Raw genomic sequence first — 55,309 nt, forward strand, 5'->3', positions numbered from 1 at the left:
CCTGTGGGAGCGAGCTTGCTCGCGATAGCGGTGGGTCAGCAAAGGAAAATGTGACTGATACACCGCTATCGCGAGCAAGCTCGCTCCCACAGGGGCAGTGATGTAAAAAGTGAGGGAAGCACCATGCCAGTCGCCGTGATTCAGATGGTCAGCCAAAGCGACGTGCTCGCCAACCTGGCTCGTGCCCGCGTGCTGCTGGAGCAGGCTGCGGCGGGTGGCGCAAGGCTGGCGGTGCTGCCTGAAAATTTCGCCGCCATGGGGCGGCGGGACGTGGCGCAGATTGGTCGCGACGAAGCCTTTGGTCAGGGGCCGATCCTGCCCTGGTTGAAACAGGTCGCCCGCGACCTCAGGTTATGGATTGTCGCCGGTACATTGCCGTTGCCGCCCGTGGACCAGCCCGAGGCCAAGGCCCATGCCTGTTCGTTGCTGGTGGACGACCAAGGCCAGATCGTGGCGCGCTATGACAAGTTGCACCTGTTCGACGTGGACGTGGCGGACAATCGCGGGCGTTATCGCGAATCCGATGACTATGCTTATGGCGGCAACGTGGTCGTTGCCGATACTCCCGTGGGCCGGGTGGGCCTGACGGTGTGTTATGACCTGCGTTTCCCTGAGCTCTATAGCGAGTTGCGGGCCGCCGGAGCCGAGTTGATCACCGCGCCTTCGGCGTTTACCGCGGTGACCGGCGCGGCCCATTGGGACGTGCTGATCCGCGCCCGGGCCATCGAAACCCAGTGTTATGTGCTGGCGGCGGCCCAGGGCGGCGTGCATCCAGGGCCAAGGGAGACTTTTGGTCACGCGGCGATTGTCGACCCGTGGGGCCGCGTGCTGGCACAACAGGATCAAGGCGAGGCCGTGCTGCTGGCCAAGCGCGACAGCAGCGAACAGGCGTCCATCCGGGCGCGCATGCCGGTGGCGAACCACCGGCGCTTTTTCTCGCAGGGCGCCCGACAGCGACCTGTCCAAGACGACGAATTCAAGGCGTAAAACATATGAGCGGGTTGTTGTCCTCAGTCAGTGAACACCTTTTGGCCCCCGGCGGCGTGACCCTGGAAAGTCTGCAAGGCGTGCTGGGCGACCTGGCCGGTCCGGGCATCGATGCCGCCGACCTGTATTTCCAGGGCCAGATCTCCGAGTCATGGTCGCTGGAAGACGGCATCGTCAAGGAAGGCAGTTTCAACCTCGACCAAGGCGTGGGCGTGCGGGCCCAGTCCGGGGAAAAGACCGGTTTCGCCTACAGCAATGCCATCACCCTCGAAGCACTCGGCGCCGCGGCCCGTGCCGCTCGTTCGATCTCCCGGGCCGGGCAGAACGGCACAGTCCAGGCGTTCAGCAGCCAGGACGTGGCCCAGCTATATGCACCGGACAATCCGTTGGAAGTCATGAGCCGTGCCGAGAAAGTCGAACTGCTCAAGCGTATCGACGTGGCGACCCGCGCCCTTGACCCGCGTATCCAGCAGGTTTCGGTGAGCATGGCTGGGGTCTGGGAGCGGATCCTGGTGGCGTCGACCGACGGTGGCCTGGCGGCGGACGTGCGACCGCTGGTGCGCTTCAACGTCAGCGTGATCGTCGAGCAGAACGGCCGGCGCGAGCGCGGCGGTCATGGCGGCGGCGGGCGTACCGACTACCGTTATTTCCTCAGCGAAGACCGCGCCATGGGCTACGCCCGCGAGGCGCTGCGCCAGGCGCTGGTCAACCTGGAAGCGATCCCGGCCCCGGCCGGCACCTTGCCCGTGGTGCTCGGCTCCGGCTGGTCCGGCGTGTTGTTGCACGAAGCCGTCGGCCACGGCCTGGAAGGTGACTTCAATCGCAAGGGCAGCTCGGCCTACAGCGGACGCATGGGCGAAATGGTTGCCTCGAAACTCTGCACCATTGTCGATGACGGAACCCTGGCCGGCCGTCGTGGCTCCCTGAGCGTCGATGACGAGGGCACCCCGACCGAGTGCACCACATTGATCGAGAATGGCGTGCTCAAAGGCTACATGCAAGACAAGCTCAATGCCCGCCTCATGGGCGTAGCCCGCACCGGTAATGGTCGTCGCGAATCCTACGCACACCTGCCGATGCCGCGCATGACCAATACCTACATGCTGGGCGGCCAGAGCGATCCGGCGGAAATCATCGCGTCGGTGAAGAAGGGCATCTATTGCGCCAACCTCGGCGGCGGCCAGGTGGACATCACCAGTGGCAAGTTCGTGTTTTCCACCAGCGAGGCCTACCTGATCGAAGATGGCAAGATCACTGCGCCAGTCAAGGGTGCGACCTTGATCGGCAACGGGCCGGAGGCGATGAGCAAGGTGTCGATGGTCGGTAACGACCTGGCGCTGGACAGCGGCGTGGGCACATGCGGAAAGGACGGGCAGTCGGTGCCGGTGGGCGTCGGCCAGCCGACCCTGAAGATCGATGCGATTACCGTGGGTGGCACGGGGGCATGAAAATATTCAGGGGCTTGCGTGAGTCATTGTGGCGAGGGAGCTTGCTCCCGCTGGGCTACGCAGTAGCCCCGATGCGGTTGCAACGCAACCGAGCGGGAACAAGCTCCCTCGCCACGGTAATCGCCACCCCTGGCAAGGGAATAAAGCTGTTGGCGATCAGCGCAGGCCGCGTTGAGTCTCGTCCAGCTCACGGATGTACTTGAAGATTTTACGGCTCGAGGCCGGTGGCTTGTTCTGCGCCAGTTCGTGCTGGGCCTGACGAATCAGGGAGCGCAATTGCTGGCGATCGGCCTCCGGGTAGTCGATGACGAATTTTTCCAAGGTGCCGTCGTCGCCTGCGATCAAGCGATCGCGCCAGCGTTCCAGGTTGTGGAAGCGTTCGTTGTACTGCCGGGTGGAGGCATCGAGCTGGTCGAGCAGAACGAGGATGGCGTCAGTGTCCTGATCGCGCATCAGTTTGCCGATGAATTGCAGGTGCCGTTTACGCGCGATATTCGCGGTGTGCTTGGGCGCATCGGCCAAAGCCCGGCGCAAGGCGTCGGTCAGGGGCAGCTTGGCCAGCAAGTCAGGCTTGAGTGTTGTCAGTCGCTCGCCGAGGTCAACCAGAGCATGCAGCTCGCGTTTGACCTGGGATTTGCTTTTTTCACCCTCGTAGAGGGAGTCGTCGTAAGAATCAACCATGGTGGCAGTCCGCAAAGAAACGCCGCCATGATAACCAGTCGGGGGCCGGTTGTCCGGCCCGGTCGCTCGAAGGCCAAGGGTTTGTACGAAAAAACGTCCAGGCGCTTTGCGTACAAAACCGTTACCGAAAGCAGAATTTGAGTGGAGAACACCATGAGTGCAGTTCAAAGCGTCGGCCCCCAGGCATTGCCGGCACTGCAGGAACAAGTCGAGCAGATTCTCGCCGAGGCCAAGCGACAGGGCGCCAGCGCCTGTGAAGTGGCGGTATCGCTGGAGCAGGGGCTGTCGACTTCGGTGCGCCAGCGCGAAGTGGAAACCGTCGAATTCAACCGTGACCAGGGTTTCGGCATTACCTTGTACGTAGGCCAGCGCAAGGGCTCGGCCAGCACCTCGGCCAGCGGTCCTGACGCTATTCGCGAAACAGTCGCCGCGGCATTGGCGATTGCCAAGCACACGTCCGAAGACGAGGCCTCGGGTTTGGCCGATGCTGCGCTGATGTGCAAGGATCTGAAGGACTTCGATCTGTTCCATGCCTGGGATATCACGCCTGAGCAAGCCATCGAACAAGCGCTGCGCTGCGAAGCCGCAGCATTCGACGCCGACAGCCGGATCAAGAATGCCGACGGCACGACGCTCAACACCCACCAGGGCTGCCGGGTCTATGGCAACAGCCATGGGTTTATCGGCGGTTACGCATCGACCCGCCACAGCCTCAGCTGCGTGATGATCGCCGAGGCCGACGGCCAGATGCAGCGCGATTACTGGTATGACGTGAATCGCCAGGGCACGTTGCTGGCGGACCCGGTCAGCATCGGCCAGAAAGCCGCGCAACGGGCAGCCAGTCGCCTGGGCGCTCGGCCGGTACCGACCTGCGAGGTGCCAGTGCTGTTTTCCGCCGAATTGGCCGGAGGCCTGTTCGGCAGCTTCCTGTCGGCGGTGTCCGGCGGCAATCTATATCGCAAGTCGTCGTTCCTCGAAGGCGCGTTGGGCCAGAAACTTTTCCCTGAATGGATGACCATCGACGAGCGCCCACACCTGATGCAAGCCATGGGCAGTTCGGCGTTCGACGGCGATGGGCTGGCGACCTACGCCAAGCCGTTCGTGGAAAACGGTGAACTGGTTTCATACATCCTTGGTACGTATTCGGGCCGTAAACTTGGCATGCCGAGCACCGCTAATGCGGGTGGCGTGCACAACCTGTTCGTCACTCACGGTGAAGAAGACCAGGCGGCATTGTTGCGGCGCATGGGGCGTGGCCTGCTGGTCACCGAATTGATGGGCCATGGCCTGAACATGGTCACCGGGGATTACTCCCGTGGCGCGGCGGGTTTCTGGGTCGAGAATGGCGAGATCCAATTCCCGGTCCAGGAAGTCACTATCGCGGGGAACATGCGTGACATGTTCAAGCAGATCGTGGCGGTGGGGAACGACCTGGAGCTGCGCAGCAACATCCGCACCGGTTCGGTGTTGATCGAGCGTATGACGGTGGCGGGTAGCTGATATTCAGGGCCGAAAAAAAAGGCGCGTCATCCATTTGGGTGACGCGCCTTTTTTGTTCTCAGAATTTCCTGTGTGGCGAGGGGATTTGATCCCCTCGCCACAGTTATTCCCCTTCGTCGAAATAATTGTTGATCAGCGCGACCAAGGCATCCATCGCTTCCTGTGCCTGTTCGCCCTCGGTGCTCAAGTGAATCCTGGTGCCCTTGCCCGCAGCGAGCATCATCATCGCCATGATGCTTTTTCCGTCGACTGCTGTTTCAGGCGTGCGCCCGACGCGGATCGTGGTGTCAGGGAATTTACCCGCCACACCCACAAATTTCGCCGATGCCCGGGCATGCAAACCCAGCTTGTTGATGATTTCAATTTCCCGAGCAGGCATCGCGATGTGAATCCTTTAGCTGAGGTCGCGGTGGCGAACCTGGACGTTCTTCAGGGATTGTTGCAGGAGCTGACCCAGACGCTCGGTCAGGTAGACGGAACGGTGATGACCACCGGTGCAGCCAATGGCGATCGTGACATAGGCCCGGTTGCTCGCTGCGAAGCGGGGCAGCCATTTGAGGAGGTAGCTGGAGATGTCCTGGAACATTTCCTCTACGTCCGGTTGGGCAGCGAGATAATCGACCACTGGCTGGTCCAGTCCGGACTGCTCGCGCAGCTCCGGTTTCCAATACGGGTTGGGCAGGCAGCGAACATCGAACACCAAGTCGGCATCGACCGGCATGCCGCGCTTGAAACCGAACGATTCGACGAGAAACGCCGTTCCCGGTTCAGGCTGGTTCAGCAGGCGCAACTTGATGGTGTCGCGCAGCTGGTACAAGTTCAGGTGCGTGGTGTTGACCTTGAGGTCGGCCAGGTCGGCGATGGGGCCGAGCAGTTGGCTCTCGTCATGGATCGCTTCAGCCAGGGAGCGGCTGGCGTTGCTCAGCGGGTGGCGTCGACGGGTTTCTGAAAAGCGCTTGAGCAGTGTTTCTTCGTCGGCATCCAGGTACAGCACATCGCATTGGATATGCCGGTTGCGAACTTCTTCGAGCAATTCCGGAAATCGCGACAGATGGCTGGGCAGGTTACGGGCATCGATGGACACGGCGACCAGCGGTTGCGCGAGTTCGGTGTGGATCAGGGCGCGCTCGGCCAATTCCGGAAGCAGGCCAGCCGGCAGGTTGTCGATGCAATAGTAGCCGCTGTCCTCAAGCACATTGAGGGCCGTGCTTTTACCTGAGCCGGAGCGGCCACTGACGATGATCATGCGCATGTTTAATGGCCGTTCTGCTCGTCCAGGACTACCTGATACAAGGCTTCGTTGCTCGGGGCGCTGCGCAGTTTTTCGCGTACTTCCTTGCGATCCAGCATGCTGGCGATCTGGCGCAGCAGCTCCAGGTGCGCATCGGTTGCGGCTTCCGGGACCAGCAAGACGAACAGCAGGTCGACCGGGGCGCCATCGATGGCGTCGAAATCTATGGGGGCTTCAAGGTGCAGCAGCGCGCTGATAGGCGAGGCGCAGCCCTTGAGGCGGCAATGGGGGATGGCAATGCCGTTGCCAAAACCGGTGGAACCGAGTTTTTCACGGGCAACCAGTGCCTCGAAGACATCCTGCATTTCCAGATCCGGCACTTCGCGGTGGATCAGGTTGGCGATTTGTTCGAGGGCTTTCTTTTTACTGCCGCCCGGCGCGTTCACTTGGGAACGGCCGGGGGTCAGGATGGTTTCTAGTCGGATCATGGATTGGGGGGGTTAACGACCGGTTGCGCCCTGGAGGAGGCTCTGGGTCTTTTCCTTATGCTTTTTGAGTTGGCGATCCAGCTTGTCGGTCAGCAGGTCAATCGCGGCATACATGTCTGTGTGCTCTGCGTTGGCAACCACTTCTCCGCCGGGAATATGCAGCGTGGCTTCGATTTTCTGCAGCAGTTTTTCGACGCACATCGTGACTTGCACGTTGGTGATCTTGTCGAAATGCCTTTCCAATCGGTCGAGTTTTTCGCCGATGTAGGTGCGCAGGGGTTCGGTCACTTCCAGTTGGTGTCCACTGATGTTGACTTGCATACAGCTTCTCCTTCGTTGCCAGTGCATAAAGCGGCAGGCTGGGTTGCCTGCCACTGGAACGCTGTGGCGTGGCCTGTTACATCAACCGCTTGCGTTCGCTCGAAGGTGCGATCCCGAGGGATTCGCGGTATTTGGCGACGGTACGGCGGGCCACCTGAATGCCTTGTGCCTCCAGTAAACCAGCGATCTTGCTGTCACTCAACGGCTTTTTCTGATTTTCCGCGGCGACCAGTTTCTTGATGATCGCGCGGATGGCCGTGGACGAGCATTCGCCGCCTTCCGAGGTGCTGACATGGCTGGAGAAAAAATATTTCAATTCATAGATTCCCCGCGGGGTATGCATGAATTTCTGGGTGGTCACCCGTGAAATCGTCGACTCGTGCATGCCCACTGCCTCGGCAATGTCATGCAGGACCAACGGTTTCATCGCTTCATCACCGTATTCCAGGAAGCCGCGCTGATGCTCGACGATCTGGGTCGCCACTTTCATCAGGGTTTCGTTGCGGCTCTGCAGGCTCTTGATGAACCAGCGCGCTTCCTGCAACTGGTTGCGCATGAACGTGTTGTCGGCGCTGGTGTCGGCGCGTTTTACGAAACCGGCGTATTGGGCGTTGACCCGAAGTTTCGGCACCGATTCCTGGTTGAGCTCCACCAGCCAGCGATCATTGTGCTTGCGCACGATCACGTCGGGGACAACGTATTCAGGCTCGGTGGATTCGATCTGCGAGCCGGGCCGTGGATTGAGGCTTTGCACCAGCTCGATGACTTGGCGCAGCTCGTCTTCCTTGAGTTTCATGCGCCGCATCAGTTGGCTGTAGTCGCGGCCGCCCAGCAAGTCGATGTAGTCGGTGACCAGTCGCTTGGCTTCGGCCAGCCACGGTGTCTTGGCGGGCAACTGGCGCAGTTGCAGCAAGAGGCATTCGCCCAGGCTGCGGGCGCCGATGCCGGCGGGTTCGAACTGCTGGATGCGGTGCAGGACCGCCTCGACCTCATCCAGCTCGATGTCGAGCTCGGGGTCGAAAGCTTCGAGAATTTCTTCGAGTGTCTCGTCCAGGTAGCCCTGGTTGTTGATGCAATCGATCAGGGTCACGGCGATCAGGCGATCGGTGTCGGACATCGGCGCCAGGTTCAGTTGCCACAGCAAGTGGCTTTGCAGGCTTTCGCCGGCGGAGGTGCGGGTGGTGAAGTCCCACTCGTCGTCATCGCCGCTTGGCAGGCTGCTGGCGCTGGTCTGGTAGACGTCTTCCCATGCCGTATCCACGGGCAGGTCGTTGGGAATGCGTTCGTTCCACTCGCCGTCCTCGATGTTATCCACCGTCGGGGCGGCTTCCTGATAGGACGGTTCCGGGATTTCGGCAGGGGTTTTCTGTTCGACGTTGTCGGCCAGCGGATCGGAGTTGTCGAAGTCGTCGCCTTCTTCCTGGCGTTCGAGCATCGGATTGGACTCCAGGGCCTCCTGGATTTCCTGTTGCAGGTCCAGGGTCGACAATTGGAGCAGGCGGATGGCCTGTTGCAGCTGCGGCGTCATCGTCAGCTGCTGGCCCATTCTCAAGACTAGCGATGGTTTCATGGCAGGGGCTTAACACCTTATTCGCCGGCGCACATGCGCCATCCACTACAAGGGCGCCGGAGCGCCAAACTTAAGCAAATTATATGCCTGAAACTGAGGTGTTTGCCTAGAGCGTCGCCACAATAAAATTGGCGACGCCCGGCGATGCACCAGACATCTGCGCTTACAGGCGAAACTCGTGACCCAGATACACTTCCTTGACCAGTTCATTGGCCAGGATAGTCGCGGAGTCGCCTTCGGCAATCAACTGGCCGTCATTGACAATGTAGGCGGTCTCGCAGATATCCAGCGTCTCGCGCACGTTGTGGTCGGTGATCAGCACGCCGATCCCCTTGGCCTTGAGGTGATGGATGATCTGCTTGATGTCACCGACCGAAATCGGGTCCACGCCGGCGAACGGTTCGTCGAGGAGGATGAATTTCGGCGCGGTGGCCAGGGCACGGGCGATTTCCACGCGGCGACGTTCGCCACCGGACAGGCTCATGCCCAGGTTGTCGCGAATGTGGCTGATGTGGAATTCCTGCAGCAGGCTTTCCAGTTCCTGTCGACGGCCGGCCTTGTCGAGTTCCTTGCGGGTCTCGAGGATGGCCATGATGTTGTCGGCAACCGACAGTTTGCGGAAGATCGAGGCTTCTTGCGGTAGATAGCCGATCCCGGCCTTCGCCCGGCCGTGCATCGGCTGGTGGCTGACGTCCAGGTCGTCGATCAGGACGCGGCCCTGATCGGCCTGGACCAGGCCGACGATCATATAGAAGCAGGTCGTCTTGCCCGCGCCGTTGGGGCCGAGCAGGCCAACGATCTGGCCGCTCTCGATGGACAGGCTGACATCGCGCACAACCTGGCGGCTCTTGTAGCTCTTGGCCAGGTGTTGGGCTTTCAGAGTTGCCATTACTGGGCCTTTTGCTCGTCGGTTTTCTTTTTCGGCTGGATCACCATGTCGATACGCGGACGCGCCTCGGTGACCTTGCTGCCAGTGGCACGACCCGCGCTGGCCAGTTTCTTGACCGTGTCATAGACGATTTTCTCGCCTTGGGTCACGTTGTTGTCCTTGTCGACAACCTTGGCGCGGTCGATCAGGACAACGCGGTCCTGGGCGGCGTGATACTGGATGGTAACCCCATAACCCTGTACAGGCTTGGTGTCGCCCGCGGTTTGCAGTTGTTCGAAGTAGGCCAGGTTGCCCACCGAAGTCACCACGTCGATATCGCCGGACTGGGTGCGGGTGATGGTCACGGTGTTGCCGGTCACTTTCATCGAACCCTGGGTGATGATCACGTCACCTTTATAGGTGGCGACACCGTTCTTGTCGTCCAGTTGTGCATCGTCGGCCTGGATACGGATAGGCTGGTCGCGGTCGTTGGGGAGGGCCCAGGCGCTCGCGCTTCCCAGTGCTGCGCCCAGACTGAGCAAAATAGGGAGGGTTTTAGCGAGCTTCATACTGTCCTCTTACTTTCGATAGCAGGTGTATCCTGCTTTCCTTCAAATACGCCTTCATTCCTACGCCGGTCGACACGCCGCCAGCGCCGTCGATTCTAACGGGTTGCTCGGTCTGCGCATATTCTCGTTGCGGAAAGACCGTCATGCGACTGCTGGTGATGATGGTCGTACGGTTTTTCTCATCGGTCCGGGCGATGCGTACCGAGTCGATCAGTTCGACTTCGGTACCGCCGGGATTGACCTCGGCGCGCTCGCTCTGCACGTGCCACGGGAATTCAGTGCCGCGGAACATGTTCAGGTCCGGTTTGGTGACCAGTGTTATATCACTGGCCTTTACATGGTCGACTTTGTCAGACGTCATTTCGTACTGCACTTTGCCGTCTGGCAGATATTGCAGGGTATGCGTATTGGTCGCATACCAATCGATATCGTTTTCCTCGACCTTGGTCACGGAAGGGTCAAGGAAGCGTTCCGGGCTGATGTTCCAGTAGCCCACCGCCGCAAAAATCGCGGCGATGCAGCCGAACACCAGTAGGGTGCGAATCTTCTTGCTTAACATAAATGGCTCACAAGTACGCGGCGTTGGCCGCTTCGAGGTGGCCCTGGGCGTTCAGGATCAATTCACAGAATTCGCGGGCGGCGCCTTCGCCGCCCTTCGCGGTGGTGACGCCGTGGGCGTGCTCGCGTACGAAAGCGGCTGCGTTGGCCACCGCCATGCCCAGGCCGACCCGGCGAATCACCGGCAGGTCCGGCAAATCGTCGCCGAGGTAGGCAACCTGCTCATAGCTTAGATTGAGTTGGCCCAGCAGTTCGTCCAGCACCACCAACTTGTCTTCCCGACCCTGGTAAAGGTGCGGGATGCCGAGATTCTTCGCTCGCCGCTCGACCACCGGGGTCTTGCGACCACTGATAATGGCGGTCTGGACGCCCGCGGCCATCAGCATCTTGATGCCCTGGCCGTCGAGGGTGTTGAAGGTCTTGAACTCGCTGCCGTCTTCGAGGAAATACAGGCGGCCATCGGTGAGTACACCGTCGACGTCGAAAACGGCGAGCTTGATGTTCTTGCCCCGTTGCAGCAGGTCGGTCGTCATCACATTACTCCAGCGCGAAGGAGGTCGGACAAGTTGAAAGCGCCGATCGCGCGATCCTCTTCATCCACTACCACCAGTGCATTGATCCTATGGTCTTCCATGATTTTCAGGGCTTCTGCGGCCAGCATGTCGGGGCGCGCAGTCTTGCCGTGAAGGGTCATGACTTCATCGATGGTTGCGTTACGTATATCAATAGCGCGGTCGAGCGTACGGCGCAGGTCACCGTCGGTAAAGATCCCGGCGAGCTTGCCGTCGGCTTCGAGGATAACGGTCATGCCCAGGCCCTTGCGGGTCATTTCCATGAGCGCATCCTTGAGCAGCGTGCCGCGTTGAACCTGCGGCAGCTCGTTTGCGCTGTGCATCACGTTCTCGACTTTGAGCAACAGGCGACGGCCCAGGGCGCCACCAGGATGGGAGAAGGCGAAATCCTCGGCGGTGAACCCGCGGGCCTCCAGCAGGGCCACGGCCAGGGCGTCGCCCATGACCAGGGCTGCAGTGGTGGACGAGGTCGGCGCCAGGTTCAAGGGGCAGGCTTCGTGCTCGACATGAACATTGAGGTTCACCTCGGCTGCCTTGGCCAGTGGTGAATCTGGATTGCCGGTGACGCTGATCATCTGGATGCCCAGTCGCTTGATCAATGGCAGCAATGTGAGGATTTCATTGGTCGAGCCGGAGTTGGACAGTGCCAGGATGACATCGTCCCGGGTGATCATGCCCATGTCGCCGTGGCTGGCTTCGGCGGGGTGAACAAAAAAAGCCGTGGTGCCGGTGCTGGCCAGCGTGGCGGCAATCTTGTTGCCAATGTGGCCGGACTTGCCCATGCCGACCACGACCACACGGCCCTTGCTGGCCAGAATCATCTCGCAGGCGCGTACGAAATCAGCGTCGATACGGGGCAACAAGCCTTGTACGGCTTCAAGTTCGAGGCGGACAGTACGTTGTGCCGATTGAATCAGGTCGCTGGATTGGTTCATGTCAGATCGTATAGCCCAATGAAAAGGCGGCGATTATAGCGGTAATGAGCGATTCCCTCACGTTAGTTCGTCATGCGTTTGCTCGAACGGCGCGAGGCCGGACATAAAATGTGGCGTTTTACCTTAAGCCGGGCTTAACGGGCCGGGGGTTGGCCTTGGGCGCCTGATGGTTGCAGTGATATAGTTCGCCGCCGGTTCGTGTGCCCGGCGGTACCGGCGTTTTTGTCGGCAGGCCGGAGCACTCGAATATGAGGCTGCATCGCAAGGAGTTTAGATGAGTGCCGACAACGCTTACGCGGTCGAGCTGAAGGGACTGTCCTTCAAGCGAGGGACGCGCAGCATTTTCAATGACATCGATATTCGCATCCCGCGCGGTAAGGTGACCGGCATCATGGGACCTTCCGGGTGCGGAAAGACAACGCTGCTGCGACTGATGGGCGCGCAACTGCGTCCCAGTGCCGGCGAAGTCTGGGTCAATGGCCAGAACCTTCCGAAATTGTCGCGCAGCGATCTGTTCGATGCGCGCAAGGACATGGGGGTGCTGTTCCAGAGCGGTGCCCTGTTTACCGACCTCGATGTGTTCGAGAACGTGGCGTTTCCCCTGCGTGTCCATACCGAGCTGCCGGAGGAAATGATCCGCGACATCGTTCTGCTCAAATTGCAGGCAGTCGGGCTGCGCGGCGCCCTGGAACTGATGCCGGACGAGCTGTCGGGCGGCATGAAGCGTCGGGTGGCCTTGGCGCGGGCGATTGCCCTCGACCCGAAAATCCTCATGTATGACGAGCCCTTCGTTGGGCAGGACCCCATTGCCATGGGCGTGCTCGTACGCCTGATTCGCTTGCTGAACGATGCGCTGGGCATCACCAGCATTGTGGTTTCCCATGATTTGGCCGAAACCGCCAGTATCGCCGACTACATCTATGTCGTCGGTGATGGCCAGGTGCTGGGACAGGGCACACCGCAGGAATTGAAGGATTCGGACAACCCGCGCATTCGCCAATTCATGAAGGGGGACCCGGACGGTCCGGTGGCGTTCCATTTTCCGGCCACGGATTACCGTACCGACTTGCTGGGGAAGCGCTGATGCGCAAGAAATCGTTAATCGAAAGAATTCGCCTGTTCGGTCGCTCCGGCATCGACGTGGTGGCGGTGCTTGGGCGTTCCTCGCTGTTCCTGATGCACGCCTTGCTCGGCCGCAATTCGACCGGCGGAGGTTTCGGCCTGCTGGTCAAGCAACTGCATTCGGTCGGGGTGATGTCCCTCGTCATCATTGTCGTCTCGGGGATTTTCATCGGCATGGTATTGGCGCTCCAGGGCTTCAGTATCCTGTCCAGCTATGGATCGGAGCAGGCGGTCGGGCAGATGGTTGCGCTGACACTGTTGCGCGAGCTTGGCCCGGTGGTGACCGCACTGCTGTTCGCCGGGCGTGCCGGATCGGCGCTGACCGCCGAAATCGGCAACATGAAATCCACCGAGCAGTTGTCCAGCCTGGAAATGATCGGTGTCGATCCACTCAAGTACATCATCGCCCCGCGCCTGTGGGCCGGCTTCATTTCCCTGCCGGTGCTGGCGATGATCTTCAGCGTCGTGGGGATCTGGGGAGGCTCGTGGGTCGCCGTCGATTGGCTGGGGGTCTATGAAGGCTCCTACTGGTCCAACATGCAGAACAGCGTCGACTTCCTCGACGATGTGCTCAACGGTGTGATCAAGAGTGCCGTATTCGCTTTCGTGGTCACCTGGATCGCCGTGTTTCAAGGTTATGACTGTGAGCCCACGTCAGAGGGGATCAGCCGTGCCACAACCAAGACCGTGGTCTACGCCTCGTTGGCCGTACTGGGCCTTGACTTTATTCTGACCGCCTTGATGTTTGGAGATTTCTGATGCAAAACCGCACCCTGGAAATCGGTGTCGGCCTTTTCTTGCTGGCTGGCATCCTGGCTTTGCTGCTGCTGGCCTTGCGGGTCAGTGGACTGGCGCCAACCGCGAGCACCGATACTTATAAACTTTATGCTTATTTTGACAATATCGCCGGTTTGACGGTCAGAGCCAAGGTGACCATGGCCGGTGTGACGATCGGCAAGGTCACGGCAATCGATCTGGACCGTGACAGTTTTACTGGGCGGGTGACGCTGCAGTTGGAAAAGCGCGTGGATAACCTGCCGACTGACTCCACTGCATCTATCCTCACCGCTGGGCTGTTGGGTGAGAAATACATCGGGATCAGCGTGGGCGGGGAAGACACCCTGCTCAAGGACGGCGGGACCATCCACGATACGCAGTCGTCGCTGGTGCTCGAGGACCTGATCGGTAAATTCCTGCTCAATACCGTTAGCAAAGACGCCAAATGAGGAGCTTTTGAATGATCTCTATCCTGCGACGCAGCCTGCTGGTCCTGCTGGCGGCCCTGCCGCTGATGGGCAATGCCGTGGCGGCGCCTTCGGCGCACGACATCATCCAGGACACCACTACTCGATTGCTGGCGGACCTTGCCGCCAATAAAGAGAAATACAAGCAGGACCCAAGCGCGTTCTACGACGCGCTGAATGGCATTGTCGGCCCCGTGGTAGACGCCGATGGCATCTCCAAGAGCATCATGACCGTCAAGTACTCGCGCAAGGCAACCCCGGCGCAGATGACCCGCTTCCAGGAAAACTTCAAGCGCAGCCTGATGCAGTTCTATGGCAACGCATTGCTGGAATACAACAACCAGGGCATCACCGTTTCGCCGGCCAAGGATGAAAGCGGCACCCGCACCAGCGTTGACATGCAGGTCAAGGGCAACAATGGCGCCGTTTATCCTGTGTCCTACACACTCGAGAAAATCAATGGCGAGTGGAAAGTACGCAACGTGATCATCAACGGCATCAACATCGGCAAGCTGTTCCGTGACCAGTTCGCCGACGCCATGCAGCGCAATGGCAATGACCTGGACAAGACCATCGACGGCTGGGCCGGTGAAGTCGCCAAGGCCAAGGAAGTGACCGAAGAAGCCAAAGAGAAGCAGGAACAATGAGCGAGTCGGTGAGCGCGTCCGACATTCGCCTGGGCGAGGCCGGCGAGCTGCTGCTCAGCGGCGTGCTGGACTACCGCACCGGCCCGGGTCTGCGCAAGCAGGGCCAGGCGTTGATCAAGTCGGCAAAAGCAGCCGAGCTGGTGATTGATTGCTCGGCCGTGCAGAAGTCCAGCAGCGTCGGGTTGTCGCTTTTGCTGTGCTTCATGCGCGATGCCCAGGCCGCCGGCAAGACATGGAGCATCCGAGGGATGCCCGAAGACATGCGCGAGATAGCCCAGGTCAGCGAATTGACCGAGCTGTTGGCGCACCCCTGATCCACATCGTTGAAAAGCCCCCCGTCAGAGTCCTGCTTCGCGGGGTTCGCAGGCGAGGGGCTTTTTTGTATGATGTGCGACCCGTGCGCACAGGGCGCCGATTGAGGTTGAGCATGCAGGCTGTAGAAGTGAAGAGCTTCCTTGAAGGAAAGCTGCCTGGTACGCAGGTGGAAGTTGAGGGCGAAGGCTGCAATTTCCAGCTGAATGTGATCAGCGATGAACTGGCGGCGTTGAGCCCGGTGAAGCGTCAGCAGAGCATCTATGCCCATTTGAACCCATGGATCGCCGATGGCAGCATCCACGCGGTCACTATGAAATTTTTCAGCCGCGCGGCCTGGGCCGAGCGCACCTGAGCCCAAGGGCGTCGAGATTCTTATGGATAAATTGATTATTACCGGCGGCGTTCGCCTTGATGGCGAAATCCGTATCTCCGGGGCAAAGAACTCCGCGCTGCCGATCCTGGCCGCGACCCTGCTGTGCGATGGCCCGGTGACCGTGGCCAACCTGCCGCACCTGCACGACATCACCACGATGATCGAGCTGTTCGGTCGCATGGGCATCGAGCCTGTGATCGACGAGAAGCTCGCCGTCGAAATCGACCCACGCACCATCAAGACCCTGATCGCACCGTACGAGTTGGTGAAGACCATGCGTGCCTCGATCCTGGTATTGGGGCCGATGGTCGCCCGTTTCGGTGAGGCCGAAGTGGCGCTGCCTGGCGGTTGCGCCATCGGTTCGCGTCCGGTGGACCTGCATATCCGTGGCCTGGAAGCCATGGGCGCGGTGATCGACGTCGAAGGTGGCTACATCAAGGCCAAGGCGCCGGAAGGCGGCTTGCGCGGTGCGCACTTCTTCTTCGATACCGTCAGCGTGACCGGTACCGAGAACATCATGATGGCCGCTGCACTGGCCAAGGGCCGCAGCGTGCTGCAAAACGCCGCTCGCGAACCCGAAGTCGTCGACCTGGCGAACTTCCTGATTGCCATGGGCGCCAAGATCAGCGGTGCCGGCACCGACACTATCACCATCGATGGCGTCGAGCGCCTGCACTCGGCCACTTACAAAGTGATGCCGGACCGTATTGAAACCGGTACCTACCTGGTTGCCGCCGCCGTCACCGGTGGCCGCGTCAAGGTCAAGGACACCGATCCGACGATCCTTGAAGCGGTCCTGGAAAAACTCAAGGAAGCCGGCGCCGAAGTCACCTGTGGCGAAGACTGGATCGAAGTGAATATGCACGGCAAGCGGCCAAAAGCCGTCAACGTGCGTACGGCTCCGTATCCGGCGTTCCCAACCGACATGCAGGCGCAGTTCATCTCCCTCAACGCCATTGCCGAAGGCACGGGCGCGGTGATCGAGACGATCTTCGAAAACCGCTTCATGCACGTCTATGAGCTGCACCGCATGGGCGCCAAGATCCAAGTCGAAGGCAACACCGCCATCGTCACCGGCACTGAGAAACTCAAGGGCGCGCCAGTCATGGCCACCGACCTGCGTGCCTCGGCCAGCCTGGTGATCTCGGCCTTGATCGCCGAAGGCGACACCCTGATCGACCGCATCTACCACATCGACCGTGGCTACGAGTGCATCGAAGAGAAGCTGCAGATGCTCGGTGCCAAGATCCGCCGCGTACCGGGCTAGTCCAGGCTGCATGGGCGCAAGGACGCGCCTTTGATTTCGTTTCAGATCGAGGGTGGTTTCACCCTCGATGTGTGTCCGGCGCCGCTTGCGACCGGGCATGAGTACCTTGATAAGGACTGACGTTTCCCATGTTGACCATCGCACTGTCCAAGGGCCGCATCCTTGACGACACCCTGCCGCTTCTGGCTGAAGCAGGCATCGTGCCGACCGAGAATCCGGACAAGAGCCGCAAGCTGATCATCCCCACGACCCAGGCCGACGTACGCTTGTTGATCGTGCGCGCCACCGATGTGCCGACTTACGTGGAACACGGTGCCGCCGACCTGGGCGTTGCCGGCAAGGACGTCTTGATGGAATACGGCGGCCAGGGCTTGTACGAGCCGCTGGACCTGCGCATCGCCCGCTGCAAGCTGATGACCGCTGGCAAGGTTGGCGCAGCCGAACCCAAGGGGCGCCTGCGGGTAGCGACCAAGTTCGTCAACGTCGCCAAGCGCTACTACGCCGAACAAGGCCGCCAGGTCGATATCATCAAGCTCTACGGCTCGATGGAGCTGGCGCCGCTGATCGGCCTGGCGGACAAGATCATCGACGTGGTCGACACCGGCAACACCTTGCGAGCCAACGGCCTGGAGCCCCAGGATTTCATCGCCGACATCACCTCCAGGCTGATCGTCAACAAGGCTTCGATGAAAATGCAGCACGCCCGTATCCAGGCTCTGATCGATACCCTGCGCAAGGCAGTGGAATCGCGACACCGCGGCTGATTCACCTGCGCGACCTTGAGTCGCGCCCGTCTATCCGCGTCATAGCCAATTTTCTCAGGTGCCCACGCGAATGGACTGGTAGCTTAGGGCGCCTGAGCATTTGCCATTAATGAGGCCCTCGCTATGACCGCTCCCACCTCGATTCGCCGACTCAACGCTGCCGACCCGGATTTCGCACATCATCTGGATCATCTGCTGAGCTGGGAGAGCGTGTCCGACGATTCGGTCAATCAGCGCGTGCTGGACATCATCAAGGCCGTGCGCGAGCGTGGCGATGCGGCCCTGGTGGAATTCACCCAGAAGTTCGACGGCCTGCAAGTTGCCTCGATGGCCGACCTGATCCTGCCGCGCGAGCGCCTGGAACTGGCCTTGACCCGAATCACCGTGCCCCAGCGTGAAGCGTTGGAAAAAGCCGCGTCCCGGGTGCGCAGTTATCACGAACGGCAAAAGCAGGATTCGTGGAGCTACACCGAGGCCGACGGCACTGTACTTGGCCAGAAGGTCACGCCGCTGGACCGCGCCGGCCTGTATGTGCCGGGCGGCAAGGCGTCCTATCCGTCCTCGGTGCTGATGAACGCGATTCCGGCCAAGGTCGCCGGCGTGACCGAAGTGGTCATGGTCGTCCCGACCCCACGTGGCGAAATCAACGAACTGGTGCTGGCTGCCGCGTGTATCGCCGGTGTGGACCGAGTGTTCACCATCGGCGGCGCCCAGGCCGTGGCCGCCTTGGCCTACGGCACTGAAAGCGTGCCGCGGGTGGACAAGGTGGTCGGCCCGGGCAACATTTATGTCGCCACCGCCAAGCGCCACGTGTTTGGCCAGGTCGGTATCGACATGATCGCCGGCCCTTCGGAAATCCTCGTGGTGTGTGACGGCCAGACCGATCCGGACTGGATCGCCATGGACCTGTTTTCCCAGGCCGAGCACGACGAGGACGCCCAGGCGATCCTGGTCAGCCCGGACGCCGAGTTCCTCGACAAGGTCGCCGCCAGCATCGACAAGCTGCTGCCGACCATGGACCGCGCCGAAATCATCAACACCTCGATCAATGGCCGTGGTGCGCTGATCAAGGTCGATGACATGGAGCAGGCCATCGAAGTCGCCAACCGCATCGCGCCGGAACACCTGGAGTTGTCGGTTGCCGATCCCCAAGCCTGGCTGCCGAAGATTCGCCATGCCGGTGCGATCTTCATGGGCCGCCACACCTCCGAGGCGCTGGGCGACTATTGCGCCGGTCCGAACCACGTACTGCCCACTTCCGGCACCGCGCGCTTCTCGTCGCCGCTGGGGGTGTATGACTTCCAGAAGCGCTCATCGATCATTTTCTGCTCGGAGCAGGGCGCGTCCGAACTGGGCAAGACTGCCTCGGTGCTGGCCCGTGGCGAATCGCTGAGCGCCCACGCCCGCAGCGCCGAGTACCGCATCAAAGACGAACAGGAAGGGAACTGAAATGAGTAAATTCTGGAGCCCGTTCGTCAAGGACCTGGTGCCGTATGTGCCCGGCGAACAGCCGAAGCTGACCCGCCTGGTCAAGCTCAACACCAACGAGAATCCCTACGGCCCGTCGCCCAAGGCCCTCGCGGCGATGCAGACCGAACTCAATGACAATCTGCGCCTGTATCCGGACCCCAACAGCGACCTGCTGAAAGGCGCCGTCGCCCGGTATTACGGTGTGCAAACCAACCAGGTATTCCTGGGCAATGGTTCGGACGAAGTGTTGGCGCACATCTTTCACGGCCTGCTGCAGCACGACCAGCCGGTGCTGTTCCCGGACATCAGCTACAGTTTTTACCCGGTCTATTGCGGGCTGTACGGTATCCAGTTCGACGCGGTTGCGCTGGACGAGCAATTCCGCATTGCCCCGGCGGACTATGCCAAGCCGAATGGCGGGATCATTTTCCCCAACCCGAACGCGCCGACCGGTTGCCTGCTGGCGCTGGAAGCGGTCGAGCAGATCCTCAAGGCGAGCCCGGATTCAGTGGTCGTGGTGGACGAGGCTTATATCGATTTTGGTGGCGAGACAGCCATCAGCCTGGTGGACCGCTATCCAAACCTGCTGGTCACGCAAACCCTGTCCAAGTCTCGCTCGCTGGCGGGCTTGCGCGTGGGCTTGGCGGTGGGCCATCCGGACCTGATCGAAGCGCTGGAGCGGATCAAGAACAGCTTCAACTCCTACCCGTTGGATCGGCTGGCGAATGTCGGCGGCGCGGCGGCATTCGACGATCGTGAGTATTTCGACCGCACCTGCCGGTTGGTCATCGAGCACCGCGAATGGGTGGTGGCCCAGTTGCAAGCCAAGGGCTTTGAAGTGCTGCCGTCGGCGGCCAACTTCATCTTTGCTCGCCATCCCAAGCACGACGCGGCGGGACTGGCGGCGAAGCTGCGTGAGCAAGGCGTGATTGTGCGGCACTTCAAGCAGGAGCGCATCGCGCAGTTCCTGCGGATCAGCATTGGCACGCCGGAGCAGAACCAGGCGCTGATCGACGCCCTAGGCGAGCTCTAAAGCCCTGCATGGATCCTGTGGGAGCGGGCTTGCTCGCGAAGGCTGTGTGTCAGTTAACGCCAGGATGACTGACCCAACGCCATCGCGAGCAAGCTCGCTCCCACATTGATTTCAGGGCGTCCTAACGATCAGCGACACTGAAGTCCTTTGTGGGAGCGAGCTTGCTCGCGATAGTGGCCAGATCAGCTCCCACAATTTCAGCGCTTACTCGTGATGCGGCTCGCCAAGGAATGTCAGCGAGGTAAACACCCCGCGCGTCGCGACATCCTTGTTGTCCTTGAGCGGGATTTCCATCTGCGCGGCGATCACGTTCAGCCCCTCATTGCGCACGAGTACCTTGGCTCGGCCTTCGGCATCGGTTTCGGTGCTCACAGTGCCCGGCGCGCTACGGTAGTCCCCCACCAATTTCACCCCCGCCGCCGGTTTGCCATCAAGCAGCACCCGCACCGGTAACGACTGCCCGGGGCCGACGATCAGCGGGTCGATTTCCGGCACGATGACGAATTTGATCTGATCCAGCTTCGGCAGCTTCGCCCCCGGTTCATAGATCGCCAGGCTGTACTTGAAGGTCTGGGTCGACTCGATCGCCCCGGGCACCTTGCTGCGGCCTTCGTTGATCCATTTTTTGTCAGCGGTCTGCGACCACATGCCATTGTCCAATGCGACGGCCAGCACGGCCGGCGGCTTGAGAGGCTGCAGGCGAGCGTGGTCTGGCAAGCGTTCCACCGTGACCGGAATCATCTTGCCTGCCAGGTCGTAGGCCCAGGCGCCACTGATTTTCTGCGCTTTGAAGGCGTTGTCCTCGGCGCCATGACCGTAGATCACTTCGACGTTGCCGCGTCGTTGCTCTGTCCACAGGCCGTGGGCCGAAGCCTGGGTGGCCAGGAACAGGCCGAGCAGGGCGAAGGTCTTGGGGTATTTCATGCTGACTTCCTTTATAGATCGAGGGTGAGGCTGACAGTGAAGTTGCGCGGATCGCCGGGAGTGACCCAATAATTGCTGTAGGAGCGTTCGTAGTATTTTTCGTCGAAGACGTTGTTCAGGTTCAGGCCCACGGTGACGGTGTCGCTGGCCTTGTAGTGGGCCAGCAGGTCCACGGTGTGGTAGGCGGGCAGTTCGAAGTCCTTGCCGGCCTCACCCGAGCGATCGCCGACGTAAGTGAACGCCGCGCCGAGATCCGAGCCGCGCAGCTGCCCATCCTGGAATTCGTAGACGCCGAGCAGGCTACCGCTGCGCTTGGCGACGCCGAGGATCCGGCTGCCCGAGGGGATGACCTCGTCGCCCTTGGTGACTTCGGCATCGATGTAGGCGAAGGCGCCGATCACTCGCACCGCGTCAGTGAGCTGGCCGGTCATCTGCAGGTCGATGCCCTGGCTACGGGCCTTGCCCACGGCGCGACTGAAGTCGGTCCCGGCGACTTGCGTCAGGACGTTTTCCTTCTCGATGTGGAATGCCGCCAGCGTGGTGCTCAGGCGGTTGCCGAACAGTTCGCTCTTGATTCCGGCTTCGTAGCCAACGCCTTCCTCCGGATTGAAAGTCTTGCCATCGGCATCCAGGCCATTGTTGGGTTTGAACGAAGTGGAAATGTTGGTAAACAGCCCGACCTCTGGCGTCAGTTGATACAACAGGCCGGCCCGCTGCGTCAGGGCGTCATGGCGTTGGCGGCTGGTCACGTCGTTGACGTGGTTGTCGATGCTTTGCTCGAAATGTTCGTAGCGCACGCCGAGCAGGCCGCGCAGCTTGTCGGTGAAGATGATCTGGTCCTGGAGGTTTACGGCCCTGCTTTCGACATGCTCGAAGAAGTCCGTGCCGGAGCGCGTGCCGTTCGGTTTTGGCTGGCCGTAGATCGGGTCGTAGATGTCGATCGGATAAGCGCCGCCAGCGATGGTCGTCACGCGCTCGTTCTTGCGGTAATCCTCGTATTCCGTGCCGATCAACAATTCGTGCTGCCAGGGACCGAGGTCGAAGAGGCCGCGCAATTCAAGTTGGGTGATGCTGTCGTGCCAATTGTTGTCGCGCTCACGGTAGCGGCGGTTCACCGTGTGGCCGTCAGCGTTCAGCGGGCGCGCTTCCGAAGCGAATCCCCAGAGTTCACCCTGCTTGTAATGGCTGGCCAGGCGCAATTGCCAGGCGTCGTTGAGCTGATGTTCAAGAGCGGCCTGGAGCATGTTGTTGTGGTTGTCGATGTCGCCGTCGTTGGGTTCGCCCAAAAAAGTCGAGCGGGACACGCCGCTCCAGCGATTGTTCGGGGCTACAACGCCTCGGTCGAATGTCGAACTGTGGCGAACGATTTCGCTTTCCACCAGCAAGCGTGTGTCCGGGTTCAGTTGCCAACTGAGGGAAGGCGCGACGAAGACGCGCTTGCTGTAGACATGGTCGCGAAAGCTGTTGTTGTCCTCCACTGCCAGGTTGACCCGTGACAACACGTTACCTTCGGCGTCCAGCGGCGTATTGACGTCCAGGGCGGTTCGGTAGCGATCCCAGCTGCCGGCGCTGGTTTGCAATGTGGTAAAGGCTTCCGGTTGGGGTTTCTTGGTGACGATGTTTACCGTACCGCCCGGATCACCGCGGCCATAGAGGCTGGCCGCCGGGCCTTTTAGTACTTCGATGCGCTCGATGTTGGCCGCTTCCGGGGTGCTCGGATAACCGCGGTTGGCGCTGAAACCGTCCTTGTAGAATTCCGATGTCGTGAAGCCGCGCACGCTGTATTCGTAGAGGGTCAGGCCGCCGAAGTTGTTCTGCTTCGATACGCCGCCGGCGTATTCCAGCGCTCGTTCGACATGGGTGGTGCCGAGGTCCTTGAGCACGCTGGCGGGAATGACGCTGATCGATTGCGGGACGTCGCGCAAAGCTGTGTCGGTCTTGGTGGCGCTGGCGGAACGGGTCGCCCGGTAGCCCGAGACGGGGCCGGTGGGGGATTCGTAGTCGGACGTCACGTTGATGGCGTCCAGTTCCAGCGGTTGGATTTCTTCGGCGTAGGCGGGGTCGCCGAGCAACCCCAGCGCGAGACTGGCAGCGGAAATCCGTTTCAGGGATGACATGTTATGTTGTTCCAATTGCTAGAATTGAAACAATATAACACTACTAATGAGAATTTATGCTATTCCTATTTTTCAGGAAAAAATTGAGTCGAACGCCGTTTTTGTGGCGAGGGAGCTTGCTCCCGCTGGGTGGTCCGACGCTTCGGGCGTAGCAGCCCCAACAGGATCGGATGCGGTCGGTCTGATATTTTGAGGTGACAGGTTTTAGGGCCGCTGCGCGACCCAGCGGGAGCAAGCTCCCTCGCCACGGTGGGATGGAGTTTTACTGTTCTTCCTTAAGCACCACCGGTGCTGGCGGCGGTCGCAAACCAATCTCAGCCGTGAGCTTGAGTTCCTTGCCGTTGCGCATGACCTGGATCGTTACCTTGTCGGTGGGTTTGATCCGGGCCACCTGGTTCATCGAGCGACGGCCATCCCCCGCAGGTTCTCCGTCGATGCTCAGGATCACGTCGCCCAGTTGCAGACCGGCCTTCTGTGCCGGGCCGTCGCGGAAGATTCCGGCTACCACGATGCCGGGCCGCCCGGACAAGCCGAATGACTCCGCCAGTTCCTGGGTCAGCGGTTGTACTTCAATGCCCAGCCAGCCACGAATCACCTGGCCGTGTTCAATGATGGATTTCATCACCTCCATTGCCAGCTTCACCGGAATGGCAAAGCCAATGCCTTGGCTGCCGCCGGACTTGGAGAAGATCGCCGTGTTGATCCCGGTGAGGTTGCCATTGGCATCCACCAGCGCGCCGCCGGAATTGCCGGGGTTGATCGCGGCGTCGGTCTGGATGAAGTCTTCGTAGTTGTTCAGGCCCAGCTGGTTGCGACCGGTGGCACTGATGATGCCCATGGTCACGGTCTGGCCGACGCCAAACGGGTTGCCGATCGCCAGGGCCACGTCGCCGATGCGAATGCTGTCGGAGCGGCCGATGGTAATGGCCGGCAGGTTCTTCAAATCGATCTTCAGCACCGCGAGGTCGGTTTCCGGATCGCTGCCAATCACCCGGGCCAGGGTTTCACGGCCATCCTTGAGCGCCACGACAATCTGGTCGGCACCGCTGGTGACGTGGTTGTTGGTCAGGATATAGCCTTCCGGACTCATGATCACACCCGAACCCAGGCTCGACTCCATGCGCTTCTGCTTGGGCGAGTTGTCACCGAAGAAACGCCGGAACTGCGGGTCTTCGAACAGCGGATGGTTGGGTTTGTTGATGACCTTGGTGGTGTACAGGTTCACCACGGCCGGTGCGGCGGTGGTCACGGCGTCGGCGTAGGACACCGGCCCCTGCTGCACGGCTTTGGTTTGCGGCGCTTGCTGCAGGTTGACGTCAAGGCTTGGCAACCCGACCCATTCGGGGTAGCGCTGGATAATCAGCAGAGCGACAAGCACGCCGGCCAACAGCGGCCAGCCGGAAAAACGCAGCGCCTTGAGCATTAAGCACGTCCTACAAAGGTTGCAGGCGGTATGAGACCGCCCATAATGTCGCGCATTATACGAGGCCGCGCGCGCCTCTGAACGGGATATTTAGGAGTTCTTTTCATGGCTGTCGCCCTGAGCACCCTGGTCGAAGAAGCGGACCGTTACTTGGCAAGCAGCCGGATTGCCGATTATTGCCCCAACGGCCTGCAAGTCGAAGGCGCCCCGCAAGTCATGCGTATCGTCAGCGGTGTGACGGCCAGCCAGGCCTTGCTCGATGCAGCCGTCGAAGCCGACGCCGACCTGATACTGGTGCATCACGGTTATTTCTGGAAAGGTGAAAACCCCTGTATCACCGGGATGAAGCAGCGCCGGCTCAAGACGTTGCTCAAGCACGACATCAGCCTGTTGGCCTATCACTTGCCGTTGGACTTGCACGCCGAGGTCGGCAACAACGTGCAGTTGGCCCGTCAGCTGGACATCACTGTCGAAGGGCCGCTGGATCCGGATAATCCCAAGGTTGTCGGCCTGGTCGGTTCCCTGTCCGAACCGATGACGCCTCGGGACTTTGCCCGCCGGGTCCAGGAAGCCATGGGCCGCGAGCCGTTGCTGATCGAAGGCGAGCAGATGATCCGCCGGGTCGGCTGGTGCACGGGTGGCGGCCAGGGTTACATCGACCAGGCGGTGCTGGCGGGGGTTGATCTGTATCTCAGTGGCGAGGCATCGGAGCAGACGTTCCACAGCGCGCGGGAAAACGGTATCAGCTTCATCGCCGCCGGGCACCATGCGACCGAGCGCTACGGCGTCCAAGCGCTGGGAGATTACCTGGCGCGGCGTTTTGCCCTGGAGCACATCTTCATCGATTGCCCGAATCCGATCTGACTGCTTATAACCCCTGTGGGGAGTTATATCCCCTGTGGGAGCGAGCTTGCTCGCGATAGCGGCGGACCAGTCGACATTAATGTGGCTGACACACCGTCATCGCGAGCAAGCTCGCTCCCACAGAAAAGCGTGTGCAACGCCCGAACCGCCGGGCATATCCATATGCTGTTTCGATCTAGTTGGCGCCCTGATTAGAAGAGGTCGCTGTGCTAGGATTCCCCGCTCGAACACGGCCCGCTGGCCGTTCATAAGAAAGCTTTCGTGAGTAGCCATGGTCGACAAACTGACGCATCTGAAACAGCTGGAGGCGGAAAGCATCCACATCATCCGCGAGGTGGCCGCCGAGTTCGATAACCCGGTGATGCTGTACTCCATCGGTAAAGACTCCGCCGTGATGCTGCACCTGGCACGCAAGGCGTTCTTCCCCGGCAAGCTGCCGTTTCCGGTGATGCACGTCGATACCCGCTGGAAATTCCAGGAGATGTACAAGTTCCGCGACCGCATGGTCGAAGAGCTTGGCCTGGACTTGATCACCCATATCAACCCGGACGGCGTGGCGCAGAACATCAACCCGTTCACCCACGGCAGTGCCAAGCACACCGACATCATGAAGACCGAGGGCCTGAAACAGGCGCTCGACAAGCATGGTTTCGACGCAGCCTTCGGTGGCGCCCGTCGCGATGAAGAAAAGTCCCGCGCCAAGGAGCGCGTCTACTCGTTCCGTGACAGCAAGCACCGCTGGGACCCGAAGAACCAGCGCCCAGAGTTGTGGAACGTCTACAACGGCAAGGTCAACAAAGGCGAGTCGATCCGCGTATTCCCGCTGTCGAACTGGACCGAACTGGACATCTGGCAGTACATCTACCTCGAAGGCATCCCGATCGTGCCGCTGTACTTCGCCGCCGAGCGTGAAGTGATCGAGAAGAACGGCACGCTGATCATGATCGACGACGAGCGCATCCTCGAGCACCTGTCCGACGAAGACAAGGCCCGTATCGTCAAGAAGAAAGTGCGTTTCCGTACCCTTGGCTGCTACCCGTTGACGGGTGCGGTGGAGTCCGAGGCCGAGAGCCTGACGGACATCATCCAGGAAATGCTCCTGACGCGAACTTCCGAGCGCCAGGGCCGGGTCATCGACCACGATGGCGCAGGCTCGATGGAAGATAAAAAACGTCAAGGTTATTTCTAAGGGGCTGTCATGTCGCATCAATCTGATTTGATCAGCGAGGACATCCTCGCCTACCTGGGCCAGCACGAGCGTAAAGAGCTGCTGCGCTTTCTGACCTGCGGTAACGTCGACGACGGCAAGAGCACCCTGATCGGGCGCCTGCTGCACGACTCCAAGATGATCTACGAAGATCACCTGGAAGCCATTACCCGCGATTCGAAGAAAGTCGGCACCACCGGGGACGATATCGACCTGGCGCTGCTGGTCGATGGCCTGCAGGCCGAGCGCGAGCAAGGCATCACCATCGATGTCGCGTACCGCTATTTCTCCACCGCCAAGCGCAAATTCATCATCGCCGACACCCCCGGCCATGAGCAGTACACCCGCAACATGGCCACCGGTGCCTCTACCTGTGACCTGGCGATCATCCTGGTGGACGCGCGCTACGGCGTGCAGACTCAGACCCGTCGCCACAGCTTCATCGCCTCGTTGCTGGGCATCAAGCACATCGTCGTGGCCATCAACAAGATGGACCTCAAGGACTTCGACCAGGGCGTGTTCGAGTCGATCAAGGCCGACTACCTGAAGTTCGCCGAAGGCTTGAAGATGAAGCCCACCAGCATGCACTTCGTGCCGATGTCGGCCCTCAAGGGCGACAACGTGGTGAACAAGTCCGAGCGTTCGCCGTGGTACACCGGCCAGTCGCTGATGGAAATCCTCGAGACGGTGGAAGTGGCGGGCGACCGCAACTTCACCGACCTGCGTTTCCCTGTGCAGTACGTCAACCGTCCGAACCTGAACTTCCGCGGTTTCGCCGGCACCCTTGCCAGCGGCATCGTGCACAAGGGCGACGAAGTGGTGGTGTTGCCGTCGGGCAAGAGCAGCCGCGTGAAATCCATCGTCACCTTCGAGGGTGAGCTGGAACATGCCGGTCCAGGCCAAGCCGTGACGCTGACCATGGAAGACGAGATCGACATTTCCCGTGGCGACCTGTTGGTGCATGCCGACAACGTGCCGCCGGTCACCGACAGCTTTGAAGCGATGCTGGTGTGGATGGCCGAAGAGCCGATGCTGCCGGGCAAGAAATACGACATCAAGCGCGCCACCAGCTACGTACCCGGTTCGATCGCCAGCATCGTCAACAAGGTCGATGTGAACACCTTGGAAGAAGGTCCGGCCAGCGCGTTGCAACTCAACGAAATCGGCAAGGTGAAGATCGCCCTGGATGCGCCGATCGCCCTGGACGGTTACGAGAGCAATCGCACCACCGGCGCGTTCATCGTCATCGACCGCCTGACCAACGGTACCGTCGGCGCGGGCATGATCGTGGCCCAGCCGCTGGCCCATGGCAGCAGCACCCACCACGGCAAGCTGGCCCATGTGTCGGTGGAAGAACGTACCCAACGCTTCGGCCAGCAGCCGGCCACGGTGTTGTTCAGCGGCCTGTCGGGCGCGGGCAAGAGCACGCTGGCCTACGCGGTGGAACGCAAGCTGTTCGACATGGGCCGTGCAGTGTTCGTGCTCGACGGTCAGAACCTGCGTCACGACCTGAACAAAGGCCTGCCGCAGGATCGCAGCGGGCGTACCGAAAATTGGCGCCGTGCGGCCCACGTCGCCCGCCAGTTCAACGAAGCCGGCCTGCTGACCCTGGCCGCGTTCGTTGCACCAAGCGCCGAAGGGCGTGAACAGGCCAAGGACCTGATCGGCCGCGAGCGGCTGTTGACGGTCTACGTCCAGGCCTCGCCAGCGGTATGCGCCCAGCGTGATCCGCAAGGGCTGTACGCGGCTGCCGGGGATAACATCCCGGGCGAGTCCTTCCCGTACGATGTGCCGCTGGATGCTGACCTGGTGATCGACACGCAATCGCTGACGTTGGAAGAAAGCGTCAAGCAGGTGCTGGATTTGCTGCGCAAGCGTGGGGCGATCTAAGGGAAACAGCTGCAAGCTTCTAGCTTCAAGCGGCAAGTAAAAGCCCGCAGGTGAGTGATCATCGGCGGGCTTTTTGTTATCTGGAAGGACGCCATCGCGAGCAAGCTCGCTCCCACAGGGTATGTATGAACACCACGATCTATTGTGGGAGCGAGCTTGCTCGCGATGAGGCCAGTGCAGCCCCCTCAGGACTTGGCGGGGTACTCCCGATGCATCTGCTCCAGCAACGCATCCTTGTCCTGCCACAACTGGTTGATCCAGCCCTGGAACTCCAGGCGATAGTCCCCGTCCTGGTCGTAGCTTTTGCCGATGAACTGCGGCGGTATCTTCAACTCTTGGAAATGCACCACTACCTCGCCAACGTTGCCGCAGAGCAAATCCCAGTACCCCGGGCGACCGCCCGGATAATGGATGGTCACGTTGATGATCGACTCCAGTTGCTCACCCATCGCATCAAGCACGAACGCGATGCCGCCAGCCTTGGGCTTGAGCAGGTAGCGAAACGGTGACTGTTGCTGGGCATGCTTGTCTTCGGTAAAGCGCGTGCCCTCGACGAAATTGAAGATGCCCACCGGGTTGTTGCGGAACTTCGCACAGGTCTTGCGGGTGGTTTCCAGGTCCTTGCCTTTCTTCTCCGGATGCTTTTCCAGGTAAGCCTTGGAGTAGCGCTTCATGAACGGGAAGCCCAGCGCCCACCAGGCCAGGCCGATCACCGGCACCCAGATCAACTCTTGCTTGAGGAAAAATTTCAACGGGCGGATGCGTCGGTTCAGCACGTACTGCAACACCATGATGTCGACCCAGCTCTGGTGATTGCTGGTGACCAGATACGAATGCTGGTAATCGAGGCCGTCCAAGCCGCTTAGATGCCAGCGGGTAGGGCGCACCAGGTTCATCCACGCCTTGTTGTTGCTGATCCAGGCTTCGTGGATATGGCTCATCAGCCAGTCGGTGAAGCGCTGGGCGGCGGGGAAGGGCAGCAGCAGTTTGAAAATCGCCACGATGAACAGCGGTGTGCAGCAGGCGATGGTATTGAGCGCCAACAGCAGCGAGGCAATGACGCCGCGCAAGGGGACAGGCAGGAAATCCAGCATTGATCAAATATCCATGGGTCGGTTGGCGGCCTGGATCGCGGTCAGGGCGATGGTGTACACGATGTCGTCGACCTGGGCGCCACGCGGCAAGTCGTTCACCGGCTTGCGCAGGCCTTGCAGCATTGGCCCGAGGCTGACGCAATCGGCGCTGCGTTGCACGGCCTTGTGGGTGGTGTTGCCGGTGTTCAGGTCCGGGAAGATGAACACCGTAGCCCGGCCTGCCACCTGACTATTGGGGGCCAATTGCCGCGCCACGGTTTCGTTGGCGGCGGCGTCGTATTGCAACGGGCCGTCGATCAGCAGACCGTGTTGGGCCTCGTGGGCCAGCAGGGTGGCTTCGCGGACTTTTTCCACTTCTTCGCCACTGGCCGACTCGCCGCTGGAATAGCTGAGCATCGCCACCCGTGGCGTAATGCCGAACGCCGCCGCCGAGTCGGCGCTTTGCAGGGCAATTTCCGCCAGCTCCGCCGCGCTCGGGTGTGGGTTCATCACACAGTCGCCGTAGACCAGGACTTCTTCGGGAAACAGCATGAAAAACACCGACGACACCAGCGAACAGCCCGGCGCGGTCTTGATCAGTTGCAGGGCCGGGCGGATGGTGTTGGCGGTGGAATGAATGACGCCCGAAACCAGCCCGTCCACTTCATCCAGCGCCAGCATCATGGTGCCGATGACCACGGTGTCTTCCAATTGTTGCTCGGCCATCGGTGCGTTCAGGCTTTTGCTCTTGCGCAGCCGCACCATCGGCTCGACGTAACGTTCGCGAATCGCGTCCGGGTCGAGAATCTCCAACCCCGGCGGCAGTTCGATGCCTTGGGCGCGGGCCACTGCTTCGACGTCGGCCGGTTTCGCCAGCAATACGCAGCGGGCGATGCCTCGGGCCTGGCAAATGGCAGCGGCCTGGACGGTCAGCGGTTCGCTGCCTTCGGGCAACACGATCCGTTTGTTGGCGGACTGGGCACGCTGGATCAATTGATAGCGGAACACCGCGGGCGACAGGCGCATCTCCCGTGGCGTGCCGCAGCGCTGGTGCAGCCATTTGGCGTCCAGGTGACTGGCGACGAAATCGGTGATGATCTCCGCGCGTTCGCGGTCATCGATCGGGATTTCCTTGTTCAGGCCGTGGAGCAGGTTGGCGGTGTCATAGGAGCCGGTGCTCACCGACAGTACCGGCAAGCCCGCCTGCAAGGCGCCACGGCACAGCTCCATGATGCGCGGATCGGGCAGGGTGTCGCTGGTCAACAACAGGCCGGCCAGCGGCACGCCATTGATCGCCGCCAGGCTCACGGCCAGGATGATGTCGTCGCGATCCCCGGGGGTTACCACCAGCACGCCGGGCTTGAGCAGTTCTACCGTGTTGCGCATGGTGCGGGCACAAATGATGACGTTGCTCATGCGTCGGGTTTCGTAGTCGCCGGCGTTAAGCACCTGCGCGCCCATCAGGTCCGCGACGTCGCGGGTGCGCGGGGCGTTGAGTTCGGGGCGGAAGGGGATGCAGCCGAGCAGGCGGAAGTCGCCGCTGCGCAGCAACGGCGAGTGCTCCTTGAGCCGGGCGGTGAACGCCTCCATGCTCTCGTCGGTGCGAACCTTGTTCAGGATCACGCCGAGGACTTTCGGGTCCTTTGGCCCGCCAAATAGCTGCGCCTGCAACTCGACGCGCCCGGACAGCTCCGTTAGCACTTCGTTTTCCGGCGCCGACACCAGGATGACTTCGGCGTCCAGGCTCTTGGCCAGGTGCAGGTTGACCCGTGCGGCATAACTGGCGCTGCGGGTCGGGACCATGCCTTCGACGACCAGCACGTCCTTGCCGATGGCGGCCTGCTGGTACAGGGTGATGATTTCTTCCAGCAACTCGTCGAGCTGGCCATCGCCGAGCATGCGCTCCACGTGGGCCAGGCCCAGCGGCTGTGGCGGTTTGAGGCCATGGGTGCGGGCCACCAGTTCGGTGGAACGTTCCGGGCCGGTATCGCCAGGGTGAGGCTGGGCGATGGGTTTGAAGAAGCCGACTTTCAGCCCGGCCCGTTCAAGGGTACGCACCAGCCCGAGGCTGATGGAGGTCAGACCCACACCAAAATCGGTGGGCGCGATAAAAAAAGTTTGCATGCGGATTCTCTAAGGGTGCATGACGAGTGTCCTGTATTTGTGCAACAGGACACCAGGGCGCGACCTATGGCTGGTCGTCTACCCACAATTCAGTCGCCAAGGTTATCGCTAACCGGGCCCTGAGCGCACCAGCCGCAATCAAAGGGCTGGCCTAATTTTTCAATACGTTGCGCAGGGTCCAGCACCCAGGCCCGGGACTGCCACGGTGGCTGGTGGCGCAGATGCTGGGTGTGGCCGCAGGACAGCTCGGCTACCCAGTGCCCCTCTTCATCCTGATGGAAGCCCGTGACCGTCGGTCTGTTCGCGCTAGCCCGTTTGTCCGGGTTCCGTTCGCTTTCGGGCAAATCCTTGTTTAGACTTGTCCGTTCTTCATTCTTATGCAAAAGGTCTCGCCCCATGCTGATCGCCGCCAATAAGGCTGTCTCCATCGACTATACCCTGACCAACGACGCTGGTGAGGTCATCGACAGCTCTGCCGGCGGCGCTCCGCTGGTCTACCTGCATGGTGCAGGCAACATCATCCAGGGCCTGGAAAAAGCCCTGGAAGGCAAAACCACCGGTGACGAGCTGACTGTGGCTGTCGAGCCGGAAGACGCCTATGGCGAGTACTCCGCCGAACTGGTCAGCACCTTGAGCCGCAGCATGTTCGAAGGTGTGGATGAGCTGGAAGTGGGCATGCAGTTCCACGCTTCCGCCCCCGATGGCCAGATGCAGATCGTGACCATCCGCGACCTGGACGGCGACGACGTGACCGTTGACGGCAACCACCCGCTGGCCGGCCAGCGCTTGAACTTCCAGGTCAAGATCGTCGACATCCGTGATGCCAGCCAGGAAGAAATCGCCCATGGTCACGTCCATGGCGAAGGCGGCCATCACCACTGATTTCTGCGCTACGCTCAGGTAACCAGTGAACTGGAAAGGCGCCGTACGGCGCCTTTTTAGTCACTTGCTGTTAGCATCAACCACGGCTGTTTCGAAAAGATCTGCGAATTGGAGTTCGTCATGAGTGCTTTCCACGACCTGAAATTGAAAACCCTGGATGGTCAGGAGCTTGCTCTGGCGCCGTTCAAGGGACAAGTCGTGCTGGTGGTCAACGTCGCCTCCAAATGTGGCCTGACGCCTCAGTACGCGGCACTGGAAAATCTCTATCAGCAATACAAGGCCCGGGGCTTCAGTGTGCTGGGCCTGCCCTGCAATCAGTTCGCCGGACAGGAGCCGGGAACCGAGCAGGAAATCCAGGAATTCTGCAGCCTCAACTATGGCGTGACGTTTCCGTTGGCCAGCAAGCTGGAAGTGAACGGTCCTGACCGTCATCAGCTGTACCGCCTCCTGGCGGGCGAAGGGGCCGAGTTCCCAGGAGACATCACCTGGAATTTCGAAAAATTCCTGCTCGGCAAGGACGGCCGGGTGCTGGCACGGTTCTCGCCGCGTACTACGCCGGATGATCCTGCCGTGATCCAGGCGATCGAGAAAGCGCTGGGCTAAGCCATACGCTGAGCCCTTGTGGCGAGGGGATTTATCCCCGCTGGGCTGCGTAGCAGCCCTAAAACGGGATATCTCGGTGTGCCAGGCTGATCGAGCCGCTTGCTCTTGGGGCTGCTTCGCAACCCAGCGGGGATAAATCCCCTCGCCACAAGTTTTGCTTTCGGGCTGTACATTCGGTTCAGTCCACCCAATCGCGATTCACTCCGCTCCCTTCTAACCCTTAATCACTCCAATCAATAGTGCTATCCAGCGCTGGGCACGCTCCATATTATCCTCGTCATATCTGAACTGCGACGCGTTTCTTGGAGAGCCTGATGCCTGTACAAGCCCTGTTCAAACCCTTTCACCTCGGCGCCCTCGAGCTGCCGACCCGGGTGGTGATGGCGCCGATGACCCGTTCCTTTTCACCGGGTGGCGTACCGAACGCCAAGGTGATCGAGTATTACCGTCGTCGCGCAGCGGCCGGGGTCGGGCTGATCATCACTGAAGGCACGACGGTCGGCCACAAGGCTTCCAACGGCTATCCGAACGTGCCGCACTTCTACGGCGGTGCCGCGTTGGCGGGCTGGAAAGAGGTGGTCGATGCCGTGCACGCCGAAGGTGGCAAGATCGTCCCGCAGTTGTGGCATGTGGGCAGCGTGCGTCGCATCGGGACTGAACCGGACGCCAGCGTGCCGGGTTATGGTCCGAGTGAAAAACTCAAGGACGGCCAGGTGGTGGTCCACGGCATGACCCAGGCGGACATCGACGAAGTCATCGCCGCCTTCGCCCAAGCGGCCAAGGACGCCCAGGACATCGGCATGGACGGCGTGGAAATCCATGGCGCCCACGGTTATCTGGTTGACCAGTTCTTCTGGGAAGGCAGCAACCAGCGCACGGATGGCTACGGCGGCAGCCTCGCCCATCGCTCACGTTTCGCGATCGAATTGATCCGTGCGGTGCGTGCGGCCGTGGGCGAGGGTTTCCCGATCATCTTCCGCTTCTCCCAATGGAAACAGCAGGACTACACCGCGCGCCTGGTGCAGACGCCAGAAGCGCTGGGTGAATTCCTCAAGCCATTGGCCAACGCTGGCGTGGATATCTTCCACTGTTCCACACGTCGCTTCTGGGAACCGGAATTCGAAGGTTCCGAACTGAACCTGGCCGGCTGGACCCGCAAACTCACCGGCAAGCCGACGATCACCGTGGGCAGCGTCGGCCTGGACGGCGAGTTCCTGCAGTTCATGGTCAATACCGACAAGGTTGCGCAACCGGCCAGCCTGGAGAAACTGTTGGAGCGCCTGAACAAGGAGGAATTCGACCTGGTCGCAGTGGGGCGTGCGTTGCTGGTGGATCCGGACTGGGCGCAAAAAGTACGCGAAGGGCGGGAGCAGGAGATCTTGCCGTTCAGTCGCGAAGCGTTGATGACCTTGGTTTAAGCGGCGCCTGATCCGCCGCTATCGCGAGCAAGCTCGCTCCCACATTTGATCTTCAGCGCACTCATTGTGGGAGCGAGCTTGCTCGCGATGGCGACCTCAGCATCACCGAATAATCAAAGCACTGTCGGCGCAGCAGGCATTCCATGTTCGCCCAAGCAAACGCCGCGCAACTGCGCCTCGAACTGCTCGACCACCGACGCCCAGCCCTGGCGGCTGGCGTGCTGCCGTGCATTGAGCCGCACGCATCGCAAGGCCTCGCGCTCTTCCAGCAGCCAACGAGCGGCGTCGCAGAACGCTTCTTCATCCCCCGGCATTGCCAATACGCCGTTATAGCCATGGCGGATGTGTTGCGCCGCCGCCGCCTGATCGTATGCCACCACGCCCAGCCCGGAGGCCAAGGCTTCCAGCACGACGTTGCCGAAGGTTTCGGTCAGGCTCGGAAAAATGAACATATCCCCCGATGCGTAATGGGCCGCCAACGCTTCGCCTCGTTGCGCGCCACAGAAAATGGCTTCGGGCAATTGCTGTTCGAGGGCGAGCCGCTGCGGGCCGTCGCCCACGACGACCAATTGAATCCGTCGCGTCGGAAAAGCGTTGCGCAGGGTGTCGAAACTGCGCTTGAGCAGCCCCAGGTTTTTCTCCGGCGCCAAGCGTCCCACGTGGATGACCGCAATGTCGTCATCGCCCAGCCCCCAGGTTTCGCGCAGGGTGGCCGAGCGTTTGGCTGGATGAAACAACTGGCTGTCGACCCCGCGCGACAACATCGCCACGCGCTCGAAATGCCGGCGCTCCAGCTCCAGGCGCTGACTGTGGCTCGGCACGAGGGTCAGGCGGGAGCGGTTATGAAACCAGCGCAAATAATGGGTCAGCACCCGGCTCAACAATCCGAGCCCGTACTGTTGGGTGTATTGCTGGAAGTTGGTGTGGAAGCCGCTGACCACTGAAATGCCCAGGCGCCTCGCCGCCCGCAGGGCCGACAAACCCAGTGGTCCTTCGGTCGCGATGTACAACACGTCGGGGCGATGGCGTTTCCAGCGGCGCAGCAGCTTGTGCATCGAGGCTTGCCCCCACTGCAGGCCCGGGTACCCCGGCAGCGGCCAACCTCGACAGAGCAATAACTGGTCGTCGCTGACCTGGCCTTGATCACCGGCCTGACGGGGGCGGATCAGCTCCACCCGGTGCCCGCGGGCACGCAAGCCCTCGTAGAGACGGCCGAGGGTGTTGGCCACGCCGTTGATTTCCGGCGCAAAGGTTTCGGTAACGAGGGTAACGTGCAGGTGTGTGGTCATGACCCCAGTGTCGACCGGGGCCGTTTCGTCATTGTGACGCCCGTATGATGGATTTGTGACCGGCTCAGCCCTGTCGCGCCAACGCCGTCTCGGCACCCTGTTCGCGCACCCAGAACAGCGTCGCCCCGGCCACCGCTGCCGGCATCATCAGGACGTTGACCACCGGGATCAGCAACACCAGGTACACGCTGCCGCCAAAGCCCAGGCTCTGCCAGCGCTTTTCCCGCAGCCAGGCGAGCATTTCGTTCCAGCCCAGCTTGTGGTTGTCCGCCGGGTAGTCGATGTATTGGATCGCCATCATCCAGATGCCGAACAGCAACCACAGCGGCGCGGCCACGATATTGATCACCGGGATGAACGACAGTGCGAACAGGCCCAGGGCCCGTGGCAGGAAATAGCCGAGCTTGCGCGCTTCCCGGGCCAGTGTCCGGGGGATCATGGCGATCAGTTCGCCCCAACTGAACGCCGGGAAATCATCCGCGCCGCGTACCACCACTTCGACTTTCTCGGCGAGAAAGCCGTTGAACGGTGCAGCGATGATGTTGGCGAGCATGGTGAAGGTGAAAAACACCATCAGCACTACAAGGACGACGAACAACGGCCATAGGACATAGCTCAGGAAACTCAGCCAATCCGGCAGCGACGGCATCAACGTATCGACCCACAGGCTGAACTGATGGCCAGCCAGGTAGATCAACCCGACGAACAGCACCAGGTTGATCGCCAGGGGCAGCAGCACAAATAGCCGCAGGCCGGGGCTCAAGATCAGTTTGAGGCCCTCTCGCAAGTATTGCGGGCCGGACAGGACGGGGGCGGGCATAGGTGGCTCCGAGGATAGGTGGACGCGCCGACCTTACCGGCTTTGCTCGATGCGGGAAAGCCACGACACGGCGTGTAACAAAGGTTTAAGGTTCGTTGCTATCGCGCACGCCGCAGCGAATAGAGCTCACCTATGAGCTGGATTGTTAAACCGTATTTCCTTAATCTTCGCTCCCTCGATACGCTGCACCCATTCTTTTTTCAGGACTGTCGAACCGAAGCCTTCCCCAAGTGCGTCAACGGTCCTTTTTTATTCGCGCCGCTCACCCGGCGTTCCGGCCCGCAAGGTCCGGTCAACAGGAGCAGGTCATGTCTGAAGTCCGTCATTCGCGTGTGATTATTCTCGGTTCCGGCCCTGCCGGTTACAGCGCTGCGGTTTATGCAGCCCGTGCCAACCTCAAGCCGCTGCTGATCACCGGCATGCAGGCCGGCGGTCAATTGACCACCACTACCGAAGTCGACAACTGGCCGGGCGACGTCCACGGCCTGACCGGTCCGGCCTTGATGGAACGCATGAAGGAACACGCCGAGCGCTTCGAGACCGAGATCGTCTTCGACCACATCAATGCCGTGGATTTCGCCGCCAAGCCATACACCCTGACCGGCGACAGCGCGACCTACACCTGTGATGCCCTGATCATCGCCACTGGCGCCAGTGCTCGCTACCTGGGCTTGCCATCGGAAGAGACGTTCATGGGCAAAGGCGTGTCCGCCTGCGCCACTTGCGACGGTTTCTTCTACCGCAACAAGCCAGTAGCTGTGGTCGGTGGCGGCAATACCGCGGTCGAAGAGGCGCTGTACCTGGCCAACATCGCCAGTACCGTTACCCTGATCCACCGTCGCGAAACCTTCCGCGCCGAGAAGATCCTCATCGACAAGCTCAATGCACGTGTCGCTGAAGGCAAGATCATCCTCAAGCTCAACGCCACCCTGGACGAAGTATTGGGCGACAACATGGGCGTGACCGGTGCTCGCCTGAAGAACAACGACGGCAGCTTTGACGAGATCAAGGTTGACGGCGTGTTCATCGCCATCGGCCACACGCCGAACACGTCGTTGTTCGAGGGCCAGTTGGAACTCAAGGACGGCTACCTGGTGGTCAAGGGCGGCCGTGACGGCAACGCCACCGCCACCAGCGTCGAAGGTATCTTCGCGGCCGGCGACGTGGCCGACCACGTCTATCGCCAGGCGATCACCTCGGCCGGTGCCGGTTGCATGGCAGCCTTGGACACCGAGCGTTACCTCGATGGTTTGCAGAACGCTTCGTTCTGATTCACCAGGCAATAAAAAAAACCGGCTTCGGCCGGTTTTTTTGTGCGCGGACATCTGCCGGTGAACCCTGTGGGAGCGGGCTTGCTCGCGAAGGTGGTGTTCCAGTCGACATCGATGCTACTGACACACCGCCTTCGCGAGCAAGCCCGCTCCCACAAGTCCTCTGTTTGGTCCGAAGATCGGTTGTCAGGCCAGTTCGGCCAGGCACGCTTCCAGGATATCCAACCCCTCTTCCAGCACCGCCGGCTCGGTCGTCAACGGCGCCAGCAGGCGGATGATGTGCCGCGATTTCCCGCTGGGCATCAGCAGCAAACCGGATTCCCGCGCCGAGGCCAGTAATTGCGTCAGTTGCGCCGGGGCCGGAGTGCCATCGGCGTGGGCCAGTTCGATCCCGCGCATGGCGCCGACACCGGTCAGGCGGCCCAGGTAAGGGCTCAGTCCGCGACGGCGCCAGGATTCGTAGCGGCTGACGATCGCCTCTTCCTGTTGTGCGCCCCACGCGTGGAGGTTGGTGTCGGTCATTTCATCCAGCGTTGCCAGGGCGGCGGCGCAGGCGAGGGGGTTGCCGGAATAGGTGCCGCCAAGACCACCCTTGGGCAGGTTGTCCATCAGCGACTTGCGTCCCACCACCGCCCCCAGCGGGACACCACCAGCAATGCTTTTGCCCAGCAGGATCAGGTCGGGCTCGATGCCCAGTCGCGAAAATGCAAAGCGCTGGCCGGTGCGGCCGAAACCGGACTGGATCTCATCGATGATCAGCACGATGCCCTTGTCGTGGCAGAACTGTCGCAGCGCCTGGGCGAAACCCACGTCCATCGCCAGGAAACCGGCTTCGCCCTGCACCGGCTCGACGATAAAGCAGGCCACGTCGTTCACATCGATCTCGACGCTGAACAACCTGTCCATGGCTTTCAAGGCCTCGGCGCACGTCACGCCGTTGTCCTGGCTAGGGTAGGGCAGGTGGTAGACCGGCCCGGGCAGTACGCCGACTTTCTGCTTGTAGGGAGCGACCTTGCCGTTGAGATTGAGCGTGGCCAGGGTTCGACCATGAAAGCCGCCATCAAAGGCGATGACGGCTGTGCGACCCGTGGCGCCGCGCACAATCTTGAGCGCATTTTCCGCCGCTTCGGCGCCGCTGTTGGTGAGCATGCCGCTCACTGGGTAATCCACCGGGATAAACGCTGCCAGGCGCTCCATCAAGTCAAGATAAGGCGTATGGGGGGCTGCGTTGAACGCGTAATGAGTCAATCGGGTGGCTTGCTCGCGGATGGCCTCGACGATGCGCGGATGACAGTGGCCGAGGTTCAACACACCGATGCCCCCGACAAAGTCGATGTAGCGCTTGCCGTCGGTGTCCCAGACCTCGGCATTTTTTCCATGGCTGAGGCTGATAGGGTGAACGAAGGAAATCGATTGGCTGATGGTTTCGCGGCTCATGGGGGGGCGGCTCGGACGAAGAAAAAATGTCCGTTATCTAAGCCGCGAGCAGCAGCGCCCGGCAAACGAAATAAAGTTGCCGGGTCAATCATAAAAGTCGGGATGTGGAACAGGTGCGGATCTTGCGAGGATTGTTTGCGTGACGACGAAGCTTTTGTGGCGAGGGAGCTTGCTCCCGCTCCAGTGCGAAGCGCTGGCATTGGGCTGCGGCGCAGCTACTTTTGTGAGTGCTGTGCACTCAAGCGGGAGCAAGCTCCCTCGCCACAAAAGCAGGTGGGTCAGCGGCGTTGCAGTGGCTGGGCTTCGAACTTCACGCCGGCCAAGCCGTGGGCCATCAACGCGCGGATATTGCCGTGGTCGCTCCCCTCGGGCGTGTTCAGCACCGAGCGATAATGTTCGCCGAATGCCAAGAGCGCCTCTTCGTCGCTCAAGCCTTCAAGCAGGGCCAGGCCCAACGTCTTGCAGGAGCCTTCGTTCTGCCCTGCCGCGTTCTCGACGCCACCGTTATGGAAGGCTTGGGGCTGGTATTCGTAGCCCTCGGCAATAAAAGCGAGGGTGTCAGCGAAAGCATGTTCACCGCTCTTGAGGCTGGCGCGAAAGGTATTCAGGTCAGGCATCGGGATTTCCTTTGGCGAACGCCGCTTGCTGTTCGGCGCTGGCCTCTTTCTGGTATTGGGCTTTCCATTCGGCATAGGGCATGCCGTAGACAACTTCACGCGCATCGTCGAGGCTGACCTCGATCTGGCGCTCGTCGGCGGCGGCCTTGTACCACTTGGACAGGCAGTTGCGACAGAAACCGGCGAGGTTCATCAGGTCGATATTCTGCACATCCTTGCGGCTGTCCAGGTGGGCCACCAGTCGACGGAAAGCGGCGGCTTCGAGTTCGAGGCGTTGTTGGTCGTTCATGGGAGTCTCTGCGAGACAGCTTCAAGCGGCGAGCTTCAAGCTGCAAGTGGGTTTGCGGTGTTCAGGCTTGAAGCTTACAGCTTGAAACTTTTGGCTGCTACGAAGCAGCACGGCTTGCCGCGAGGGTAATCGACACGGACTCGGCGAAGCGCAAGGCGTGCGGCTTGTCGACTTCGACCTCGGCGTACAGCACCGACTCGTTGGCCATGACCAGGTCCAGCAACTCCTGGGTCAGGCGTTCGAGCAGGGCGAAGCGGTTGCCTTCCACATGGGCGATGATCGCCTTGGTGATGGTGCGGTAGTTCAGCGCATGGTCGATGTCGTTGTCGCGCACGGCCTCTTGCGCCGCGTAGAGGATGGTCAGGTTGATCAGCACATCCTGTTTGTTGAGGATCTCGTCTTCATTGATCCCGATGAACGTACGCAGGCGCAGGTCCTTGACCTTGATGCGCGCCATGGCGGGCTGAAGTTGTGGCATTTATTGGCTCCGTCGAATCAATTGCAGGAATTCCTGGCGGGTGTTGCTGGACTCGCGAAAAGCGCCAAGCATCACCGAAGTATTCATGGTCGAGTTCTGTTTCTCGACACCGCGCATCATCATGCACATGTGCTGGGCTTCGATCACCACCGCCACGCCGGCGGCCTGGGTGACTTGTTGCACCGCGTCGGCGATTTGCCGGGTGAGGTTTTCCTGGATTTGCAGGCGGCGGGCGAACATGTCCACCAGCCGGGCGATCTTCGACAGCCCCAGGACCTTGCCCGTAGGAATATAAGCCACATGGGCCTTGCCGATGAAGGGCAGCAGGTGATGTTCGCACAGCGAATAAAGCTCGATATTGGCAACGATCACCATTTCGTCGCTGTCGGAGGCAAACAGGGCACCATTGACGATCTGCTCGACGCTCTGCCCATAACCATGGCAAAGGTATTCCATGGCCTTGGCGGCGCGCACCGGCGTGTCCAGCAGGCCTTCGCGCTCCGGGTCTTCGCCCAGGCCGATCAGGATCTCGCGGTAATGCTGGGGCGATAGGGCCATGGTGTTTCCTCGGAACAGGACTATTTGATGTGCCGCCCGCCGTTGAGGGTCAGGGTCGTGCCGGTGACATAAGGGTTGTCGAGCAGATAGCGCAGGCTCTGGTAAATCACTTCGCTGCCAGGTTCGATGCCCAGCGCGGATTTGGCCAGGGCCTTGGCACGGTAGGTCGCATCGTCGTCGGGATTGAACAGTAGCAGGGCCGGGGCGATGCCGTTGACCTTGATGGCCGGTGCGTATTTCGCCGCGAAAGAAAGCGTGAGGCTTTCCAGGCCAGCCTTGGTGGCGCAATAGGCGATGTGCTTGCTGCTGCCCTTGCGCGTCACGTCATCACCGATGTGCACGATATCCGCCGGCACCGAGCGCCGCAGCAAATCGGCGCAATGCAGGTTGATCAGGTAGGGCGCGAGCATATGGACACCGAACATGGCGCTGAAGGCCGCGGCTTCGTTGCCCGGGGTTTCGGCGAGCCAGGCCGAGGCGTTGTGGACGATGGCGCGCAGTTGATCGGTGTGCTGCTTGAGCTGTTCGATGAAGGCCAAGATCCCGGCCTCACTGGAAAGATCGGCGAACAGGACCCTCGCCCCCAAGTCCCGTAGCGCTTGCACGCCCGGGCGTTCGGTGCGGTACGTGGCGATGACCGGTTGGCCGTCCTCCAGCATGCGTCGGGCACAGTGCAGGCCGACGCGTTGGGCTGCGCCGGTGATCAGGATCGGAGCGGTGGCGCTGGACATGGGACGGCTCGGTTCGCGGTGGAAGCAAAACTATAACAGCGACGGCGGGTACGTCCTATGGACAAGGGAAATCCAGCGCCCGATTCGGTTTCCCTCACGGACCTGGCTGGCTCCCATGGCGTCAGTGATTCTGCGCGGCCGGCAAGGGCCGTTGTGGCGTTCCCGCCAGCCAACTTGCCAATAAATGAGTCGACATCGGGATAAACAGATAGACCATCAGCGGCGTCAGGATGAGCGTACTGATGAAAACCCGGCTCAACAGGCCCAGTTCGCCGAGTAACGGTCCCAAAAGGAAATTGAACAACAACGAAACAGGGAAGAACGCCAGCCAGATCGCCACGGCCTGTTTCCAGCGTGGCGGGCGTTGGCCGATCGCGCCGAACCAGCCGTCGATGCCTCGCACCCGGTGTTCGGAGGGATCGGCAAACAGATCGCTGCCGCGTCCCAGCCAGGCCGTGCGCGAGGCGGAATGCTCCCACGCATGCAGGGTCTGCTCGTCGGCAAATCTGAAAATGATCTGGAATTCGTCGTCTTCGGGTGGCGGTGCGAGCACACCGGAGCCCAGGTAGCCGGGAAAATCGGTGGCCAGTTGTTCGCCTTCACGCAACCAGGCGATCAGGTCCTGATAGCGTCCGTTGGCGACGCGGCGCGCGACCATCAAGGTGACGGGTGAGGTAGACATTTTGTATCTCCATGTTACGAGCGCAACGCTCCGGATAGGAGCTTCGCGGGAGGCGCTCCCAAGGGTAGTGGGCTGCGTCTGGTCACTAGAGGCAAAGCAAGGATTATTCCTTGTCGAGCAAAAAACAACAAATCCGCAAGCTGACCGAATTTGTCCTTGTCATGACAGGGTTGCGAGGGAGTACCATGGGATCCAATTTTGTGTCGGGAAAGCCCTCGGAATGAGCGTAATCACCGAAGATAACTTCGTGTTTCCAGCATCAACTGCCTTGAAGCGCGAAGACTTGTTTCCCATTCGCGAAGTGGCACGGTTGACAGGAGTTAACCCGGTGACCTTGCGTGCATGGGAGCGCCGCTATGGCTTGATCCAACCCACGCGCACCGAAAGCGGGCACCGCCTGTATTCCCTGGGCGATATCGAAAAGGTCAGGAGCATTCTCGCCTGGATCGAGCGCGGGGTGGCCGTGAGCAAGGTGGGAAAGATTTTGGCGAGGACCGAGTCGGTGCCGCCAGTCTCCAAATTCATTTCCCCTGACTTGGTTCGTGCCGATTACAACCGATGGCAGCAGCAAGTGGCGGATGCGGTTGGTAATTTCGATGACCTGGCACTGGACCGCGTCTACGGACAGATTTTTTCCAGTTATGCCGTGCCGGTGGTATTCCAGGACATCCTGATGCCGCTCTGGCGAGAGTTGCTGCAACGCCAGCATGAGTTCGGGCAAACCAGCGAGTGGCTATTTTTCGACGCTTTCCTGCGCTCGCGGGTGATGCAGCGGCTACTGCTCAAGCGCGACGTTTCATCCCAACGAGTGTTGGTCAGCGCCATTTGCGGCCAGTGCCGAGAGTTGGAGCTGTTGGTAACGGCGCTGTTTGTGTGTAAGGCGGACGTCGGTGTCAGGGTGATGACTGTCGGCCAACCGTTTGACGAACTGATCCTGGTCTGCCAGAAGATCCAGCCTTTAGCTTTGGTGCTGGTGTCCAACCACGCACCGGCAGTCGATCTACCCAAGCGCTTGAAGAAATTGGCGATGAGCCTGGATTGCCCGGTGATGCTGGCGGGTGACGCCTCAGACCTGGCGCAGGAAAGCCTGGCCGGCTCGTCGATTGGTTGCCTGGGGAACGAAGGAACGGAGATTCGCCAGCGTTTGCGTCAGTTTCTGGCGGGCAACCTGGACACTTGAAGGGCTTGCTACAAATGCATGGCCGGATGAGCCAGGCGGTGCTGCTGAAGGATGTACTGGCGCAGCCGCTCGGTTTCGTCCTGGTCGTGCTGGCTCAGGTGATAAGCGTACAGGCCTTGAGCAGTTTCCCTTTCAAACGTGCCACGCAGTGATATCCGCTCATAGCCCGATGGGCTGAACCACAAGGAAAACTGCTTCGGTGGTTTGGTGCGGTTGCGGATTTCCAGCAGTACGCCCTTGCAGGAAACCTCATGCACCCATAACGGGCCCGGCTGGCCGTTGACGTTTTCCAGCGCCACGGGCTCTTCGAGGGTCAGGCGCCATGGACGAATCTTCGGCCCATCCTCGTAGATGCTCGGCACGCCCAGACGAAGGTGCATGGCATGGAATTCATCTTCGACCAGATGCAACGGGAAGGTCATCTGCTGGTTTTCAAAGTTGGCCTGCAGCGTGACCTGCTCATTCGCCGCCAGGCGCGTCAGCAAATCCCGGATCTGGGATCCACCGTTTACCAGCAAGCTCGACGTGACATCCCGCTCATTCAATTGCGGGTTGTGCTGCATGGTCCGGATGAAATCAAGCTCATCCTGGGTCAGGAGGGCGTCGCGCTGCATAAAAAATGGCTCGAAAAATATTTGCGTTATCACTGGTGATTGTAGTGACTGACCATTAATTCGCCGTTTTGTTTTCACCGCTCGTCGAATTAAATCGAGCAATGATCTCCCGGGCTTCGGCCAATTCTTTCTCCAGCTGGGCAACGCGCTGCTGGGCCTTCACCTGAGCGGTGACGTCTTTTTGCACCCCCACGAAATAAGTATGGCCGTCCGCCTCGTTTTTTACGGTGGACAGCGACAATTCATTCCAGAAAGGGGTGCCATCCTTGCGGTAGTTTCGCAGCACTTGTCGGCACGCACCGCCCTGTTTCAAGGCGGTGCGAATGGGCTCCAAGGACGGTTGGTCCCGGTCGCCTGACTGCAGGAAGCGACAATCCTGATAGAGGATTTCGTCGCGGCTGTAACCGGTCAGCCGTTCGAAGGCCGGGTTTACATAAATCAGGATGTTGTCATCGCCTTCTTTTTCGGCAATGACGATCCCGTCGTTCGATGCATTGATCACCAATTGCATCAGATGGGCGTTGATCATGAGGCCTCCAGCCTTTGGACTTCCCTGTACGCGCTGCATTCTAGAAGAACCCGAGGGGATGTCCACTGGCTATTATCGGTTGTTGAGAGTCAATCGCAGCTTGAGCGCGCAGCCTGTTACCATGATCACTCTATTTATTCAGTTTCAGGATCAGACCGATGAAAGTCGCCATTCTTTCCGGCTCCGTCTACGGCACGGCCGAAGAAGTTGCCCGGCATGCCGCCCAATTGCTCGGTGACGCGGATTTCGAAACATTCCTCAATCCACGGGCAACCCTGGCGGACATCCAGGCGTTCGGACCGCAAGCCTTGCTCGCCGTTACGTCGACGACCGGCATGGGCGAATTGCCGGACAACCTGATGCCGCTGTATTCAACGATCCGTGATCAATTGCCCGCTTCATTTCGTGGACTGCCTGGCGCGGTGATCGGCCTGGGGGACGCCAGCTACGGCGACACGTTCTGCGGCGGTGGCGAGCAGATGCGCGAACTGTTTGCCGAGCTGGGGGTGAATGAAGTGCTGCCCATGTTGCGCCTGGATGCCAGCGAAAGCGTCACGCCGGAAACCGACGCCGAGCCCTGGTTGGCCGAGTTGATCGTCGCGCTGCGTGGTTGAGCCACCTGCGGCGAGCGCTGATGCTGACTCGCTCGGCCAGTAAGCTGGCTGCCAACGCAACTACCGACCTGGCGGGAGATGACTAGACTGGTTTCTTGTCCATGAAAACCATGGCCGTCTCCCTCATACATAAAAAAAGCCAGAGGTCATAGCCGTGAGCGTAGCGCCCATTCAATCGACACCCGGCATCAAGGATCAGGTCAGCGCAGCCGAATGGCAAACCCGAGTCGATCTCGCTGCGTGCTATCGGTTGGTCGCGCTGCACGGCTGGGATGACCTGATTTTCACGCATATCTCCGCGAAGGTCCCTGGCACCGAAGATTTCCTGATCAACCCATACGGGTTGATGTTCCACGAAATCACCGCGTCGAGCCTGGTCAAGATCGATCAGGCCGGCAACAAGTTGATGGACAGTCCCTACGAGATCAACCCTGCCGGCTACACCATCCACAGCGCGGTGCACGAGGTGCGGCACGATGTGACGTGCGTGCTGCATACCCATACTGCGTCCGGCGTCGCGGTGTCGGCGCAGAAGCAAGGCGTGTTGCCGATCAGCCAGCAATCGCTGTTCGTGCTGTCGAGCCTGGCTTATCACCCGTATGAAGGGGTCGCGCTGAACCCGGAAGAAAAGGCCCGCCTGCAAGCCGACCTGGGCGAGAGCAATTTCCTCATGTTGCACAACCATGGTCTGCTCACTTGTGGCGGGACCATTGCTGATACGTTCCTGATGATGTTCATTTTCCAGCGAGCCTGCGACATCCAGGTCATGGCGCAGACGGGCGGCGCCGAATTGATTGCCATCGAGCCGCAGGTATTGGCCGGCGCCCGGGCGATGGTCGCCGGCGTGACCAAAAGTGCCCAGGGCATGGGAGGCGCATTGGCCTGGCCAGCGCTGCTGCGCAAACTCGACCAGCAAGATCCAGGCTATAAAAGTTGATGCCCATGGTCCAAATCCCGTTGCGTATCTGGCGTCAGCGCGGCCAGACATTCATGTTTCGCGGCCACGCCATCCGCTATTGGACGGCCGGGCACGGCGAGCCGTTGCTGCTGATTCATGGGTTTCCGACCGCCAGTTGGGACTGGCATTACCTGTGGCAGCCGTTGGCACAGCGTTATCGAGTCATCGCCTGCGACATGCTCGGGTTTGGTGATTCCGCCAAGCCGACGGAGCATGTCTATAGCCTGCTGGAGCAGGCCGATCTGCAGCAGGCGTTACTGATTCATTTGAACGTGACGCAAGGGGTTCACGTACTGGCCCACGATTACGGCGACAGTGTGGCCCAGGAGCTGATTGCCCGGCATGGCGAGGCGCGTATTGACCTCGCCAGCTGTGTCTTCCTCAACGGTGGCCTGTTTCCCGAAACCCATCGTCCGGTGTTCATGCAAAAACTGCTGCTCAGCCCCTTGGGCTGGCTGGTTGGCCGGGCTTTCTGCAGGGACGGCCTGGTGAAAAGCTTTCGGCAGATTTTTGGTCCTTGGACCGGTCCCACCGAAAGCGAGCTGGATGATTACTGGAGCCTGGTCGAGACCCACCGCGGACCGCGAATCATGCACAAGCTCATCGCCTATATTCCCGAGCGCCGCGTACAGCGTGATCGCTGGGTCCGGGCGATGCAGAGCGGCGAGGTGCCGTTGCGGCTGATCGACGGGGCATTCGACCCGATTTCCGGTGCGCATATGGTGGCCCGTTACCAGGCGCTCATTCCCCATGCCGACACGGTGTCGTTGCCTCACATCGGTCATTACCCGCACACCGAAGCGCCGGTGCAGGTGCTCAATCACTACCTGGCATTTCGCGAGGCCATCGCCGCGCCCCACAAGCAAATGGCCTGTTCATGATGGGTTGCCTGCATCATCCCCGCACCTTATCGCCCAACATTCACTTTCAACCCAGTTGATTGTGACCAGCGGACTTGTACCTGACACTTCCGTTCATTGTCCTACGGCCTGCTGGAGTTCTGCCCATGAATGAGTCTGTGCGCTTCGAAGATAAAGTCGTGATCGTCACAGGGGCCGGTGGTGGCCTGGGGCGTGCCCATGCGCTGCTGTTCGCAAGGCAAGGCGCGAAAGTGCTGGTCAACGACCTGGGTGGCTCGGCTCAAGGGGAGGGCGCCAACGCTTCGGCGGCCGACCGGGTGGTCGCCGAAATTCGCCAGGCCGGCGGTATTGCCGAGGCCAATCATGACTCAGTCACCGATGGCGACAAGCTTGTGCAAAATGCCCTCGACGCGTTTGGTCGCGTCGACGTCGTCGTCAATAACGCTGGCATCCTGCGAGACAAGACCTTTCATAAAATGGACGACGCCGACTGGGACCTGGTTTACCGCGTCCATGTCGAAGGGGCTTATAAAGTCACTCGCGCCGCATGGCCGCACATGCGTGAGCAGAATTATGGCCGGGTGATCTTCACCGCCTCCACGTCCGGCATCTACGGCAATTTCGGCCAGTCCAACTACGGGATGGCCAAGCTCGGTCTCTACGGCCTGACACGCACCCTGGCCATCGAAGGCCGCAAGAACAACATCCACGTCAATGCGATCGCTCCCACCGGTGGCACTCGCATGACTGAGGGCCTGATCCCGCCGCAGGTGTTCGAACAACTCAAGCCTGAACTCGTCAGTCCGCTGGTGGTGTACCTGGCCAGTGAAGCCTGCCAGGAAACCTCCGGGTTATTCGAAGTGGGCGGCGGCTGGATGGGCAAGGTGCGCTGGGAGCGCAGCCTCGGCGCCGGGTTCGACCCGCGCAAAGGTTTCTCACCTGAGGATGTCGGCGCCCATTGGCAACAGATTTGCGACTTCGAGAACGCGGTGCACCCGAACGACAATCTCGAAGCCCTGAAAGAAATGATGGCTAACCTGCAGCGCTACGCCGTTTAAGCTTGTCGCCCGGGCCGGTTGTCGTCGGCAGCGGCGACCGGTTCAGGGGAAGTACTTCTTCACCAGGGCGGCCAGGTTCGCGGCAGTCTCGATGTCCATTACACCGTCATGTTTCGCCGGACGGAAGTGCAGTTGGAAAGCCCGTACCAGTCGCTGGAAGCCTACAACCGTGGTGGCGGCCGACGTGTCGTAGCCATATCGCTTGAACTGCCCGACCAGTTGTTCCCGAAGGGGGATCCCATTGGCCTGGTACATCTGCATGAACGTATCCTGGGTAGCGTCATCGAACCAGGCCCCGATGCCCTTGAGATACAACGCGTGCCACGGAAACATCGGGCCGGGGTCGCTCTTTCGTCCCGCAGCGATGTCCGAATGTCCCACTACATTGACCGGACTGATTTCCGGGTATCGCTTGAGAATGTCCGATGCCAGGTATTCGATGGCCTCGATTTGCTGGGCCTTATAAGGCGGAAAGGTAAATTGGCCTTGGTTGTCAGTTGCCAGGTTGACGACTTCCACACCGATCGACGTGTCGTTCAAGTTGCTGCGATTACCCCAGCTGCTCACGCCGGCATGCCAGGCGCGTTGGTTTTCGTCGACCAGATTGAAAACCTGGGGGGCGGCAAAGCCCGCTTTCAAATAACCAGGATCGGCGAAGTCGGGTATGAGGTAATGGGCGCTGACGGAAGGGCCGGTCAACGTGTTGATCGAAGACTCGAAGTTGCCGGCCGTGTAATGAAACACCAGAAAGCGAATGCGGCTGTTATAAGATTTTTTTGAACGATAGCTTTGGTTATTTATGTACATGTCCATAACTCACCGTTAATGAATCGAAGCGAAATACTGCGATTGATTTCAGCGTAACAGTGAATTTTTGCGGGGCGCGTAGTTGCTTTCTGGCTGTGTTGTGGGAAGTGACGACAAACTCAACGTTTCGAATAAGGGCAACGAGGATAGATATTTCCGACGAAGTTGTAGGAAACAGGTAACTCGCGACATAACCCTAAATAAAAAAGGCCGCTGCAAAAAACGCAGCGGCCTAAACGTGACGTTGCAAAGGAGCTACAAATCAACGTCAGTGGACACGGGGATGATGGATCGATGTGCAATCCATCCGAATGACGGTGCGCCAGGCGCGAGGGACGCCGGACGACTTGTGCTTGCAGGCCCGTTGCCCTGCAAGCCCGGCCAGCATAGGGATCGGGCGCCGCGGGAAACAGCCCGGTTTCGGACATGCACTGTTGCGGTGCGCGCAACAGTCGTGACGGTCGGCATTGCTCATGCGCGGCGTTGATAACCCATCATCCAGCCGGTTCATGTCCCGCTCAGAGGCCGCTCCCGCATAGGCTGTAATCCTTTTTAGGTACAGCGCGAATACCCCCTTGGTGCGCTTATCGCCCATGACGTGCGGCAGTAGGGTGAAGGCTCTGTCACTCACCGGGGAAGACGCATGACAACAATAACAATGCGCGCCATCTTCAAGCCGCAGGCGCTGGCCGTCGCGGTGGCCTTGGGTTGCTGTGCCCAGGCGCAGGCCGTTTCTTTCAACATTGGCGAAATCGAGGGCCAGTTCGACTCCTCGCTGTCCGTTGGCGCGAGTTGGGGCATGCGCGATGCCGACAAGGATCTGGTCGGTACGGTCAACGGCGGGACGGGGCAATCCTCCACCGGTGACGATGGACGACTGAACTTCAAGAAGGGCGAGACCTTTTCGAAAATCTTCAAGGGCTTGCACGACCTGGAACTCAAGTACGGCGACACCGGTGTGTTCGTGCGTGGCAAGTATTGGTACGACTTCGAGCTCAAGGATGAAAACCGTGAGTTCAAGGACATCAGCGACAGCAATCGCAAAGAGGGCGCCAAGTCGTCAGGCGCGCAGATTCTCGATGCCTTCGTCTATCACAACTATTCCATCGCCGATTTGCCGGGCACCGTGCGCGCCGGCAAGCAGGTGGTCAGTTGGGGTGAAAGTACTTTCATCGGCAACTCCATCAACAGCATCAACCCGGTGGATGTCTCCGCGTTCCGTCGCCCGGGCGCGGAGATCAAGGAAGGCTTGATCCCGGTGAACATGCTGTTCGCCTCCCAGGGCCTGACCGACAAACTCACCATCGAAGGTTTCTACCAGTTGGAATGGGACCAGACGGTTGTCGACAACTGCGGGACGTTCTTTGGTAACGATGTGGTGGCTGATGGGTGTACCAGTGGGTACACGGTGGGCAGCCCGGCGATTGCGCCGTTCGTGCCGTTGACCCAGGCCTTTGGCCAGGGCATCCAGGTGACTGACGAAGGGGTGGTCATCGGCCGTGGTGCTGACCGCGATGCGCGGGATTCGGGGCAATGGGGCACGGCGTTGCGTTGGCTCGGCGATGACACGGAATACGGTTTGTACTTCATGAATTATCACAGCCGTACGCCGACCGTGGGAACCACGACGGCAGGGGCTTCCACGCTGGCCGCCTTGCCAGGGATGATCGCGATAGCCAACGGGATAGTACCGGGTAGCGGCGCGGGCCTGGCCCAAAGTGTAATGTTGGGTCGCGGTGGCTATTACCTTGAATACCCCGAAGACATCCGCCTCTACGGCGCAAGCTTCTCCACCACACTGCCCACCGGCACCGCGTGGACCGGCGAAATCAGCTATCGCCCCAACGCACCGGTGCAGGTCAACACCAACGACCTGACGCTCGCGTTGGTCAACCCGATCGCGGGGGGCGCCGCTTCACCGATTGCCACTTCTGCCGGCGCCGACAACACCGGCTACCGCCGCAAGGAAGTCACCCAGGTCCAGAGCACCCTGACGCATTTCTTCGACCAGGTCCTGGGCGCCGATCGCCTGACCGTGGTGGGCGAGGCGGCGGTCGTGCATGTCGGTGGCCTGGAATCGAAGGACAAGCTGCGTTATGGCCGCGACTCGGTCTACGGCCAGTACGGCTTCAACGGCGACACCGACGGTTTCGTCACCTCGACGTCCTGGGGCTACCGTGCCCGGGCGATCCTCGACTATTCCAACGTCATCGGCGGGGTGAACTTCAAGCCCAATGTGTCCTGGTCCCATGACGTGGCCGGCTATGGCCCCAACGGCCTGTTCAACGAAGGCGCCAAGGCCGTCAGCGTGGGTGTCGATGCCGATTACCGCAACACCTATACCGCCAGCCTGAGCTACACCGATTTCTTCGGCGGCGATTACAACGTTCTCGAAGACCGCGACTTCCTCGCGCTGAGCTTCGGCGTGAACTTCTGATCTGGCTGACAAGGAAAACCCAATGCGCAAGATGATCCTGCAATGCGGTGCCCTGGCCCTGAGCCTGCTGGCCGCGAACGTGATGGCGGCGGTGTCGCCGGAAGAAGCGAACAAACTGGGCACCAGCCTGACCCCGCTGGGCGCGGAGAAGGCCGGTAACGCCGATGGCTCGATCCCGGCCTGGACCGGCGGCATTGCGAAGAACGCCGGTGCCGTGGACAGCAAGGGCTTCCTGGCCGATCCGTTCGCCAATGAAAAACCGCTGTTCATCATCACCGCCGCGACTGTGGATAAGTACAAGGACAAGCTGTCCGACGGCCAGGTCGCCATGTTCAAGCGCTACCCGGAAACCTACAAGATCCCGGTCTACCCGACCCATCGCAGCGTCGGCCTGCCACCGGAAGTCTATGAGGCGGCCAAGCGCAGCGCGCTCAATGTGAACGCGATCAACGACGGCAACGGCCTGGCCAATTTCACCGGCAACCGCTACTACGCGTTCCCGATCCCGAAGAACGGCGTTGAAGTGCTGTGGAACCACATCACCCGTTATCACGGCGGCAACCTGCGGCGTGTCATCACCCAGGCCACGCCGCAGACCAACGGCAGCTTCACGCCGATCCGCTTTGAAGAAGAGATCGCCGTGCCGTTCCTGATCAAGGACGCCGACCCGGAAAAAGCCAGCAACGTGCTGACCTATTTCAAGCAGGAAGTGACGGCCCCGGCGCGCCTGGCCGGTAACGTGCTGCTGGTGCATGAAACGCTGGACCAAGTGAAGGAGCCGCGCCTGGCGTGGATCTACAACGCCGGCCAGCGCCGCGTGCGTCGCGCCCCGCAAGTGGCCTACGACGGCCCGGGCACCGCCGCCGACGGGTTGCGTACGTCGGACAACTTCGACCTGTTCTCCGGTGCGCCGGATCGCTACGACTGGAAGCTGGTTGGCAAGAAGGAAATGTACATCCCGTACAACAGCTACAAACTCGATTCGCCGAGCCTCAAGTATGACGACGTGATCAAGGCCGGCCACATCAACCAGGACCTGACCCGCTATGAGTTGCACCGTGTCTGGGAAGTGATCGGTACGGTCAAGCCCAGCGAGCGGCACATCTACGCCAAGCGCCACATGTACATCGACGAGGACAGCTGGCAGGCGGCGCTGGTGGACCACTACGACGGCCGCGGCCAGTTGTGGCGCGTCGCCGAAGGTCATGCCCAGTTCTACTACGACCACCAGAACCCGGGCTACACGCTTGAGGCGCTCTACGACATCATCGCCGGCCGCTACATCGCCCTGGGGATGAAGAACGAAGAGAAGCATGCGTACGTCTATGGCTTCGAGGCTCGTGCAGCCGACTACACCCCGGCGGCGCTGCGGTCGAGTGGGGTTCGCTAAAGCGGCTGGCACTGTGGCGAGGGAGCTTGCTCCCGCTGGGCCGCGCAGCGGCCCCAATCGCCCCTAGGAGAAATACGCAAATCGAAGACCGGCAGCCGAGCTGCCGGTCTTTTTTTTTATGGCCGCCAATCAGCGCGCTGAATACTTCTCCTAAGGTGGTCGACAGAGGTCTAGGGTGAAGGAACAACAATAAAAGGGACCTTGCACAATGACCGCCATGACTCCGTGTCCGGACCGTCCTGGGCTGTTGCCTCGCCTGTCTTCGACGCATGTGTCGCGCCGGTCGTTGAGCGAGCCCCTGCTGGCGTCCGAGGCCCGAGTCAAGCTGCTTTGCGCGCCGGCCGGCAGCGGCAAGAGCGCATTGTTCGCCGAATGCTTCTTGCAGGCCCCGGCTGAATGCCGGTTGCACTGGCTGCCGTTGGCAGGCGCGGCACTCGATGCCGCGCAGCTGTGTGAATGCCTGGCGCAAGCCCTTGGCCTGCCCGTCACGGATGAGGCAAGCCTGTCGGCCCATCTGGCCCGTTTGCAGGCCCCCACGTGGCTGTTCCTGGACGATTATTGCCGGGTGCCCAATCCTGAGCTGGACCAATTGCTCGACCGTCTGTTGAACGCCAGCAGTCCCGCGCTGCACCTGTGGCTCAATGGTCGCCGGCGTCCTCACTGCAACTGGCCGCGCCTGTTGCTCGACGACGAGCTGTATGAGTTCGACGCGAAAGCCTTGGTGTTTGGCGTCGAGGATGTCCAGCAATTCCTCAGCCATTTGCCCGGCCCGCTGGCGGCCCGCACCGCCCGCGAAGTCATCCAGCGCAGCGGTGGCTGGTGCGCCGGGGTGCGCATCACATTGCTGGAACGTTGTGAATGGGCGCGTCGTCACGCCGCGCCGGGGCGTCCCGGTACATTGCTCGATTACCTGGAATACGAACTGTTCGGCAGCCTCACGCCCGAGCTGGCCCAGGCCTGGCGGGTGTTGGCGCATCTGCCGCGTTTCAATGCCCGGCTCTGCGAGCATCTGTTCGGTGACACCGTGGGGGCTGAGTGTCTTCCCCTGTTGCGGGACCTGGGCTGTTTTATCGAGCCGTGGGAAGCGTCTTCGGACTGGCTGCAGATTTTCCCGCCGCTGGCCCGGCTGGTGCGCGATGAACCTTGGCCCCAGGGGCGTTCCTGGCACCGACGGGCCTGCCAATGGTTCGCCGCCGAACAGGATTGGCCCATGGCGTTCGAGCAAGCCATGCAGGCCGAGGAGTTCGAGGCCGCCGTCAGTTTCCTGCAGCATTTGAATTTCGAACATGTGTTGCAACGCAGCAACGTCCAGCTCTTGCTGAACCTGCACGACCAGCAGGGTGAAGCGCTGTCGCTCGGGACAGCGCAATCGGTAGGCCTGGTGACCACGGCCTTGATGTTTGCCGGACGTTTCGACCAGGCCGAGGCCTGCATCGAACAGTTGGTCAAATTCATGCCCCAGCCCCTGGCTTGCCAACAGCGACAGTTGATTGCCCGATGGCAGGTCCTGCGTGGATGGTTGCTGCACCTTCGAGGCGACGGCGAACAGGCCCGCGAGCATTTTCTCCACGCCCAGGCCAGCCTGGGCCCCGACGCCTGGGCGCTGCGGGTGTTGTGCCTGATTGGTCAGACACAGCAGGCGTTGCTCAAAGGTGAATTGGCGTCCGCCCAATGGATCAATCGCCAGGCACTGTGCCTGGCGCGCGCGCAAGGCTCGCTGGTATTTGAAGGCCTGCTCGAACTGGATCATGCCCAGGTCCTGGAGCAACGGGGGGCTCCTCACCGGGCCGATCACCTGCTGGGTGCAGTCCAGGCACTGCTTGATAAGCCTGGGCAGGATTTTTCCGCGTTGCTGGGAAGAATCGCCCTGCGTCGTGGACGACTGTCCTTGCGAATGGGCCTGGATGAGCAGGCCGACGAGCACTTTCAGGCGGGCCTGGAAACGGGGCTGCGCAACCAGGACAAACAGGTGCTCTATGGCTTTCTTGGCAAGGCCTGCCTTGCCGCCAACCAGGGCGATTATGGCGAGGCGTTCATGCAGCTTCGCGACGCCGAACGCATCATGCAGCAGCGGCACATTCCCGACACGGTGTACCGTGGCGTATTGCTGCAAACCAGTTGTCAGTTCTGGCTGCAACAGGGACGCCCGGAACTGGCCCATGAAGTACTGACTCGCGTCTTGCGGCATTTTTGCGGACCGCA

General features: G+C 60.7%; 57 protein-coding genes (1 of these 57 running past the window's edge). 28 read left to right on the forward strand and 29 right to left on the reverse strand.

The window, feature by feature from the left end; all coding sequences use genetic code 11:
- Positions 1–123 precede the first annotated feature (123 nt).
- Entirely contained in the window at positions 124–987 is an 864-nt protein-coding gene (locus JMN22_RS04365; protein ID WP_198797768.1) for a carbon-nitrogen hydrolase family protein, read from the forward strand.
- Between the two features lie 5 nt (positions 988–992).
- A complete protein-coding gene (gene tldD, locus JMN22_RS04370) occupies positions 993–2,435 on the forward strand; it encodes a metalloprotease TldD (protein WP_003197828.1) in 1,443 nt (480 codons plus the stop codon).
- A 156-nt stretch (positions 2,436–2,591) separates the two neighbouring features.
- On the opposite strand, the gene yjgA is transcribed toward tldD, so the two are convergent.
- Positions 2,592–3,116 (reverse strand): ribosome biogenesis factor YjgA, encoded by a 525-nt coding sequence (yjgA, locus tag JMN22_RS04375; protein ID WP_014336624.1) that lies wholly within the window; start codon positions 3,114–3,116, stop codon positions 2,592–2,594.
- A 153-nt stretch (positions 3,117–3,269) separates the two neighbouring features.
- Between yjgA and pmbA the strand changes: the two genes are divergently transcribed.
- On the forward strand, positions 3,270–4,616 hold the full coding sequence (pmbA, locus tag JMN22_RS04380; protein WP_030139848.1) for a metalloprotease PmbA: 1,347 nt from the start codon (positions 3,270–3,272) through the stop codon (positions 4,614–4,616).
- 103 nt (positions 4,617–4,719) lie between these two features.
- Here the strand turns inward: pmbA and JMN22_RS04385 are convergent, their stop codons facing one another.
- The 10 genes from JMN22_RS04385 to JMN22_RS04430 all read right to left on the reverse strand — a co-directional run bounded on the left by JMN22_RS04385 (position 4,720) and on the right by JMN22_RS04430 (position 11,728).
- Positions 4,720–4,995, reverse strand: coding sequence for an HPr family phosphocarrier protein (locus tag JMN22_RS04385; RefSeq protein ID WP_030139849.1), 276 nt, complete (start codon positions 4,993–4,995; stop codon positions 4,720–4,722).
- Positions 4,996–5,010: 15 nt separating this feature from the next.
- The gene (gene rapZ / locus JMN22_RS04390) at positions 5,011–5,868 is read right to left on the reverse strand and encodes an RNase adapter RapZ (protein WP_030139850.1); all 858 of its coding nucleotides are present in this window, start codon (positions 5,866–5,868) and stop codon (positions 5,011–5,013) included.
- Positions 5,869–5,870: 2 nt separating this feature from the next.
- Positions 5,871–6,335 (reverse strand): PTS IIA-like nitrogen regulatory protein PtsN, encoded by a 465-nt coding sequence (gene ptsN, locus JMN22_RS04395; RefSeq protein ID WP_030139851.1) that lies wholly within the window; start codon positions 6,333–6,335, stop codon positions 5,871–5,873.
- Positions 6,336–6,347: 12 nt separating this feature from the next.
- Positions 6,348–6,656 carry a ribosome hibernation-promoting factor, HPF/YfiA family gene (gene hpf, locus JMN22_RS04400; protein ID WP_030139852.1) on the reverse strand — a complete coding sequence of 103 codons (309 nt, stop codon included), beginning with the start codon at positions 6,654–6,656 and terminating at the stop codon, positions 6,348–6,350.
- A gap of 76 nt (positions 6,657–6,732) precedes the next feature.
- On the reverse strand, positions 6,733–8,226 hold the full coding sequence (locus tag JMN22_RS04405; RefSeq protein WP_030139853.1) for an RNA polymerase factor sigma-54: 1,494 nt from the start codon (positions 8,224–8,226) through the stop codon (positions 6,733–6,735).
- A 163-nt stretch (positions 8,227–8,389) separates the two neighbouring features.
- Positions 8,390–9,115, reverse strand: coding sequence for an LPS export ABC transporter ATP-binding protein (gene lptB, locus JMN22_RS04410; protein WP_030139854.1), 726 nt, complete (start codon positions 9,113–9,115; stop codon positions 8,390–8,392).
- Entirely contained in the window at positions 9,115–9,663 is a 549-nt protein-coding gene (lptA, locus tag JMN22_RS04415) for a lipopolysaccharide transport periplasmic protein LptA (protein WP_030139855.1), read from the reverse strand. The genes lptB and lptA overlap by 1 nt, the downstream gene beginning before the upstream one ends.
- On the reverse strand, positions 9,650–10,222 hold the full coding sequence (lptC, locus tag JMN22_RS04420; protein ID WP_030139856.1) for an LPS export ABC transporter periplasmic protein LptC: 573 nt from the start codon (positions 10,220–10,222) through the stop codon (positions 9,650–9,652). Before lptC ends, lptA begins: the two co-directional genes overlap by 14 nt.
- 7 nt (positions 10,223–10,229) lie before the next feature.
- Positions 10,230–10,754, reverse strand: coding sequence for a KdsC family phosphatase (locus tag JMN22_RS04425; RefSeq protein WP_030139857.1), 525 nt, complete (start codon positions 10,752–10,754; stop codon positions 10,230–10,232).
- Entirely contained in the window at positions 10,754–11,728 is a 975-nt protein-coding gene (locus JMN22_RS04430; RefSeq protein WP_030139858.1) for a KpsF/GutQ family sugar-phosphate isomerase, read from the reverse strand. The genes JMN22_RS04425 and JMN22_RS04430 overlap by 1 nt, the downstream gene beginning before the upstream one ends.
- Before the next feature lie 274 nt (positions 11,729–12,002).
- On the opposite strand from JMN22_RS04430, the gene JMN22_RS04435 reads away from it, so the two are divergent.
- From JMN22_RS04435 to hisC, 10 genes are all read left to right on the forward strand, one after another.
- Complete coding sequence (locus JMN22_RS04435) at positions 12,003–12,812, forward strand: ATP-binding cassette domain-containing protein (RefSeq protein ID WP_030139859.1); 810 nt, start codon at positions 12,003–12,005, stop codon at positions 12,810–12,812.
- Entirely contained in the window at positions 12,812–13,609 is a 798-nt protein-coding gene (gene mlaE, locus JMN22_RS04440) for a lipid asymmetry maintenance ABC transporter permease subunit MlaE (protein ID WP_030139860.1), read from the forward strand. Before JMN22_RS04435 ends, mlaE begins: the two co-directional genes overlap by 1 nt.
- Positions 13,609–14,076, forward strand: a complete 468-nt coding sequence (gene mlaD, locus JMN22_RS04445) for an outer membrane lipid asymmetry maintenance protein MlaD (protein ID WP_030139861.1) — start codon at positions 13,609–13,611, stop codon at positions 14,074–14,076. Before mlaE ends, mlaD begins: the two co-directional genes overlap by 1 nt.
- Positions 14,077–14,087: 11 nt before the next feature.
- Positions 14,088–14,741 (forward strand): MlaC/ttg2D family ABC transporter substrate-binding protein, encoded by a 654-nt coding sequence (locus JMN22_RS04450; protein ID WP_030139862.1) that lies wholly within the window; start codon positions 14,088–14,090, stop codon positions 14,739–14,741.
- Positions 14,738–15,055 carry an STAS domain-containing protein gene (locus JMN22_RS04455; RefSeq protein WP_206768628.1) on the forward strand — a complete coding sequence of 106 codons (318 nt, stop codon included), beginning with the start codon at positions 14,738–14,740 and terminating at the stop codon, positions 15,053–15,055. The genes JMN22_RS04450 and JMN22_RS04455 overlap by 4 nt, the downstream gene beginning before the upstream one ends.
- Positions 15,056–15,168: 113 nt before the next feature.
- Positions 15,169–15,408, forward strand: a complete 240-nt coding sequence (locus JMN22_RS04460) for a BolA family protein (RefSeq protein WP_003221710.1) — start codon at positions 15,169–15,171, stop codon at positions 15,406–15,408.
- Positions 15,409–15,430: 22 nt separating this feature from the next.
- Positions 15,431–16,696 carry a UDP-N-acetylglucosamine 1-carboxyvinyltransferase gene (gene murA / locus JMN22_RS04465; protein WP_030139864.1) on the forward strand — a complete coding sequence of 422 codons (1,266 nt, stop codon included), beginning with the start codon at positions 15,431–15,433 and terminating at the stop codon, positions 16,694–16,696.
- Between the two features lie 128 nt (positions 16,697–16,824).
- Entirely contained in the window at positions 16,825–17,460 is a 636-nt protein-coding gene (hisG, locus tag JMN22_RS04470; protein ID WP_030139865.1) for an ATP phosphoribosyltransferase, read from the forward strand.
- Between the two features lie 123 nt (positions 17,461–17,583).
- Positions 17,584–18,909, forward strand: coding sequence for a histidinol dehydrogenase (hisD, locus tag JMN22_RS04475; RefSeq protein WP_030139866.1), 1,326 nt, complete (start codon positions 17,584–17,586; stop codon positions 18,907–18,909).
- A gap of 1 nt (position 18,910) precedes the next feature.
- Positions 18,911–19,963 (forward strand): histidinol-phosphate transaminase, encoded by a 1,053-nt coding sequence (gene hisC / locus JMN22_RS04480; protein WP_198797767.1) that lies wholly within the window; start codon positions 18,911–18,913, stop codon positions 19,961–19,963.
- A gap of 204 nt (positions 19,964–20,167) precedes the next feature.
- Here hisC and JMN22_RS04485 read toward each other — a convergent pair whose 3' ends face one another.
- From JMN22_RS04485 to algW, 3 genes are all read right to left on the reverse strand, one after another.
- Positions 20,168–20,887: a DUF4198 domain-containing protein gene (locus JMN22_RS04485; protein ID WP_198797766.1), complete on the reverse strand. Its 720-nt coding sequence runs from the start codon at positions 20,885–20,887 to the stop codon at positions 20,168–20,170.
- Between the two features lie 11 nt (positions 20,888–20,898).
- A complete protein-coding gene (locus JMN22_RS04490) occupies positions 20,899–23,004 on the reverse strand; it encodes a TonB-dependent siderophore receptor (protein ID WP_198797765.1) in 2,106 nt (701 codons plus the stop codon).
- A gap of 262 nt (positions 23,005–23,266) precedes the next feature.
- Positions 23,267–24,427 (reverse strand): Do family serine endopeptidase AlgW, encoded by a 1,161-nt coding sequence (gene algW, locus JMN22_RS04495; protein WP_198797764.1) that lies wholly within the window; start codon positions 24,425–24,427, stop codon positions 23,267–23,269.
- 105 nt (positions 24,428–24,532) lie between these two features.
- Here algW and JMN22_RS04500 point away from each other — a divergent pair, with 105 nt between their 5' ends.
- The 3 genes from JMN22_RS04500 (at position 24,533) to cysN (ending at position 28,388) form a co-directional block, all read left to right on the forward strand.
- Positions 24,533–25,291 (forward strand): Nif3-like dinuclear metal center hexameric protein, encoded by a 759-nt coding sequence (locus JMN22_RS04500; RefSeq protein ID WP_030139870.1) that lies wholly within the window; start codon positions 24,533–24,535, stop codon positions 25,289–25,291.
- Between the two features lie 271 nt (positions 25,292–25,562).
- Positions 25,563–26,480, forward strand: coding sequence for a sulfate adenylyltransferase subunit CysD (gene cysD, locus JMN22_RS04505; protein WP_030139871.1), 918 nt, complete (start codon positions 25,563–25,565; stop codon positions 26,478–26,480).
- Between the two features lie 9 nt (positions 26,481–26,489).
- Entirely contained in the window at positions 26,490–28,388 is a 1,899-nt protein-coding gene (gene cysN / locus JMN22_RS04510; RefSeq protein ID WP_181287607.1) for a sulfate adenylyltransferase subunit CysN, read from the forward strand.
- 185 nt (positions 28,389–28,573) lie between these two features.
- On the opposite strand, the gene JMN22_RS04515 is transcribed toward cysN, so the two are convergent.
- The 3 genes from JMN22_RS04515 to JMN22_RS04525 form a co-directional block, all read right to left on the reverse strand.
- Positions 28,574–29,482 (reverse strand): acyltransferase, encoded by a 909-nt coding sequence (locus JMN22_RS04515; protein WP_198797763.1) that lies wholly within the window; start codon positions 29,480–29,482, stop codon positions 28,574–28,576.
- 3 nt (positions 29,483–29,485) lie between these two features.
- Positions 29,486–31,585 (reverse strand): phosphate acetyltransferase, encoded by a 2,100-nt coding sequence (gene pta, locus JMN22_RS04520; RefSeq protein ID WP_030139875.1) that lies wholly within the window; start codon positions 31,583–31,585, stop codon positions 29,486–29,488.
- An 89-nt stretch (positions 31,586–31,674) separates the two neighbouring features.
- Entirely contained in the window at positions 31,675–32,013 is a 339-nt protein-coding gene (locus JMN22_RS04525) for a DUF3565 domain-containing protein (RefSeq protein WP_080628553.1), read from the reverse strand.
- On the opposite strand from JMN22_RS04525, the gene JMN22_RS04530 reads away from it, so the two are divergent.
- The 3 genes from JMN22_RS04530 (at position 31,982) to JMN22_RS04540 (ending at position 34,488) form a co-directional block, all read left to right on the forward strand.
- On the forward strand, positions 31,982–32,467 hold the full coding sequence (locus JMN22_RS04530) for an FKBP-type peptidyl-prolyl cis-trans isomerase (protein ID WP_181287611.1): 486 nt from the start codon (positions 31,982–31,984) through the stop codon (positions 32,465–32,467). The genes JMN22_RS04525 and JMN22_RS04530 overlap by 32 nt on opposite strands.
- A 120-nt stretch (positions 32,468–32,587) precedes the next feature.
- Complete coding sequence (locus tag JMN22_RS04535) at positions 32,588–33,070, forward strand: glutathione peroxidase (protein WP_030139878.1); 483 nt, start codon at positions 32,588–32,590, stop codon at positions 33,068–33,070.
- A gap of 314 nt (positions 33,071–33,384) precedes the next feature.
- The gene (locus JMN22_RS04540) at positions 33,385–34,488 is read left to right on the forward strand and encodes an NADH:flavin oxidoreductase (protein ID WP_198797762.1); all 1,104 of its coding nucleotides are present in this window, start codon (positions 33,385–33,387) and stop codon (positions 34,486–34,488) included.
- Between the two features lie 113 nt (positions 34,489–34,601).
- Here the strand turns inward: JMN22_RS04540 and JMN22_RS04545 are convergent, their stop codons facing one another.
- Together JMN22_RS04545 and cysZ are read right to left on the reverse strand one after the other, a co-directional pair.
- Entirely contained in the window at positions 34,602–35,777 is a 1,176-nt protein-coding gene (locus JMN22_RS04545) for a glycosyltransferase family 4 protein (protein WP_198797761.1), read from the reverse strand.
- Between the two features lie 64 nt (positions 35,778–35,841).
- Complete coding sequence (gene cysZ / locus JMN22_RS04550) at positions 35,842–36,597, reverse strand: sulfate transporter CysZ (RefSeq protein ID WP_198797760.1); 756 nt, start codon at positions 36,595–36,597, stop codon at positions 35,842–35,844.
- A 308-nt stretch (positions 36,598–36,905) separates the two neighbouring features.
- Here cysZ and trxB point away from each other — a divergent pair, with 308 nt between their 5' ends.
- Positions 36,906–37,868 carry a thioredoxin-disulfide reductase gene (gene trxB, locus JMN22_RS04555; RefSeq protein WP_030139882.1) on the forward strand — a complete coding sequence of 321 codons (963 nt, stop codon included), beginning with the start codon at positions 36,906–36,908 and terminating at the stop codon, positions 37,866–37,868.
- Positions 37,869–38,054: 186 nt separating this feature from the next.
- Here trxB and JMN22_RS04560 read toward each other — a convergent pair whose 3' ends face one another.
- From JMN22_RS04560 to JMN22_RS04590, 7 genes are all read right to left on the reverse strand, one after another.
- Positions 38,055–39,305, reverse strand: coding sequence for a 2-aminoadipate transaminase (locus JMN22_RS04560; RefSeq protein WP_198796644.1), 1,251 nt, complete (start codon positions 39,303–39,305; stop codon positions 38,055–38,057).
- Positions 39,306–39,583: 278 nt separating this feature from the next.
- Positions 39,584–39,922, reverse strand: a complete 339-nt coding sequence (locus JMN22_RS04565; RefSeq protein WP_198796643.1) for a HopJ type III effector protein — start codon at positions 39,920–39,922, stop codon at positions 39,584–39,586.
- Complete coding sequence (locus tag JMN22_RS04570) at positions 39,915–40,211, reverse strand: DUF1244 domain-containing protein (protein WP_030139885.1); 297 nt, start codon at positions 40,209–40,211, stop codon at positions 39,915–39,917. The genes JMN22_RS04565 and JMN22_RS04570 overlap by 8 nt, the downstream gene beginning before the upstream one ends.
- A gap of 97 nt (positions 40,212–40,308) precedes the next feature.
- Complete coding sequence (gene folX, locus JMN22_RS04575; RefSeq protein ID WP_014340149.1) at positions 40,309–40,689, reverse strand: dihydroneopterin triphosphate 2'-epimerase; 381 nt, start codon at positions 40,687–40,689, stop codon at positions 40,309–40,311.
- Entirely contained in the window at positions 40,690–41,247 is a 558-nt protein-coding gene (gene folE / locus JMN22_RS04580) for a GTP cyclohydrolase I FolE (protein ID WP_030139886.1), read from the reverse strand. It abuts the gene before it with no gap.
- Between the two features lie 20 nt (positions 41,248–41,267).
- Positions 41,268–41,978 (reverse strand): dihydromonapterin reductase, encoded by a 711-nt coding sequence (gene folM / locus JMN22_RS04585; protein WP_198796642.1) that lies wholly within the window; start codon positions 41,976–41,978, stop codon positions 41,268–41,270.
- A 121-nt stretch (positions 41,979–42,099) separates the two neighbouring features.
- The gene (locus JMN22_RS04590) at positions 42,100–42,660 is read right to left on the reverse strand and encodes an antibiotic biosynthesis monooxygenase (RefSeq protein WP_030139888.1); all 561 of its coding nucleotides are present in this window, start codon (positions 42,658–42,660) and stop codon (positions 42,100–42,102) included.
- Positions 42,661–42,880: 220 nt separating this feature from the next.
- On the opposite strand from JMN22_RS04590, the gene JMN22_RS04595 reads away from it, so the two are divergent.
- Positions 42,881–43,840 carry a MerR family transcriptional regulator gene (locus JMN22_RS04595; protein WP_030139889.1) on the forward strand — a complete coding sequence of 320 codons (960 nt, stop codon included), beginning with the start codon at positions 42,881–42,883 and terminating at the stop codon, positions 43,838–43,840.
- A gap of 8 nt (positions 43,841–43,848) precedes the next feature.
- Here the strand turns inward: JMN22_RS04595 and JMN22_RS04600 are convergent, their stop codons facing one another.
- Entirely contained in the window at positions 43,849–44,454 is a 606-nt protein-coding gene (locus tag JMN22_RS04600; RefSeq protein ID WP_030139890.1) for a hypothetical protein, read from the reverse strand.
- A 55-nt stretch (positions 44,455–44,509) separates the two neighbouring features.
- The gene (locus tag JMN22_RS04605) at positions 44,510–44,983 is read right to left on the reverse strand and encodes a PAS domain-containing protein (RefSeq protein WP_030139891.1); all 474 of its coding nucleotides are present in this window, start codon (positions 44,981–44,983) and stop codon (positions 44,510–44,512) included.
- Positions 44,984–45,141: 158 nt separating this feature from the next.
- Here JMN22_RS04605 and JMN22_RS04610 point away from each other — a divergent pair, with 158 nt between their 5' ends.
- The 4 genes from JMN22_RS04610 (at position 45,142) to JMN22_RS04625 (ending at position 48,473) form a co-directional block, all read left to right on the forward strand.
- A complete protein-coding gene (locus JMN22_RS04610; protein ID WP_030139892.1) occupies positions 45,142–45,597 on the forward strand; it encodes a flavodoxin in 456 nt (151 codons plus the stop codon).
- A 154-nt stretch (positions 45,598–45,751) separates the two neighbouring features.
- Entirely contained in the window at positions 45,752–46,534 is a 783-nt protein-coding gene (locus tag JMN22_RS04615; RefSeq protein WP_030139893.1) for a class II aldolase/adducin family protein, read from the forward strand.
- A complete protein-coding gene (locus JMN22_RS04620) occupies positions 46,534–47,436 on the forward strand; it encodes an alpha/beta fold hydrolase (protein ID WP_030139894.1) in 903 nt (300 codons plus the stop codon). The genes JMN22_RS04615 and JMN22_RS04620 overlap by 1 nt, the downstream gene beginning before the upstream one ends.
- A 125-nt stretch (positions 47,437–47,561) precedes the next feature.
- Complete coding sequence (locus JMN22_RS04625) at positions 47,562–48,473, forward strand: SDR family oxidoreductase (protein ID WP_198796641.1); 912 nt, start codon at positions 47,562–47,564, stop codon at positions 48,471–48,473.
- Between the two features lie 42 nt (positions 48,474–48,515).
- Here the strand turns inward: JMN22_RS04625 and JMN22_RS04630 are convergent, their stop codons facing one another.
- The gene (locus tag JMN22_RS04630; RefSeq protein WP_198796640.1) at positions 48,516–49,280 is read right to left on the reverse strand and encodes an N-acetylmuramoyl-L-alanine amidase; all 765 of its coding nucleotides are present in this window, start codon (positions 49,278–49,280) and stop codon (positions 48,516–48,518) included.
- 643 nt (positions 49,281–49,923) lie between these two features.
- Here JMN22_RS04630 and JMN22_RS04635 point away from each other — a divergent pair.
- From JMN22_RS04635 to JMN22_RS04645, 3 genes are all read left to right on the forward strand, one after another.
- Positions 49,924–51,717, forward strand: coding sequence for a DUF1302 domain-containing protein (locus JMN22_RS04635; RefSeq protein ID WP_198796639.1), 1,794 nt, complete (start codon positions 49,924–49,926; stop codon positions 51,715–51,717).
- A 22-nt stretch (positions 51,718–51,739) separates the two neighbouring features.
- On the forward strand, positions 51,740–53,107 hold the full coding sequence (locus JMN22_RS04640; protein WP_198796638.1) for a DUF1329 domain-containing protein: 1,368 nt from the start codon (positions 51,740–51,742) through the stop codon (positions 53,105–53,107).
- A 208-nt stretch (positions 53,108–53,315) separates the two neighbouring features.
- Positions 53,316–55,309: the 5' portion of a LuxR C-terminal-related transcriptional regulator gene (locus JMN22_RS04645; protein ID WP_030139899.1), read on the forward strand. Its footprint extends 559 nt past the window's final position; only the first 1,994 of its 2,553 coding nucleotides appear in the window; the start codon lies at positions 53,316–53,318; its stop codon lies beyond the right edge, outside the window.

The organism is Pseudomonas sp. HB05 (genome assembly GCF_016756915.1).
Classification (GTDB): Bacteria; Pseudomonadota; Gammaproteobacteria; order Pseudomonadales; family Pseudomonadaceae; genus Aquipseudomonas; species Aquipseudomonas alvandae.

Coding starts and splice junctions, on each gene's coding strand:
- JMN22_RS04570 (WP_030139885.1), bottom strand. CDS start 40,211: ATGAACGACCAACAACGCCTCGAACTCGAAGCCGCCGCTTTCCGTCGA.
- JMN22_RS04435 (WP_030139859.1), top strand. CDS start 12,003: ATGAGTGCCGACAACGCTTACGCGGTCGAGCTGAAGGGACTGTCCTTC.
- JMN22_RS04455 (WP_206768628.1), top strand. CDS start 14,738: ATGAGCGAGTCGGTGAGCGCGTCCGACATTCGCCTGGGCGAGGCCGGC.
- JMN22_RS04605 (WP_030139891.1), bottom strand. CDS start 44,983: ATGATCAACGCCCATCTGATGCAATTGGTGATCAATGCATCGAACGAC.
- JMN22_RS04640 (WP_198796638.1), top strand. CDS start 51,740: ATGCGCAAGATGATCCTGCAATGCGGTGCCCTGGCCCTGAGCCTGCTG.
- folE (WP_030139886.1), bottom strand. CDS start 41,247: ATGGCCCTATCGCCCCAGCATTACCGCGAGATCCTGATCGGCCTGGGC.
- yjgA (WP_014336624.1), bottom strand. CDS start 3,116: ATGGTTGATTCTTACGACGACTCCCTCTACGAGGGTGAAAAAAGCAAA.
- JMN22_RS04525 (WP_080628553.1), bottom strand. CDS start 32,013: ATGGAGACAGCCTTATTGGCGGCGATCAGCATGGGGCGAGACCTTTTG.
- hisG (WP_030139865.1), top strand. CDS start 16,825: ATGTTGACCATCGCACTGTCCAAGGGCCGCATCCTTGACGACACCCTG.
- algW (WP_198797764.1), bottom strand. CDS start 24,427: ATGCTCAAGGCGCTGCGTTTTTCCGGCTGGCCGCTGTTGGCCGGCGTG.
- ptsN (WP_030139851.1), bottom strand. CDS start 6,335: ATGATCCGACTAGAAACCATCCTGACCCCCGGCCGTTCCCAAGTGAAC.
- JMN22_RS04385 (WP_030139849.1), bottom strand. CDS start 4,995: ATGCCTGCTCGGGAAATTGAAATCATCAACAAGCTGGGTTTGCATGCC.
- JMN22_RS04485 (WP_198797766.1), bottom strand. CDS start 20,887: ATGAAATACCCCAAGACCTTCGCCCTGCTCGGCCTGTTCCTGGCCACC.
- pta (WP_030139875.1), bottom strand. CDS start 31,585: ATGCAAACTTTTTTTATCGCGCCCACCGATTTTGGTGTGGGTCTGACC.
- JMN22_RS04535 (WP_030139878.1), top strand. CDS start 32,588: ATGAGTGCTTTCCACGACCTGAAATTGAAAACCCTGGATGGTCAGGAG.
- pmbA (WP_030139848.1), top strand. CDS start 3,270: ATGAGTGCAGTTCAAAGCGTCGGCCCCCAGGCATTGCCGGCACTGCAG.
- JMN22_RS04425 (WP_030139857.1), bottom strand. CDS start 10,754: ATGACGACCGACCTGCTGCAACGGGGCAAGAACATCAAGCTCGCCGTT.
- mlaE (WP_030139860.1), top strand. CDS start 12,812: ATGCGCAAGAAATCGTTAATCGAAAGAATTCGCCTGTTCGGTCGCTCC.
- JMN22_RS04405 (WP_030139853.1), bottom strand. CDS start 8,226: ATGAAACCATCGCTAGTCTTGAGAATGGGCCAGCAGCTGACGATGACG.
- cysN (WP_181287607.1), top strand. CDS start 26,490: ATGTCGCATCAATCTGATTTGATCAGCGAGGACATCCTCGCCTACCTG.
- JMN22_RS04450 (WP_030139862.1), top strand. CDS start 14,088: ATGATCTCTATCCTGCGACGCAGCCTGCTGGTCCTGCTGGCGGCCCTG.
- lptA (WP_030139855.1), bottom strand. CDS start 9,663: ATGAAGCTCGCTAAAACCCTCCCTATTTTGCTCAGTCTGGGCGCAGCA.
- folM (WP_198796642.1), bottom strand. CDS start 41,978: ATGTCCAGCGCCACCGCTCCGATCCTGATCACCGGCGCAGCCCAACGC.
- JMN22_RS04530 (WP_181287611.1), top strand. CDS start 31,982: ATGCTGATCGCCGCCAATAAGGCTGTCTCCATCGACTATACCCTGACC.
- trxB (WP_030139882.1), top strand. CDS start 36,906: ATGTCTGAAGTCCGTCATTCGCGTGTGATTATTCTCGGTTCCGGCCCT.
- hpf (WP_030139852.1), bottom strand. CDS start 6,656: ATGCAAGTCAACATCAGTGGACACCAACTGGAAGTGACCGAACCCCTG.
- JMN22_RS04540 (WP_198797762.1), top strand. CDS start 33,385: ATGCCTGTACAAGCCCTGTTCAAACCCTTTCACCTCGGCGCCCTCGAG.
- cysD (WP_030139871.1), top strand. CDS start 25,563: ATGGTCGACAAACTGACGCATCTGAAACAGCTGGAGGCGGAAAGCATC.
- JMN22_RS04620 (WP_030139894.1), top strand. CDS start 46,534: ATGCCCATGGTCCAAATCCCGTTGCGTATCTGGCGTCAGCGCGGCCAG.
- JMN22_RS04600 (WP_030139890.1), bottom strand. CDS start 44,454: ATGCAGCGCGACGCCCTCCTGACCCAGGATGAGCTTGATTTCATCCGG.
- JMN22_RS04610 (WP_030139892.1), top strand. CDS start 45,142: ATGAAAGTCGCCATTCTTTCCGGCTCCGTCTACGGCACGGCCGAAGAA.
- JMN22_RS04630 (WP_198796640.1), bottom strand. CDS start 49,280: ATGTACATAAATAACCAAAGCTATCGTTCAAAAAAATCTTATAACAGC.
- JMN22_RS04560 (WP_198796644.1), bottom strand. CDS start 39,305: ATGAGCCGCGAAACCATCAGCCAATCGATTTCCTTCGTTCACCCTATC.
- tldD (WP_003197828.1), top strand. CDS start 993: ATGAGCGGGTTGTTGTCCTCAGTCAGTGAACACCTTTTGGCCCCCGGC.
- murA (WP_030139864.1), top strand. CDS start 15,431: ATGGATAAATTGATTATTACCGGCGGCGTTCGCCTTGATGGCGAAATC.
- JMN22_RS04545 (WP_198797761.1), bottom strand. CDS start 35,777: ATGACCACACACCTGCACGTTACCCTCGTTACCGAAACCTTTGCGCCG.
- JMN22_RS04590 (WP_030139888.1), bottom strand. CDS start 42,660: ATGTCTACCTCACCCGTCACCTTGATGGTCGCGCGCCGCGTCGCCAAC.
- mlaD (WP_030139861.1), top strand. CDS start 13,609: ATGCAAAACCGCACCCTGGAAATCGGTGTCGGCCTTTTCTTGCTGGCT.
- JMN22_RS04365 (WP_198797768.1), top strand. CDS start 124: ATGCCAGTCGCCGTGATTCAGATGGTCAGCCAAAGCGACGTGCTCGCC.
- cysZ (WP_198797760.1), bottom strand. CDS start 36,597: ATGCCCGCCCCCGTCCTGTCCGGCCCGCAATACTTGCGAGAGGGCCTC.
- JMN22_RS04515 (WP_198797763.1), bottom strand. CDS start 29,482: ATGCTGGATTTCCTGCCTGTCCCCTTGCGCGGCGTCATTGCCTCGCTG.
- lptC (WP_030139856.1), bottom strand. CDS start 10,222: ATGTTAAGCAAGAAGATTCGCACCCTACTGGTGTTCGGCTGCATCGCC.
- lptB (WP_030139854.1), bottom strand. CDS start 9,115: ATGGCAACTCTGAAAGCCCAACACCTGGCCAAGAGCTACAAGAGCCGC.
- JMN22_RS04635 (WP_198796639.1), top strand. CDS start 49,924: ATGACAACAATAACAATGCGCGCCATCTTCAAGCCGCAGGCGCTGGCC.
- JMN22_RS04460 (WP_003221710.1), top strand. CDS start 15,169: ATGCAGGCTGTAGAAGTGAAGAGCTTCCTTGAAGGAAAGCTGCCTGGT.
- JMN22_RS04595 (WP_030139889.1), top strand. CDS start 42,881: ATGAGCGTAATCACCGAAGATAACTTCGTGTTTCCAGCATCAACTGCC.
- JMN22_RS04565 (WP_198796643.1), bottom strand. CDS start 39,922: ATGCCTGACCTGAATACCTTTCGCGCCAGCCTCAAGAGCGGTGAACAT.
- JMN22_RS04500 (WP_030139870.1), top strand. CDS start 24,533: ATGGCTGTCGCCCTGAGCACCCTGGTCGAAGAAGCGGACCGTTACTTG.
- rapZ (WP_030139850.1), bottom strand. CDS start 5,868: ATGCGCATGATCATCGTCAGTGGCCGCTCCGGCTCAGGTAAAAGCACG.
- hisC (WP_198797767.1), top strand. CDS start 18,911: ATGAGTAAATTCTGGAGCCCGTTCGTCAAGGACCTGGTGCCGTATGTG.
- folX (WP_014340149.1), bottom strand. CDS start 40,689: ATGCCACAACTTCAGCCCGCCATGGCGCGCATCAAGGTCAAGGACCTG.
- JMN22_RS04430 (WP_030139858.1), bottom strand. CDS start 11,728: ATGAACCAATCCAGCGACCTGATTCAATCGGCACAACGTACTGTCCGC.
- JMN22_RS04625 (WP_198796641.1), top strand. CDS start 47,562: ATGAATGAGTCTGTGCGCTTCGAAGATAAAGTCGTGATCGTCACAGGG.
- hisD (WP_030139866.1), top strand. CDS start 17,584: ATGACCGCTCCCACCTCGATTCGCCGACTCAACGCTGCCGACCCGGAT.
- JMN22_RS04490 (WP_198797765.1), bottom strand. CDS start 23,004: ATGTCATCCCTGAAACGGATTTCCGCTGCCAGTCTCGCGCTGGGGTTG.